Origin of the sequence: Microtetraspora glauca (assembly GCF_040656155.1) — a bacterium.
GTDB lineage: Bacteria > Actinomycetota > Actinomycetes > Streptosporangiales > Streptosporangiaceae > Microtetraspora > Microtetraspora glauca.
The window spans coordinates 1-40,979 of the sequence record NZ_JBFALK010000037.1; the positions used below are offsets into that span (position 1 = coordinate 1).

A 40,979-nucleotide genomic window follows, 5' to 3' on the forward strand; every position below is an offset into this window, starting at 1 on the left:
GGCCGGGACGTGCTCGAAGGCGTCCGGTCCTTCATGGAGCGGCGCCCCGCCGTCTACCGCGGCGACTGACCGTCCCGCGACGGGACGCCGACCGCCCTGTCGAGTAGTGCGACGAACGCGTCTGCGATGTCCTCCACGTGGATCAACAAGCGCCACACCTGCCCGTTGGAGAGCAAAACTCAGCCGCCGGGACCGAGCGGCAGCAGCGCCTGAAAGCCGTGCTGTTGGCCTGTCGCGTGGCGCGGGTCACACGCCTCCGGTGAGGGTCAGCCCTCCGTCGACCACGACGACCTGACCGGTGAGCCAGGCCGCCTCCTCCGAGAGTAGGAAGGCCGTGACGCCGCCGATGTCCTCCGGGACGCCGAGCCGCTTCAGCGGATACTCCGACGCGACCTGCTCCTCCCGCCCCTCGTACAGAGCGGCTGCGAACCTGGTCTTCACCACCGCCGGCGCGACGGCGTTGACGCGGACCCCGGGGGCGAGCTCGACCGCGAGATCCTGGGTGATGTAGGTCAGCATCGCCTTGGTCGCGCCGTAGAAGCCGATGCCCGGCGCCGGTTTGACGCCGGCGACGGACGACACGTTCACGACCGCTCCCCCGTGCTCCCCCATCCAGGCACGGTGCGCCTGCTGGATCCACGACAGGGCGGCGAGGCAGTTGACCTCGAAGATCTTACGCGCGGCGGCGAGGTCGAGCTCGACCATCGGTCCGTAGACGGGGTTGATGCCGGTGTTGTTCACCAGCATGTCGACGCTGCCGAACGTCTCCAGGGTGCGCCGGACCGTCTGCTCTTGGTGCTCGACGTCGTCGCTCCTTCCGGCGGACGCAATCGCGTGACCGGGGCCGCCGAGCGCCTTGACCGCCTCGTCCAGCGCCTCCTGTTTGCGGGCAGTGACGCAGACCCGCGCCCCCTCGGCGACCAGCCGCTCCGCGATGGCGAAACCGATGCCGCGGCTCGCGCCCGTCACGATCGCCGTCTTGCCCTCGAACCTTCTCGTCATCTCCGTCTATCCCCGTCTCTCCTCCGGCCGTTCACTCGGATCGCGCTCTCAGCTCAGGCGCTCAAGGATCATGGCCATCCCCTGGCCGCCGCCCACGCACATCGTCTCCAGGCCGAACTGCTTGTCGTGGAACCGGAGGGAGTTGATGAGCGTGCTGGTGATCCGGGCACCCGTCATGCCGAAGGGGTGGCCGACCGCGATCGCGCCGCCGTTGACGTTGAGCTTGTCGACGTCGACGCCCAGTTCGCGGGCGGAGGGGATCACCTGGGCGGCGAACGCCTCGTTGATCTCCACCAGGTCGATGTCGTCGATGGTCATCCCGGCGCGGGCGAGCGCCCGTCGGGACGCCTCCACCGGGCCGAGCCCCATGATCTCCGGCGAGAGCCCGGAGACGCCCGTCGCCACAATGCGGGCCAGCGGGGTCAGCCCGAGCCGCCGCGCCTTGGTATCGCTCATCACGACCACCGCGGCGGCTCCGTCGTTGAGCGGGCAGCAGTTGCCCGCGGTCACGGTCCCGTCGGGCCGGAACACCGGCTGCAACCGGGCGACGGCCTCCATGGTCACGCCCGCCCGCGGGCCGTCGTCCTTGCTGACCACGGTGCCGGCCGGGAGCATCACGGGGGTGATGTCGCTCGCCCAGAACCCATTGGCGATGGCCTTCTCGGCCAGGTTCTGGCTGCGGACGCCGAACTCGTCCTGCTCGGCCCGGCTGATCCCCTTGAGCTGGGCGACGTTCTCCGCGGTCTGTCCCATCGCGATGTAGACGTCCGGCAGATCGCCCCTCTCCCGGGGGTCGGACCAGGTCCGGCCGCCCTCGGCGAACCGCCTGGTACGCGCCACGGCCTCGGCGAACACGGGATTCTCGGTGTCCGGGAGTCCGTCGGCGTTGCCCTTGAAGAATCGGCTGACGGTCTCGACACCGGCGGAGACGAACACGTCCCCCTCGCCTGCCTTGATCGCGTGCATCGCCATCCGGGTGCTCTGCAGACTCGACGAGCAGTACCGGTTGACCGTCGTACCAGGGACGCCGTCCAGGCCGAGCAGGACCGCGACGGCGCGGCCCATGTTGAACCCGGACTCGCCTCCCGGCTGGCCGCACCCCAGGATCAGGTCGTCGATGTCGGCCGGGTCCAGCTCGGGCACCTTGTCCAGTGCCGCGCGCACCATCCGCGCGGCGAGATCGTCCGGCCGCATCTCCTTCAGCGATCCCTTGACGGCGCGGCCGATCGGCGACCGGGCGGTGGCGACGATGACTGCTTCGGGCATGGGTGTTTCCCTCTGCTTTCCGGGTTCGTGTCGACGGTCAGAGACCGAGGTCCCGGCCGATGAGCTCTTTCATGATCTCGTTGGAGCCGGCCCAGATCTTCGTGACGCGGGCGTCGCGCCAGGCGCGGGCCACGCGGTACTCGTTCATGTAGCCGTAGCCGCCGTACAACTGGACACAGGCGTCGAGCACATCGTTCTGCGCCTGCGCCGACCACCACTTCGCCTTGGCCGCGTCCACCGCCGTGAGCCGTCCCTCGACGTGCGCCATCACCGCCTGGTCAACGTACGCCTGGGACACCTCGATCCGCGTGACCAGCTCGGCGAGCAGGAACTTGTTGTGCTGGAAGGAGCCCACGGGCTGTCCGAACGCCTTGCGTTCCTTGGCGTACTCGATGGTCTCCTTGAGGATCTGCGCGGCGTGGGCGATGTTGCCGACCGCCGCGCCGAGGCGCTCCTGCGGCAGGCGCTCCATCATGTGGGCGAAGCCACGGTCGATCTCGCCGATGACGTTCGCGTCGGGCACCCGGACGTCGTCGAAGAACAGCTCCGCGGTGTCGGACTCCGTCTGGCCGACCTTGTCGAGCTTCCGGCCGCGGGTGAAGCCCTCCATCCCCGCCTCGACGGCGAAGAGCGTGATCCCCTTGGCCCTCTTTTCCGGGCTGGTGCGCGCGGCCACGATGATCAGGTCCGCCGAGTAGCCGTTGGTGATGAAGGTCTTCGACCCGTTGAGCACCCAGGCGTCCCCGTCGCGCACCGCCGTGGTGCGCAACGCGGCCAGGTCTGACCCGCCGCCGACCTCGGTCATGCCGATGGCCGTGACCAGCTCTCCGGAGCAGAACCCGGGCAGCCACCGCCGCCTCTGCTCCTCGTCGGTGAGCTCCACCAGGTACGGCGCCACGACGTCGTAGTGAATGCCGAGGCAGGACGCCAGCGCCGCCGTGACCCCGGCGAGTTCCTCGGCGAGGACGGCGTTGTAGCGGTAGTCCCCCGCCGCCGAGCCCCCGTACTCCTCCGGGACCTCAAGGCCGAGAAAGCCCTGCTTGCCGGCCTCGATCCACAGCTCCCGTGGGAATCCCCTCTCCTCGACGAACCGGTCCGTGTGCGAGACCACGTGCCGGCCGAGGAACTCCCTGACCGAACCACGGAACGCCTCGTGGTCGGAGTCGTAAATGCTGCGTCTCACCGGCACCTCGCACGAGAAGAGTAACTAAGCGCTTGCTTACCGCTAAGCGCTTGCTTAGCGTTCCCCAATTGCGACATCCTTGTCAACGCCCCGGCCGTATGGGCCGAAAAGGAAGATCACAGAAAGCGAAAACGTGCCGGACGCCCACCCGAAGACGAGGGAGAGCCGCCCCGAGAACGCCCGCGACCGGCTGATCGCCGCCGGCGTGGAGGCCTTCGCCGCCAAGGGGTTCCACGGCACGACCACCCGCGACATCTCAACGGCGGCCGGGATGAGCCCCGCCGCCCTCTACGTGCACTACAAATCCAAGGAGGAGCTGCTCTACCAGATCTCCCGGTCGGGACATGAGGCCACGCTGCGGCTCCTGCGAGAGAGCAGGGCGAGCTCGGACGACCCGGCGGAGCAGCTCCTCACCGCCGTCCGGGAGTTCGTCACGTTTCACGCCCGCAGCCACACGAGCGCACGCATCGTCAACTACGAGCTCTCCGCCCTCAGCGCGGAGCACTACGCGGAGATCCGGGCCGTCCGGCGGGCCATCGATCAGGAGATGCGCCAGATCGTGGAGGCCGGCATCGCGCGCGGCGTGTTCCACACCGCCAACCCGCGCATGACCGCGCTCGCGCTGCTCTCACTCGGCGTCGACGTCGCCCGCTGGTACCGCGACGACGGCGAATGGAGCGACCATGACATCGCCGACCACTACTGCGAGCTGGCCCTTCGCATCGTCGGGGCACGCGCGTAGAAGCGTGCTCACCTCGGCGTCCGCCAGGCTCGCCGAGGTCCCCCCTCCGTGTGTTTCCTGGAGCGATGGATGGCCGGGAACCGGATCCAGCACGATCACCCGCTCATGGTCATTCCGACCAGGTGCGCCGCCGAACGTGCCTGCCGAAGGAGTGCCTCGACAGTGAAGAGCAACTTCGCCGACGAATCACGCAACTTGTCGCGGCAGCCCCCGTCACGTGGGCGGCGTCCATCGAGATGCCGCTGTACGCGACGTAGGGGCCGCCGGCGGTGCCCTTGGCCGCCGCGGCCATGATGCCGACGACGGGTACAAGGCCGTCACGCTGCGCCGCGCCGACCTCGACACCCGCTTCCCCGGCCTCCTCAACGCGCTGGCCGTATGGGCGGGAGGAGGCGAGCCGGTCGGGGTTGTCGCCGCAGGTGATCAGTAGCTGGGCAGCGGTCTCGGGCCCGACTCCGTGCACGGCCAAAAGCTCGGGGCGGGCCTGAGCGACCAGGGCCGCCAGGTGGGCATCGAGATCTTCGATCTCGGCGGTCAGGGCCTGGTAGCGGGTGGGCCAGGCTGCGCAGGGCAAGCTTGGTGCCCTGGATGGGATCGGCGAGTTCTGCGGCCGGGCGCAGCCACGCGCAGGCCGCGGCCAGCGCTTGGGCTGACGTGCCGGCCATCCGCTCGCGCAGTTCGGTGGGTGCGGTGACCAGCAGGCTGCGCAGCTCGTTGATGCAGGCGGTGCGGGCCTTGATCGCGCCTGAGCGGGCCAGGTGCACGGCCCGGATCGACTCGGCGATCCCGTCGCCGCCCTTGGGCAGTGCGCGCGCTCGGCCGGCCAGCATGGCGTCGGCTGCGGCGTAGGCGTCCAGCGGGTCAGACTTGCCCAAATTGCGGCGCTGACGCCGGTCGGAGATAGGCGAGCGTCAAGCTCCGTCCGTGGACTCCTCGACGATCGTCAGGACATCGTCGACCGAACCGACCGGTGGCTGGGTGAGCCGCGCGTAGAGCCCGAAGAAGTCCTCCGGGTCGATCGCGGTCTCGGGAGTGTGCACGCCGACCTGGTCGATCCGGCCCTGCCACAGCAGTTCGACCGCGAGGGCCAGCGGGATGCCGGTGTGCCCTCCCATCCTGCCCGGCAGCTTGGCGTGGGGGTACACGGCGACCGACGTCGGCCGACCAGCGCGGGTGCCACGGGCGAGCGCCCAGATGTCGGGCAGCGGGGCGTCTGTGCCGATGCCCTCCATGTCGGGTCGGCTCTCCACGAGGTGCGCGCCCTCGGCGAGCGTGATCCGCCCAGCTTCGTACGCCTCGACGATCGGCCGGACATGGTCGAACAACTCGGTCGGCCCCGCTTGGAGGTTGAGGCAGCGGCGCAGGCCGCCGACCGCACGGGGCAGCGTGATCGCCTCCGGATGCCCCATGGTGAAGGCGTGCACGTCGCCCACGCCGGGGAAGCGGAAGTCGACGCGGTCGAGCGGCTTGACCTCGGCGGGCGCGCCCCCCTCCCATACCCGGATGGTGCCGCTGCACTGGAGCAGCCAGTGCTGGGCGGCCGCGGCCGCGTTCCCGGACGGCGGGTAGTCCGGCTCCGGCTCCACGACCGCCGAGCTGAGCTGCCAGCCGGTGAACAGGTCCTCCACCGTGTCGAGTCGGGCGGCGGCGAGCACCGCGCACAGGTTGGACGTTCCGGGGCTCGCGCCCATTCCGATCACCGCGCGGCAGCCGTTGGCACGCGCGAGGTCGTCGAGCTCGAAGGCCTCGAGGGTGGCCTCCCAGTCGTCGTCGATGTCCACATAGTCGCAGCCGGATTGGAGTGCGGCGCGCAGGACCGGGGTCCCGAAGTGCGCGAACGGCCCCATCGTGTTCACGACGACGTCGCAGCCCGCGAAAGCGCGGCGCATCGCCTCGGGGTCGGTCGCGTCTAGGGCCAGGGCCTCTCCGACCGGGCCGATCTCGTCGGCGAGTCGCGCGGCGCGTTCGATGTCGAGGTCGGCGACGACGAGGTGCTTGGCCGAGCCGAGTTGGGCGAGGGTGCGGACGGTGTGCCGCCCCATCGCTCCCGCGCCTCCGACGACGAGGACGGTCAGCGGATCGCCTGCGGTGTGTTGCATGGTTGCTCCTTGGCCGAGGATGAGTGTGACGGTCGGGTCGAGGTCACTCGGGTCGGGTCGGCTCACTCGCGCTCGCCGCCGACGGGAATCGGGGTGTGCCGTCGGTGATGTCGGCCGGTTCCGGGGGCCGACGGGGTACGGAGCGCCCGATGACGGCGTACACCTCGGGCCGCTCGCGGCGCAGCCAGAGCGCGTACAGCCAGCCCGCGACGGCCACCACCGGGAACAGCAACGGCAGCGAGTTGATGACGACGCTGTGCACGCCCGTCAGCTCGGCGTAGTTCGCGACGATCAGCACGACTGCGGTGGCCAGGCCGAGCAGGGCGAGCACGGGCGCGAGGCCGGTCTTCCACCAGTGCCGGTCGGGCCGGTTCCAGAAAAAGCCGAGCACTGCGGCGGCCGCGGCCGCCTGGAGCAGCACGGCACCGAGGGTGCCGAGCGCCGACATGCTGACCGAGAGGGTGAGGTACGGGTCGAGTCCGGCGACGGCGAAGCCGCCCACAACGACGATGTTGATCATGGTCTGGACCAGACTGGCCCGCGCGGGCGACCCGTGCTTGGGGTGCGGGCTGCCGAACCGGCTCGGCAGGATGCGCTCGCGGCCGAGCGCGAACATGTAGCGGTTTACCGAGTTGTGCGCGGCCAGCAGCGACGCGAGCAGGCTGGTCAGGAAAAACAGCGTCATCACGTCGGACACGGTCTTGCCGGCGTACTGCTCAGCCATCGTGAAGAACAGGTTGCCCAGCTCCTGCTCGGCCGCCGACCGTACGTGGTTCGGGCCGATCGCGCCGACCGAGATCCAGCTCGTCAGGCCGTAGAAGACGGCGACGACGGCGACGGCGGTGTAGGTCGCGACGGGTACGGTCCGCTGCGGGTCACGGGTCTCCTCGCCGTAGACGGCGGTGGCCTCGAAGCCCAGGAACGAACTGAACGCGAACATCAGGCCGAGCCCGATCGCCCCCTGGCTCAGGGTCGACACGTCCAGCGAGGCGAGCGGAAAGGCCTGGACGCCCTTGTTCCCGACCACGCAGAGGTCGAACACGAGCAGGATGAACAGTTCGGCGGCCATCAGCAGCCCGAGCACTTTGGCACTGATGTCGATGTTGCGGTATCCGAGTACCCCCACGACTGCGATGGCGATCCCGGCGTACACCGCCCACGGCGCGGTGAAGCCGAACCCGATCTGCAGGATCAGCCGCGTGAAGTAGCCGAACGCCCCCACGAGCATCACGGCCAGCGCGTTATAGGAGAGCAGCGCGATGAGCGCGGCGGCCACGGCCGACCGGCGGCCCAGCCCGGCGCGGATGTACGCGTACAGCGCCCCACTGCTGGTGACGTGACGGCTCATCGTCGCGTATCCGACGGCGAAGCACAGCAGGATCACGCCCGCGACCACGTACATCACCGGCGTCGCCGCGCCGCCCCCGAGCGCGAACGACAGCGGCAGCACTCCGATCATCGCGGCGAGTGGGGCGGACGCCGCGATCACGAAAAAGACGATCTTCGACACGCTCAGGTTCGCCCGGAGCGTCGGGGATGGGCTCTGCGGACGAGACTCGGGTTGCGACATGCGCGGCCGCCTCTCAGGACAGCGGTGGGGCCGGACTGTGACGCCGGTCACCGCAGGGAGTGAGCGCCAGTGTGTATTGGTCACCCGAATATGTCAATCGACCAAGTCGGATGCCTGATAGCATCCTGCCTAGGAATGATCTGCAGGGAGCGAGGCGAGGAGAAGTGACCAGGCTGGCGGCGGCCGACCGCCGAGCGATGCTGCTGGACGCCGCGCTACGCGTGATCGCGCGAGACGGGATCGCCGAGGCCACGACTCGAGCCATCACCGCCGAGGCGGGCATGCCGCAGAGCGTGTTCCACTACTGTTTCCGCTCCAAGGACGAGCTGCTGCGTGAGCTCATCACGGTCACCGTCGCGGAGCTGGCGGACCGTGCCGAACTGCCGACTCATCCGCTCCCCGACATCGAGCAGAGCGTACGCGCGGGCCTGCACGTCCTGTGGAAGGCGATCATCGACCCGCCCGACAAGCAGCTCGTCCTGTACGAGATCACGACCTACGCCCTACGCAACCCGGAGCTGGCCGACCTGGCACGGCAGCAGTACGCGGGCTACCTCCACGCCGCCAACCGGTCCTTGACCGCATGGGCCGAGCAGGCCGGGGTCCGCTGGACGGTCCCGGTCCCCATACTCGCCCGCCTGCTCGTCACCGTCATCGACGGCCTCGGCCTCAGCTGGCTCACCGACCACGACTCCGCAGCCGCCTTGGCCGTGATCGACCAATTCGCCGCCCACCTCGCCACCCTGGCCGAACCTCTCACCATCAGCAGCCTGCACGCTGCTCCGGGACACGCAACCACGAGTTCCGGTGCCGTCGAACGGTCTGCGCCCTGAGGCGCTGTGATTCGAGTGGAGGTGAAAGACCTTCGCCGCCTGCCCTGTCGTAGCAGGGAGTTGGAGCTGGGGGCCACCTGATCCGGGTCGGAGGGTGGGAGCAGTCCTGACAAAGCCGGGACGTGCCAGTACTGCCAGATGGTGCGGGTCCGGTAGCGGGATGGAGAGGAGCACGCGAGGAACCGGCGTCGTTACATCCCTCAAAAGTACACCGGCTCGAACCTGGCGGATCAGGTCCGGAGGCGGTGCGCACCCGCCCTGCTTTGTCAGGATGGGGAACTCCTGGGTGGCTTGCCAATGGCGACCGGGAGGCCATGAGGAAGGACTGCGGCGTACTCATGGCGCTGCCGCTGGGACAAAGTCGGGCGCCTCCTTCGTCGAGCGAGTCACAGTGAACATGGGAACCGTCTCGGATCTCGCCTGCCGTCTCATGGCCAGCCGGGATGGGCGGGCTGGGCGCACCGACCGCCGATCGGTCCGGGATGGGGTGGAGCTGCCGTAGTAGGGTCCTCCCCGGGGAACCCCCGTAGAGCTGATCTGCACCGCCGTCGCGGCGTTGGTCCTGGTGGCGGTGCGGGAGGCCGCCATCGAGTACCGGACGAAGCAGCTCGTCGCCCACGCGGTGAACGTGGCCAAGCAGGTACGCGGCGGGGTATCCCCCCACCTGGCGGCGGGCCGGTCAGGCGCGGCGGTTCAGCTGTTCGATCAGGTCGGGACGATTGTCGCTGCCACCCCGGATATGGCGGGCAAGCCGCCGATGACGAACCTGCAGCCCGACGTCGACGCCTTCGCGACCGAGAGGCGGTGTGACGGGCCGGTGTTCCCCGGGCGGTGCAAGATCATTATCGAGTATCCCTTCCATCGGGACAACGGCGTCTGGCGGCTCGACATGGCCGTCGCCGACGTCCCCTGGTATGTGGGCCCTCGGCTGCTGATCCCGCTCGCTGTCGGCTGGCTCCTGCTCGTCGGCGCGACCGCGGCGGGCACCTACCGCACCGTCGGCAAGACCCTGCGGTGAGCGCCATCAGCGGCAAGCTCGCCCAGATCACCGCGAGCGGCCTCGGCCACCGGGTGCCGGTACCGAAATACCGAGACGAGCTCCGAGACCTCGCCGAGATCGCGAACCGGACCCTGGACCGGGCCCAGTCGGCGGTCGAACAGCAACTCCGATTCGCCTCCGACGCCTCCCACGACCTGCGCAGCCCGCTGACCGCCATACGCGCGCAGATCGAGGAAGCGCTCATGTACCCGGATGAGACCGACTGGCCGCGAATGGCGAATGGACGCAACCAGCCGGAGCGGTTCATGAATGCTCCGCTCCTGCGGGTTCACCCTTCCGCGATGCGCGCCAGGGTCCGCGTGTCGAAGTCTCCTCTCATGAAGGCATCATCCTCGAGTACACGATGCAGTAGCGGCAGGTTGGTCTTCACCCCTGTGACCGAGAATTCGCCGACGGCTTGCCGGGCGCGCTTGATCGCTGCTGCCCTGCTCGCCGCGACCGTGCACAGCTTGGCCAGGAGGGGGTCATAGTAGGGACTCACCTCGTCACCGGCGCGATAGCCGGAGTCGATGCGGATGTGCTCGCCGACGGGTTCCTTCCATTGTTCGAGGCGCCCAGGTGAGGGCAGCATCCTGACGGGGTCCTCGGCGTAGATCCTGAGCTCGATCGCATGGTTCTCGCGAGCGGGTTCCGCGAGTTCGCCGTCTTCGTGGGCGGCCACGAGCAACTGGGCCTCGACGAGGTCCATCCCGGTGACGAGTTCGGTGACCGGGTGCTCGACCTGCAGCCGGGTGTTCATCTCAAGGAAGACGAACTGCTCGGTCCGCGGGTCGACGAGGTATTCGAGCGTGCCGGCCCCGCGGTAGCCGAGGCTCTCCCCCGCGCGACGGCTGGCGGCCAGCATCCGTTCCCTCAGGTCGTCGGAGATGCCCCGGCAGGGTGTCTCCTCGATGACCTTCTGGAACCGGCGCTGCATCGAGCAGTCGCGTTCGCCGAGCACGAGGACCCGGCCGTCGTTCAGGCCGAGGATCTGCACCTCGACGTGGCGGGCGGGCTCGATGTACTGCTCCAGCAGGATGTCCGCGGAGCCGAACATCCGCTCGGCCCGGCCCCGGGCGGTCTGAAAGGCGGAGTCGAGATCCGCCTCGTGCCGGACGACCGTCATGCCGATCCCACCTCCACCGCCGGCGGCCTTCACCATCAGGGGGTAGCCGATGCGCGTCGCTTCGGCACGTGCCGCGGCCGCGTCGGCCAGGGCCTGTGACGTGCCGCGCGAGACCGGCACGCCATAGGACGCCATGAGGTTACGAGCCCTGATCTTGTCGCCCATCTCGGCGATGCGGTCGGGACTCGGGCCGATCCAGGCCAGGCCCGCCGCCTGGACCCGGCGGGCGAAATCGGCGTTCTCGGAGAGGAACCCGTAGCCGGGGTGGATGGCGTCCGCGCCGCTTGCGGACGCGGCGGCGAGGATCGCGTCCACGTCGAGGTAGGACCGGGCGACGGGCGACGGGCCGATCCGGACGGCCGTGTCGGCCTCTTCGACGTGCCGGGCGCTCGCGTCGGCGTCGGAGAAGACCGCTACCGTCCGGATGCCGAGCCGCTTCGCGGTCCTGATGACGCGTACGGCGATCTCGCCCCGGTTCGCGATCAGGAGGGAGTTGAACATCGAAACTCCTGTTAACGGTCAGTCGGCGCTGATGCGGGCGAGGAGGTCGCCCTCCTGGACGGCCGCGCCCTCCTCGACGAGGAACTCGGTGACGACTCCGCTCACCGGCGCCTCGATCGGGATCTCCATCTTCATCGACTCGAGGATCGCGATCTCGTCCCCCTGACGGACGGAGGCCCCGACCGGGACGACGATCTTCCAGACGCTGGCGGTCAGCTCGGTGCGTACTTCATGCATGATTACTGCTTCCAATCAGTCGCGGCGTTCAGGGGCGCATGCTCCAGCGGCGGTCACTGGGACCGACGCGGGACCGCATCGCGTGCAGGCCGGCGTTGAGGAAATCGGCGACGACCTTCCGGGTCTGGCGGGGATCGATCATCATCTCCATGCCGAACGCCTCGACCGTCTTCCACGGATCGGCGAGGGCGAGCAGGCGTTCCTCGGCCTGCCTGCGGAACACCTCCGGGTCATCGGCCCGCTCGATCTCGCGGCGAAAGCCGGCTTCCACGCCTCCTTCGATCGGCATGTCGCCCCACTCGACGCTGGGCCAGGCGATGCGCAGACCCAGCGCGTCCGGGTTGGAGGTCGCCGAGACCGCCATGCCGTACGCCTTGCGGACGTGGACGGTGACGACCGGCACCTCGGCCTCGATGATCGACTGGATCGCCCGCATGCCCATGCGTACAACCCCGCGGCGCTCGGCCTCGGGGCCGACCATGAACCCGGGCACGTCGACGAGGTAGACGATCGGGAGGTGGAAGGTGCTGCACAGATCGACGAAGCGGATCTGCTTCTCGGCGGCCGCGCCGTCCAGGGCGCCCGCGAGGTGCATGGGATTGTTGCCGATGACCCCGACCGGGATGCCGTCGATACGGGCGAAGGCGGTGATGACGGCCCGGCCCCAGCCGGGACCTATCTCAAAGAGCGAGTCCTGGTCGACGATGGTGCGCATCACCTCGCGCATCTTGTAGGGGCGCCGCCGGTTCTCTGGGATGATCTTCAAAAGCTCGTCGCAGGAGCGGTCCACCGGGTCGCTCCGGTCACCTCGGGCCGGGAGTTCCCACACGTTCTGCGGAAGGTAGGACAGCACGCGGCGCAGCTGGTCGATGGCGTCGGCCTCGTCCTCGGCCAGGTTGTCCATGGCCCCGGAGACGCTCGTGTGCATCTCGGCGCCGCCGAGTTCGTGCTTGTCGACGGTCTGGCCGAGGGCTCGCCGGACGACGGGCGGCCCGCCGGCGAAGAGCACGCTGCCCTTGCTGATCACGCTGAAGTGGCTGACCACCGCGCGCCCCGCGGTGCCTCCCGCGGCCGAGCCGAGCACGGCGACCAGGACCGGCACCTGCGACATCAGCTCGAAGCTGCGCCGCCAGCTCATCGAGCTGACGAGGTAGGAGTGGCCCTTCTCGTCCTGAGCGGAGACGTCACCGCCGATGCCCTCCATGAACAGGATGAGGGGGATGCGGTACTCGTGGGCGAGGTCCTCCACGAAGCCGCCCATGCCGCCCTTCCACCGGTCGAGGTAGGTCTGCGGCGCCCCGGCGCGGACGGTGAAGTCCTCGCCGCCGATGGCGACCTGGCGCCCGTCGACCGTCCCGAGGCCGCAGACGTAGCTCGACGGCAGCGTGCCGACTTCCGTTCCGGCCGCGTCACGGATCGGGAACGTGGCGAACTCGCCGACCTCGGTGAAGTCGTCGGCTATCTGGCCGATGCGTTCCCGGATGGTCTGGCGGCCCTGGGCGTGCTGGCGTTCGACGCGTTCGGCGCCGCCGAGTCGGCGCGCCTCCTCGTGGCGCCGCCGCAGTTCCTCCAGGGCTGATTCCCAGGTGAAGGCCATCTCAGCTCTCCTCGACGGTGAGGGCCGTGGGGCCGGCGACATCCTTGAGGAAGGTCTCGCCGCCGTCCCAGTAGATCGCGGCGTAGTGCTCGAGGAAGGCGTCGGCGTCGAAGGCGCCCTCCGGCGCGTGGACGCCGACGGGGGCCTGCTCGATACGCAGGACGCCCACGACCGCCGGGCGTGCCGTCTCCAGGCTCATCGAGCCGTCGACCGGTCCACCGGGGAAGACGATGATCCCCTGTTCCCTGCCGCCGGCGGTGCCGGTGGCCACCGCTCCGATCAGCCTGGGCAGGCGCGGGCCTCGGGATTCGGACACCAGGTCCTCGGGGTGCTCGGTGAGCCGGGCGGCGATGTCGGCGATGGCCTCCTCGGGCGTCAGCTCACCGGCGGCGACCCGATCGAGGACCGGCAGCATGAGCCGGTCGGTCCCGACGTTGACAGTGCCGATGTTGACGCAGTTGCGGAGCGTGATCGCCTGGGGCATGGTGACGGGCTCGGGGTGGCCGATCACGCGGTAGACGCCGGTCTCGCCGTTGGAGGTACGCACCCGGTAGGCCGTTCTCCAGGCCCGCTCGTTGACCGGTTCACCGTTGCGCCAGACCGGCACCTCGGCCGCGGTCTGCAGGATGAGGTGGGTGTAGGCGGCCCGGCCGGCGGTGAACGACGCGGCGAGGGCGTCGGCGTGCCGGGTGGCCTCGTCCAGGTCCATGCCTTCGCGGGAGTCTCCCCAGAAGGTGGCGACGCTGTCGACCTCATCGAGGTCGCGCGCGGCGATCACACCGAGATAGTTGGTGAGACCCGGGCTCACGCCGAGCCCCACGACGGCGCGGACACCGAATGCGCGAGCGGCGGGGTCGCGCTTCATGAGCTCCTGGGTCGCGGCCGGGTCGTCGCAAACGTCGATGTAGTCGACGCCGTGCTCGATGGCGGCGTCGAGCACCTTGGCGCCCCACAGGTCGAACGGTCCCGCCGTGTTGACCACCGCGTCGGCGTCGGCCAGGGCGCGGGCCAGGGCGACGTCGTCGGCAAGGTCCAGCTCGACGAAGGCGGCCGTCGCACCGCCGGGCGCCACGCGGTCGGCGATAGTGATGTCGTGGTCGGAGTGTTCGGCGAGTTCGGCCACGACGCGCCTTCCCACCCGTCCGGCTCCCCCGATGACCAGGACGTTCATGTTCTTTCCTTTCGGGTTGGGGTCCACGTTTGCGATTCGGACGCTGAGGTCAGTCCGCAGCCGCCGGTGCGGCCGCTTCCATGAGGTCGATCGTGTCGGCGGTGATCCCCGCCGGAAGGAGATGCTTCTGGATCGCACCGGTGCCCGGTCCCCGGACGAGAGCCGATTCCACGACGATCTCGACGTACCTCGGCACCGCGAAGCGCGGTAGTGATCGTGTGCAGTGGTCGCGGAAGGACACGGGATCGAAGGGCGCGTCATCGTCGAGCACCAGCACCAGCTTGATGTCGTCCTCGCCGCCGAGTTCGTCACGGACGGCGAGCGCCGCGCACTCGCGGACGCCGGGTGCGCGGCGGACCACGTGCTCAAGATCGAACGCGGAGATGTTCTCGCCGCGTTTGCGCAGGCTGTCGGTCAGGCGGCCGCCGTACCAGATGAACCCGTCGGTGTCCTGCATCACCAGATCCCCGGTGTGGAACCACAGGTCGCGAAATGCCTCGGCGGTGGCCTCTGGGCGCCGCCAGTACCCGAGGGTGAGCATGTGCGGATGCCGGGGCCGCGTCTGGAGCTCCCCGAGTTCTCCGGCCCCGGCCTCGGTCCCGTCCGGGGCCGCGACCCGGACGTCGAAGCCGGCACAACTCCAGCCCACGGCCCCGCGCCGCCGGCGCTCGGCGGTGGAGTAGAGAGGGCCGTTGGCCTCGGTCTGGCCGTACATCTGCAGGAGCGGAACCCCGAGTTCGTCCTCGAAGAACTCGTAGGCCTCGTCGGGGATGGGTGCGGCGAGGATCGTCCGGATGCGCCGCAGGACCGGCGCCGGCGGCCGCCCCCGCGTGATGAGCGCGGACAGCATGGAGCCGACGGCACCGAACCAGGTGGCACCGAACCGATCGGCGTCCTCCCAGAAGCTGCTGACGCTGAACCGGGGGGCGAAGGCGAGCGTGGAGCCGGTTTGCAGGCACAACGGAAGGGCGATGTGGGCGTCCACGTGGAAGAACGGCATCGTGAAGAAGCCGGTGTCACCAGGCCCCACGTCGAGCACCCTCGATAGGACGGCACCGAAGTTGGAGAAGTAGCCGTGCGGAAGCATCACCCCCTTGGACGGCCCGGTGGTCCCGGACGTGTAGAGCAGTGAGGCCAGATCTCCCGGCGCCGGGACCGGCCCGCCCTCCGCATCGGCCTCGTGGTCCCGGTCGATGCGCACTCTCGCGAGGTCGACGATCCGCTCAGGGGCGACGCAGCCGGTCAGCAGTTCGTGGAAGCGTGCGTCCGCCACGACGACGCCGGGCTCGCTGTCAGTGAGGACCTGCTGCAGGAACCACCCCCGCAGCTCGCTGTTGACGGCGACCTCCACCGCGCCCAAAGCCCACACGGCGAACTGCGCCGCGAGCATCCGAGCGCTGTTGGCGGCCATGATCGCGACCCGTTCACCGGGCCGCACCCCCAGGTCGTGGAGTTCGGCGGCGGCAGAACGGACAGCCGATGCGAACCGGGAAACCGTCCACTCACCCTCGGCCCACCGCAGCAGCGGCTGGTCCGGCCACCGCCTCTGGGCGGCTTCGAGGTCGGCGAGCGGCCCGGTACGACCGAGCGCCACTCCGTCGAGGAGTCGACCTGTGATCATGCCGTCATTCCTTCCTGGGTTCGTGCGGGGACGCGGCGATGCGGAGCGCGAACTCGCCGTTCATCTCGGCGACCTGTTCGACGGTGAGGGGCCCTCCGGGCTGGAACCACAGGGCGCTGTACTCGCAGATGTTGAGGATCGCGAAGGCGGTGGCGTTGAGGTCGGGTACGTCGAACACCCCCTGCTCGGCGCCCTTCCGCAGGATGTCGCGCGCGCTGTCCAGGTGGCGTCGGTGCAGCTCCCGGATGAGCTCGTATCGCTCCTTCGGCAGCGAGGACGCCAGTTGCGTCCGCGAGTAGGTCATCGACAGGAACGTCTGCGCCTGCTCAAGCTGGGACAGCTGGGCACGGGTGTGCGCGACGGCGAAAGCCCGCAGCGTCTCGACCGGATCGGTGAGCCCCGCGATGGCGGCCTCGATGCGGTTCAGGAATTCCTGGAGGCTGGTGCGCAGGAACTCGAAGAGGATGTCCTCCTTGGACTCGAAATGCCAGTAGAGCGTGGGCGGGGTGATCCCCACCGCGCGGGCGATGGCGGCGACCTTGGTCCTGCTGTAGCCGTCACGCTGGAACAGTTCGGCGGCGGCCGCGAGGATCTCCGCCTTCATGTCGACGTCGGACGTGCTCTCCGGTGCCATGTCATCCTCTCGATCACGGGTTGATTCCTCGCGCGAACCTATCCACCGAACAGTCGGCTCTCCGCATCGGAAACCGCCCGGGGACGGCGGGCCTCGCGGTCCCACATGACGAGCGTCGCCGTGGAGCGCGCCCTCAGCGTCCCGTCCGCTCCGCGCAGTTCCTCGCGTACGTCGACCCGGCGCGCGCCGCGGCCGATCGGCTCGATCGTCAGCGTGAGCGGTCCGTCGCCTGGGAGCACCTCTCGCTCGAAGTCGATTTCCTGCCTGGCCACGACGTACGCGGGCTGCCGGGCGCCGGTGCCCTCGGTGAGCCACGCGACCCGCGCCTCCTCGAAGAACGCGAGGTAGGACGTCGCGGTCATGTGGCCCAGGTAGTCGAAGTCCCGGAAGCGGAGGTGGAACGTCGTGCGCCAGGCCGGGTGAGCGCTCATCATGACTCCGCCGCCGGTTCCTGCCCCTGGGTCACCACCGGGACGTCGCTGCGGGGCAGGAAGAGCTTGGCGCCGCGGGCGATGAGCGGCACCCCGAACACCAGGATGAGCGCGACGGCCCCGACGAGGTAGCCGACAGCGATCAGGTCGATGATCCCGAACTGGGCGAGGGCGGCTCCGAGCAGGAGCACCGCCAGGGTGATGCCGACGCGGACCCGGGACGTCATCACGGGGCGACCGGCGTCCACCAGGTTCTGGTCGACACGCAGCACGATCGCCTGGATCAGACCGACCGCCGTCGCGACGAGAGTCCAGCCGACGAGAAGTCCGTACACGACGACCACCCAGGTCCCCTTGCCCTCGAGCATCTTGAGCCACGGGACCGGGGCGTCGAAGATCTTCGGGTCCGGGTAGAAGCCCATGAGGGCGGCGTAGGTCAGGAACCACGGCACGACGTACAGGCCGCCGGTGAGCGCCGCGGCCTTGGCGGCGTCGCGGCGCGAGCGCAGGTGGCGGACCGTCATGAGGGTGGACGGGAAGACGACGAAGCCCATGCCCACGTAGGTCATGCCCAGGAGCGCCGCGTCCCAGAACGTCGCGCCGGGCCGGAGCGAGTGGTCGCCCGCCGACATGACCTGCCCGATGCGCTCCCAATGGGACGGGATGACGAGCAAGGCGAAGACGATGTAGCCGACCGTCAGCAGGATCGTGCCGATGCCGTTGAACCGCTCGACGACCTCGGTCCCCCGAAAGGTCACGAACCCGGTGACCACGATGATGACCGCGACACCGGCCCAGTAGTTGAGCCCCAGGGTGTCCTTGAGGATGTTGCCGGTGGCCGAGGCCAGCACCGCGATGATTGCGATCGCCAGCGGGATGTAGACCGCGTCGAAGAGCCAGTAGAGCTTGTTGATGAGGTGGCGGAGCAGACTCCGGTAGTCGAACAGCCGGTGGCGGCGAGCCATCTCGTAAACGAGGTATGAGAGCAGGGACCCGGTGATCGCCATCGCCAGGCCGGCGGCCCAGCCCAACGCTCCGTGACCCGCGCCGAACTCGATGATCTCCCGGCCCGTCGCGTAGGCGCCCCCGATGGCCACCGCCTGAAACATGAGCGCCGGGACCAGCACCCCGCGCAGGCCGGCACCCGCCCGGCCAGCATCGTTTGGACTGGACGATGAAGTCGCCATGCCGCACCTCCTACCTGATTCGGGCACCGCCGCGGCACACGCGGAGACTCCCGAATAACGAGTATTCGGGAACTGTAGAGGCGGGAACATCGATGCGCAAGGGCGCGGCATCGTCGACGGCCACGACGTTCGAGCCCTCCGCAGAAGACGCACTATCGGGCTGAGCGAGGAGACGGCGAAGGCACACACCTGGCACGGGAAATGATCAGTCGCCGTGATGGGAGTACAGGCTCCGGTGGAGTGCGAGAGCGGCAGGCTGGCAGCCATGCGCCTGCCGAAAGCCTCATCCATGCAGTTCAAGCCGCATGTGAGTACTCGTGCAGCACGCCGCCGGGCCTGTCTCGTCGAGGATGACGCGGATCTACCAATCGGCGGGGAGGAGCCGACCCGCATATAGGCGACGTACAGGCCGACCAGCTGACCTACTCCGCCGCCCTGGAGAGGCTCCTCGGCAGCTGTGCCGACCGGGCTCAGGCGACCCGGATGTCCGACGGATGAGTCGCCAGCGGGGTGATCTCGATGGTCATGTACGGGAAGAGTGGCAGGTTCCAGAGGATCTGGTGCAACCGCTCGTTGCCGGACACGTCGAAGATGCTCAGGTTGGAGTACCGGCCCACCCGCCGCCATATGTGCAGCCACTCGCCGGACGCCTGGAGTTCGCGGGAGTAGCTCCTCTCACGATCGATCAAGGTGGCCTTCTCGCCCGGATCCATCGCGGGCGGGATGGCGACGTCCATCGTCACGGCGAACAGCACGGGCCGGTCTCCTCTCGTGTGCGGGCTTTGTCGGTCTCAGGCGGGATCCAGCACGAAGTCGTAGGTGACCTCGCGTCCCGCGCCGTCGCCGGTCGGCCGGGGATCCAGGATGAGCTCCGGCTTCACCGCCGAGGCGATGTCGTCGAACACATGCTCGTCGCCCGTGAAGTAGAGCTGCGTCGTCACCAGGTGATGACCCGGAGCCGACACCTTCATGTGCAGGTGGGCCGGCCGCCACGCGTGCCATCCCGCGGCCGCGATGAGCTTGCCGCATGATCCGTCAGTCGGGATCTGGTACGGCGCGGGCTGCACCGTATGGATCCTGAAGCGCCCGGCCTCGTCGGCGATCACACTGCCGCGCAGGTTCCACTCCGGGATTCCCGGCGCGAACTGCGAGTAGTACCCATCGTCGTCGGCATGCCAGATCTCCACCCGGGCCCCGGCCAACGGCTCGCCGGACACGCTGCGCACCTGCCCCTGGAACAGCAGGGGCGTACCCTTCTCCGCTTCCCGCATGGGCAGGGTCGTCCCGGCCGAAGGCTCCGGCGCGCCAGGCACGTAATACGGCCCTTCGATGCTGCCCTTGCTGCCCTCGCGGGACTCGGTCGCGACCTGCTCAACGACGTGCTCGACCCAGACGTCGAGGAAGAGCGGCCACTCGCCGTCCTGCCCGACGCCGATCAGCCACGCCTTGAGCGCGTTGTACTCCTCGTAGGTGACCTTGTGCCGGCGGATCGTGGCATGGACCGCGTCCAGCACCTCGCGGGCGAGTAGGTCGACACGCTCGGTGGGCGTGGCCGCGGCCGAACTCGCCTTGTCGGCGAAGAACCGCTCGGTCGCGGACGCGCCGGACGCGGCCGCCGCCGGTGCGACGGTGTCAGAGGTCATGATCTGGTCCTCCTGGTCTGTTTGGTTGTGATCAGGTGTCCTGGCGGTAGCGGGTGAGCTTGTCCTCGTCCACGTCCACGCCGATGCCGGCGCCCTGCCGTACGGGAAGGGTTCCGTCCCGGATCTCAAGGGGTTCGGTGAGCAGGTCGTCGGTCATGTCGAGGAAGTTCGAGAGCTCTCCGGCCCGCTGCGAGGTGAGCCGGTAGGCGGCGCCGAAGGCGACCGTGCACATGGATCCGATCTGGCCGTCGATCTGGTTGCCCATCACGACCTCGACCCCGACTCCCTCGCACAGGTGGTGGACGCGCTGGGAGTACGTGAAGCCGGTGCGCGCGGTCTTGATGCTGATCGCGTTGGCGGCTCCGCTGAGCAGTTCCCTGGTGACCGTGGCCGGGGTCGGCACGCTCTCGTCCGCGACGACCGGGATGGGCGACCGGCTCACCAGCCAGCGGCGGCCGAGGACGTCGTCGGCGGGGCACAGCTCCTCGGCGAGGGTGAGGCCGAGGTCCTCCATGGCGCGCAGAGCCTGTACCGACTCCGACGCGGTCCAGCCGCGGTTGCCGTCAACGTAGAGCTCCACCGCGTCTCCGAGCGCGTCGCGGAGCGCGCGGCAGACCTTGACGTCGAGCGTGTACGGGTGCCTGCCGACCTTCACCTTGAACGTGGCGATGCCGTACAGGTCGCGCATCCGCTCGGCCTCGGCGACCGCCGCGGCGGGCTCGGCGAAGCCGAGCATGTGCGACACGCGCATGCGGTCGGTGAACCCGCCGAGCAGGAGCGTGACGGGGAATCCCAGTGTCCGGCCCAGCGCGTCCCACATGGCCATGTCGACGGCTGCCTTGGCGGTTGGGTTGCCGACGGTACGCCCGAGGACGCCGTGGATGACCTCCCGTTCGAGGAGGTGCAGACCGAGCAGCTCAGGGGTGAACAGCTTGTCGATCACGGCCTTGATCGAGTCCTGCGTCTCGCCGTAGGTGAACGGCCGGGGAGGCGCCTCGGCGATGCCGACGACCCCGTCCTCGGTTCGCACGCGTATGAGCACATGCTCGGCCGTGTGCACCTCGCCGCTGGCGAACCGCAACGGCTTCCGGTACGGGATGGCGAACGGGATCGCCTCGACTGCGGTGATCTTCATGGTCGCTCCTCGGAGGTGGAGTGGTCGTGACCACCCGTGGATGCGATGCGTGGGTGAGCCCGCGAAGACGGCGGCGCGGTTTTCTCCGGCGCCCAGGGCGTCCATGCGGCCTCGGCCGTCCAGTAGACGCCGCCGCTCGCGCTGACGGCCCGCTCCCACTCGGTCAATCGCCTGATCGAGGGCTCCTCGACGGCGGTGGCGCGGTCCGCGGCACCGGGTCCGTTCCCCTCCGTCGCCCAGTGAACCCAGTTGATCTCCCGGCCGTACTCGTCGTATACGAACAAATCCACATGCGGCCATCCGTAGCGAAAAGTGTCGTCGTAGCACATGAGGACGATTCGGTGGTTCAAGAAGCTGACCTCTCTGGACACCCAGGCGTGCCGGGCGCCGCAGTGTGATCCAGCAGGCCCGCGCCGAGCCGTCGCGCCCGGGGGGCACACTGCCCGGGCGGCGGGCTAAAGGAGGAATCCGCAGGTCCGTACGGTGTGTTCCGCGTCCACGAGATGCACGATCTTGGCTCTGATGCACGGGCGATCGTCCGCGCTCAGGATGTGGTGCGTCAGTTCGGCCGCCCATACCTGATGGTCGCCCTGCTTGTACGCCACCACGATCTCGGTGGAGGTGACGCGCAGCTCGTGGTCGCCGATCCGGTCGACGGCAAATCGCGAAACGGTGCGCACGGTCCGGCCCACAGCGTTCACGGCGCCGGCGTGCCCGCTCGTCATCCGGTCCACGCGCCGGCGTCGCATGGGCGAGTCATCGTTGATGAAGTTCAGGGTGGCGTCGTAGTCGACGACCTCGCGGCGCATCGGGACGACGTAGCGGGTCTCTCCTTCGGCCCACAACTCGTCCCAGTCGCGGTACCTCTGGTCGTCGAGGAGCCGCGCCTCCCGATAGATCAGCTCGATCGCGGACAACGCCACCGGATCCGCCAGCGCCAGCTTTCGCTCGACGTCCGCCCACGCCTCAGCCTGCATCGGTCATCAACCGCTTCCACATCCGGTATGCCTCCCGCATCCCTGTCTCGTCGGTCACGTGGGACCGGGGGTGCCCCTCATCCGACATCTCCTCCCGGTTGAGGCCGCGATCGATCAGAATCGGCATGTCGGGGTCCGCGGCCGCGCCGCGCTGGACCCGCGCCCAGACCTCCGAGTCGTCCGGGGTACCGAACCCGAACGGCCCCTGGAAGTGCTCGTGGATCCGGAGCCGTTCCCTGTTGGCACCCTCGGGGCCGCCCTTGTAGCCGAGCACCATGTGCTCGTTGTCCGTGGCGTCCACCGCGACGGGGTTCAGCAGTCTGATGAAGCCCATGGACAGGGCGAGGTTGGGGAAGACGTTGAGGTTGAACCCCGCTCCGTGGAGGGAGCGCACGAGTCGGCGCAGCCTCTCCGGCGGCAGGCCCGGCTGGAGGTCGGCGACCAGATCGCCGAAACGGTCCTGCAGAGCTTCCGTCCCATCATCCTCGTTGAGGTCGACGTGCTCCGGGACGAAGATGCCGACGGAGTGACCGTTCTCAAGTCCGTACGTGACGGCCTCGGGGTCCTTCATGAAGGACAGCATCTCGGCGGTCTGCGCGTCGACGTTCGCCATCCAGGAGCGGTGGACCAGCGGGAAGTGGTATCCGTCCGTCACGTTCTCCAGCTGGATCTTCCAGTTGGCCTGGTACCTGAACTTGAAGGCCCCCTGGACCTTGACCGGGTAGCCTGCCCCCTGCTTCATGAAGAGGTCGATCCACCTGCGCGCGGACCCCAGGAAACCGGCGAGCGGTTCCGCGTTCTCGTCGAAGGTCGCGAAGATCAGCCCGGCGTAGGTCTCCACGCGAAGCCGCCGCAACCCGAGTCGCGACTTGTCGATGTCCCGGGGATACCCGTCGGGGTAGGGAATGCCGCGCAGCCGGCCGTCCAGGGCGTAGGACCAACTGTGGTACGGGCACGTGAATCCGCCCGCCACTGCCCCGTCCGGCTTCTCGCACAACAGCGCACCGCGGTGGCGGCACCTGTTCAACAGCACATTGATCTGGTCATTCCGGTCCCGGCAGACGATGACGGGGCGTCGCCCGACCGCCCGAGTCTTGAAGGATCCCCGCTCCGGGAACTCGCTCTCGTGCCCCACGCAGTTCCAGGTCTTGTAGAAGATCCTCTCCAGCTCGGCTTCGTAGATCTCCGGGTCCAGGTAGACCCTCGCGCTGACCCGATCGGCCGCAACGAGCGACCCCCAGTCCGAGCCGGTACGGCCCGCGACGTCAATGCTCACCTCGTCCTCCTGCTCTTCCCTGCCTTCATGCGGCCTTCTCCCACCACACGGCCAAAGCCATGACCTGCTCGGGGTCCAGTGCCTTCGCCCACAGCCGCCGCGGCTCGTACCTCGAAATCAGGACGCGATCGTCCTCGGTCTGGAACCGCACCCGCAGCCGCGTCAGGGTGATGTCCGACCCTCCGGCCACGTACGCGGACAGCCGCACCATCGGCCAGCAGCCCTCGACTCCCCCGTCGCGGACGCTGACGGCTCCCCGGCCGAGCATGTGCATGTTCACCGTGAAATGGGATCCCGGCGACAGATAGCTCTCGAGCATGTCGGCGATGCGGGGCGGGGTTGTCACCTGGCCGAAGCGCTCAGCGTTCCAGCTTCCGACGCCCTGCCACACCGCGTCACGCGTGAAGAGCCCCTCAAGCTCCTGGCGGCTGTAGCCGGCCGCGGGGACGTCACACAGCTCCATGTACCGCCGCAGCGTCACCGTTGCGGCTCCGGCCAGCGCGTGCTCAGCGCGCATCGCTCACCTCACCCTCATCGTCGGACCTGGAAGACCGCCGTGATCGGCTTCTTGATGGTGCAAGCCTGGCCGACCCGAACTACGCATGTAAAACACATCTTTCATGGCATATCTATAAGCAGAGGTTTGGTATCCGCCTGCGACGGCATGGCGGGTCACACCTGAGCGTCTCCGCCGCGGCGGAGACGGACGACCGTGACATCAGCCCTTCAGGCGGACCACGGAAGCCGGCTCGTACAGCTCCGGCCGTCGATGCGCGAAGACCAGCCGCCGGGCGCGCACCTCATCGACGAGGGTGCCGTCGAGCCTGGCGAGCAGATCCCGGTCCCTCTCCCCGGCGGACGCCACGAGACGCCCACTCGGATCGATCACACAACTTCCGCCCACCAGCTCCAGATCTGCTACCACGCCCGTCTGATTGGCGTGCACGACATAGGCCTGGTTCTGCACGGCCGCGGCCGCGAGAAGGACACCCAGTTCCTCTCGCCCGCGTCCCGCTCCGTCCCTGGGCCAGGAGTTCGGAACGACGAGGCACTCGGCGCCGGCGAGGGCGAGTGTTCGCGCGACCTCCGGGAAGCGCAGTTCGTAGCACACGACGATGCCGAAGGTCCCGAAGTCCGCTTCGACCACGCTGAGCCGGTCCCCCGCTGTGACGTATGCCGACTCGGCGTGGCCGGGGGCGTCGAACAGGTGCGTCTTGCGATGACCGCCGACCAGGTCTCCGCCGCGGGAGAACACGTGGCACCTGTTCGTGTACACCCCGCCGCCTTCGTCGACGATCCACGTGCCGACGAGGTAGCTGCCGAGTCGCCTCGCGCGAGCCGCCAGCTCGGCCACCAGCCCGATTCCGGCGTGGACGCCGACCTCGGAGATCCGCCTGCTGCCCAGGGCGCGGAACGTGAACATCTCCGGCAGGCAGACCAGGTCGGGGCGCGCGCCGGACGCCACGAGGCCGTCCAGCCTGGACAAGGCGACGCCGATGTTCGCGTCGACGTCGAGCGAGGTGGCCATCTGGATGAGTGCGACGTTGATGTCTCTCACAGCGTTTCACGCTTTCTCGTAGGCGACTTGTCGGCCGCTGGCGATCGGCGTCGTCGCGGCGACCGCCGACCGGCCGGGGACGAATCGGCAACGTGACGCGCGTGGCATGACCGCGCGAGGACAGCCGGCCTCCCCGAGTGTTCGACGAATCCCTTTCGTCTGTAAATTAGGTTTTATTTGTGTTACACCTATGAAGAACTGTGTTTTAACTCGTTTTCGGGCGGTCCCGTTCGGGCGCGCGCCCGGGCTATACCCCTTGGGTGAAAGCCTCGTTGAGGAGTTCGGTCGTGCCGGTGGACTACTCGTTTCGGCAGGTGGAGTACTTCGTCCACGCGGCGACGCTGGGGACGATCAGTGCCGCGGCGAACAGGTGTTCCACCTCTCAGACCGCGGTCTCGCTGGGCATCGCCGAGCTCGAGCGCCATCTGGGTGTCCAGCTCTTCGTCCGGCGCAAGGCCAAGGGCGTGGCACTGACCAAAGCCGGGGCGCGGGTCCTCGCGGAAGCCAGGGAGCTGATCAGCCTTGCCGAGCAACTCCAGGCCGACGCACGCACGGAGGCGGACGAGGTCCGGGGACACCTGACATTCGGATGCACCGCCACGTTGGCGCCTGTCGTCGTGCCGCGGCTCCTGGATGATTTCGGCCGCAGGCATCCCGGCCTGACCTTCTCCGTGGTGGAAGGCCCGGCGGAGACGTTGCGGCAGGCACTGATCAACGGCGAGTGCGACATCGCGCTGATGTACGCGGAGCAGGACATGACCGGGTTGAACTGTCAGACGCTGTCGGAACTACAGCCCTACGTCCTGCTGCCCAGAGGGCATCGGCTGGCGCGCAGGAAGGCCGTCCGCCTGGCTGATCTGGCGGAGGAGCCTCTCATCACGCCTATCACGTCCCCCGGCTCGTACGACAGCGAAGCCGTGCTGCGCTCTGTCGGGCTCAGCCCGCACGTGGCTCTGCGGAGCAGCAGCATGGAGGTCGTGAGAGCTTCGGTGGGGAGGGCGCTGGGATACGCGATCCTCGTGCAACGATGGCCGACCGACGAGAGTTTCGAAGGCCGTCCGCTGGTCTGCAGGCCGATCGCCGACCCGGTGCCGTCGACCCGCGTGGTGCTCGCCCGCGCCGCCGGCGTACGGCAGACGTTCCGCGTGGAGCTCGTGGCACGGTACTGCGCCTCGGCGTTCGGCGCTGACCCCGACGCACGGACGCCGTCACCGGAGATGCCCTGACGGCGGCGCCGACTCTTCGGCCAACTGCTTGGCGATGTTGTCGGAGATTTCGCGGGTGACCTTCTTCACCGCGACCGACAGGCTCTTGACGTCGGCCGTCCGGTAGTGCCCCACCAGCGACAGCGCCCCGACCACGTCCCCGTGGAGCCAGATTGGCGCGGCGATGGACACGGATCCGAGGTTCATCTCCTCGCCGGCGTACCCGACCCCGGTTCGCCGGATCTCGCTCAGCTGCTTGTCGAGCAGCGAGGGATTGACCACGGTGAATGGCGTGTGCCGGGGAAGGGGCCGGGCCAGGACCCGGCGGATCTCCGCCGGTGAGGAGTAGGCCAGGAGCACCTTCCCCGCGGCCGTCGCGTGCAGGGGCACCTCCGCGCCCATCTCGCCGACGACCTTCCACGACTGTCCACCGCTCACCTTCTCGACGGCGATGGCCGAACCGTGCCCGTCGAGAACGGCCAGCGTGACGTTCTCCCGCGTGGCGCGCTGAAGGTCGTCCATCAGGGGGCGTGCCGCGCGACGGATCAGGTCGATCTGTGGCACCCGGACGCCCCACCGCCAGACGTCCAGCCCTATCTCGTACCGGCCGGCGGCGGTACGGCGTACCACGTTGAGCGCTTCCATCTCTCGCAGCAGGCGCAGCACAGTCGTGGCGGGCAGGGCGGTCGCGCGGGACAGCTCCGCCGCCGAGTAGCTCTGGGCCGACCGGCCGAGAGCACCCAGGATCGCGAAGATCTTGCTGGCGACCGAGCGTCCCGGGTCGCGACCGTTGCCTGCCACCCCGGGCTCCCATCTAGACGGCGCCGTCAACGCCCAGTGCGGACCAGGCCGCCTTCACGGTACTCACGTCCCGGGTGTTCTCCTCCGTCGAGGAGTCCCAGTCCTTACGCGTGAGGACCTCCGCCAGCGACGTCGAGGACGGCGCGAAGACCCAGCGGTGCTCGATTCTCGAGTAGTCCATGCCCGGTTGGAGGGCCGGAAGCTCCTCGCCCCTCGCGAGCTTCTCCAGGGTTTCCAGGAAGAACCGGCGCGCCTGGATGATGAGGAAGTCCTCCGCGCAGAGGTTCTCCTTCGATCGGTCGACGACGGGCCCCATGCTGTGCTGGATGGCCAGATCCTGCAGGTGGACGCCCTCGAACCCGGAGAAGGAGAGCCCCTCTGTCATGCTCTCCCGATCCTGCCGATAGCCCTTCCCATCCCAGTTCACCGACAGGTACCCGTTCGCCTTGTCCACTGCGGTGTACCCCTGCGTCGCGTCGATGGCCTGCCTGCGGTCCTCGGTGAGCGGGCTTTCACGCTGCCAGACGACCGAGTAGACGTAGTGCGAGTCGTCGGTGCTGGGAACCCAGGCATGGAAGAGGCCTCCCTGAGCACCATCCTCGGCATGGGAGAACATCGTGTAGAACGGCGAGATCAGGGGGTGGATCCAGAAGACCGCCTCGTTCTCCTCCTCCAGGTGGTAGCGGAAGGCCGTCTGGAGGCCCCAAGGGGCGGGCTCCACCGCCGTCTGGGGGCGCGGGTCGAACAGGAACTTGCCCAGCCGCGAGTTGCTGTTGCGCTGCCGGTCCCACTCTTCCTTCGAGTAGTGCAGGTAGCCGCCGTGCGCGGCGTCGAGATCGCCTTCCAGACCCTGCAACCAGTTGCTCGGCTGGTAGAAGTGGTTCGCCCATACGTGGCCCTCGGGCAGGCCGTTGAAAGGCCACATCGGGAACTCCGGGCGCTCCTCCTCCGGCCCCATGTACGTCCATATGATCCCGCCGGCCTCCCTGGTGGGGTAGGCGCGGTGCCTGATGGACTGGGCGAATCGGCTGTTCGGGGGCTCCGGCGGGGTCTCAAGTACCTGGCCCTGCGCGTCCACCTTCCATCCGTGGTAGATGCAACGCAGCGCGCAGTCGTCCTCCACCCTGGCCAGCACCAGCGACGCCCGGCGGTGGGGGCACTTCGAGTCCATGAGCCCTACCTGCCCGTTGCGCCCCCTGAAGGCCACGAGGCTCTCGCCGAGGAGGGTGATCTCGAACGGTTCCGAGTTCTCCATGGGCAGACGCTCCGAAAGGAACGCCGGGATCCAGTAACGTCGCATGAGCTCCCCCATCGGCGTGCCGGGCCCGGTCTGGGTGAGGAGCCGGTTCTCTGCTTCGGTGAACAGCTGGGCCACTTTTACCGCACCTACCTTTTGTTCGTGTTGTTCGTTTCATTCATTGACTTGCGGACTCGTCGGCTGACGGCGCGACGACTCCATACGGTCACCCGGCCAGCGGTTCCCCGGCCCAGGCCCAGTCCGGCGTACCCGCGTGCCGTCCGCGCAGGATCGCGGCGCGGGCCCTGGCGATGAGATGCGGGTTGTTGACGGCGACCACTCCCCGCACCACGTCGTCGATGGCGCACAGCGCCAGGAACCTGCGATTCACGCGGTCGTCGACGAGCACCCGCCAAGTGCCCTCCATGACTCCGAGGGCCTGGATCTTCATCCCGAACTGGTCGGACCAGGCGTACGGAACGCTGTCGAAGGTGGGGCGTCGCGCGTGGTCGAGCGTGATGGCGCGGCCGACATGGGAGCCCTGCTCCACGGCGTTGGTCCAGTGCTCGACGCGCATCGAGCGGCCGAACTGGACGCTCGGCCATCGGCACGCGTCGCCGGCGACCATGACGTCGGGTGCGCCGAGGGCGGTGCACGTCTGGTCGCAGGACACCCCGTCGTCGATCGACAGGCCCGTGCCGGAGAGCAGTTCGGTGTTGGGCACCGCCCCGATCCCGACCACGACCGCGTCCCCCTGGATGTGGCGGCCGTCCGTGAGTTGCACACCCGAGACCCTCTCGTCCCCGGTGATCTTCTCGACGCCGGTGCCGAACCGCAGGTCGACGCCCATCTCGTCGTGCACGCCCGCGATGAACCGGCCGGCCTCGGGACCCGCCATCCGCAGCAGCGGACGGGAACCGGGGTCGATGACGGTGACGTCCATGCCCCGGACCCGGGCGGTGGCGGCGACCTCGCAGCCGATGAGGCCGCCACCGACGACCAGCAGCCGGCGGCCCGCTCTCAGCTCCTCCCGCAGGGCGAGGCTGTGATGCGCCGTCCGGAGCTCGTACACACCGCGCACCCCCCGGGGGACCAGCCCATGCGGGCGCGGCCGGCTGCCCGTGGCCACGACCAGCCTGTCGTATCCGACACGGTCGCCTCGGTCCGTGCGGATCACATGTTCCGCGAGATCGACTGCGACCGCGGTCGTCTGTGTGAGCACCCGGGTACCCGGAGGCGGTTCGACACGCAGGAGAGCCTCGTCAAGCTGCCATTCGCCCGAGAGAACCTGCTTGGACAGGGCGGGCGGGTCATGCGCCGGGAATCGGCGTTCCGCGGTCATGAGCACGACCTCCGCGTCCGTCCGCAGCCGGGCGAGAGTGTCGAGGACGCGGGCGGCCGCGACCGAGCCACCGACGACGACGATGCGCTGCACCGCGCTCCCCTAGCCTTCCTCACCGACGCGAACCGCGACGACGGGACACCTCAGCACCACCTCGGCCAGCAGCTCGCGGTCCTCGGGCGGCAGGTCGGTACGCAGCAGGTGCGCCTTTCCGTCGTCGCGGACCTCGAAGTACTGAGGCGCGATGATCTCGCACTGCGAATGTCCCTCGCACAGCTGCTGGTTCAACTCGATCCTCATGGTGTGCTCCTTGACGATTGGCTCTGGTTCTGCTGGCTCTGGGGGCCGATCTGGCCGGGGCCGTAGGAGACGTGCGGGCACTCCACCCAGCCGCGGGACGAATAGGGGGTGGAGAAGATCTCCTGGAAACACATCTCCGCGATGCGCCACGCGCCGTCCTCCTTGACGAAGGACATCTCGTACCTGCCGGCGATCCACACCGACATCAGCCGGCCGTCGACCAGGACGGTGGCCGGCTCCCACGAGTACCACCTGCCGGCGGCGACGTCCGCGGACTCGACCTCGATGAACTCGTTGGTGAGGAAATGCATCATCTGCGGCATCCACCGCCGGCGATCCCTGGCGAACGCCGAGCGATCCCGGCCGTGTGACCGGGTGTGCCCTTCGAAGTGGCCGCTGAGCCCGACACCGGTCCACCGTCCCGGGTCACGGCTCCGCAGCCCCGGCGCCTCCTCGATATCGGAGCCGAGCGTCTCTACCGCACCGTTCTCCTGCCACGAGGGCACCCCGGGCCCGCCGTGACCCGCGTCCGCGTGCCACTGACGCCTGGACACGAGACGCCGGATCTCAGCCTCGTCCTCCAGGACCCGCAGTCGCCGACTCAGCTCCGCCAGGTCCTCCCGCGGCTCCGCCCGGTCACGCGCCGGTCGCCGGGGGCCGATGTCCTTCCCTGCTGCCATGGGCCGAAGTAGAACACCCGGCCGGCGCGCGGCGGCAGCGTCGCCCGCCACTCAGTGGCGACCGGCGGATGCACCGGCCGAGAAGGAAGTTGTACTTATCTTCCACCAAAGAAAGTCAACGTTTGCAAAGGGTTCCGGCTCCCGAACACTGAGAGGCCAACAACAACCGAGCGGGCGGCAGCACGCCGCCGAAGTCACAGGAGAGGCCCATGCCGCAGACCCCAGATGTGGCGCACCCCCGCGGAAGAGGTCGGACATCGAGCAGGCGGGTCATCGTCGCCAGCCTGGTCGGCAACGCCCTTGAGTGGTACGACTTCTTCCTCTACGGAACCGCCGCCGCCCTGATCTTCAACCACCTGTTCTTCCCGACCGTCGATCCCACGGTGGGAACGATCAGCGCCTTCGGCACCCAGGCCGTGGCCTTCCTCGCGCGCCCGATCGGCGGCATCCTCTTCGGCCACTTCGGAGACCGGGTCGGCCGGCGGACGATGCTCTACCTGACGCTGAGCCTCATGGGCGTGGCCACGTTCCTCATCGGCGTCCTGCCCACGTACGCATCCATCGGCATCTGGGCACCCATCCTGCTGACAGTCGTACGGATGCTCCAGGGGATCGCCGTCGGCGGCGAATGGGGCGGCGGCGTACTGCTCATCAGCGAGAACGTCGGCGCCCGCCGCCGCGGCATGCTGAGCGCGCTGAGCCAGACCGGAGTCGGCATCGGCTTCGTCCTGTCGGCACTCGCGTTCGCGGTGATGCAGACAGTCACCACCGATGCCCAGTTCATGGCCTGGGGATGGCGCGTCCCCTTCATAGCCGGTGTCCTCATCATGGGGGTGGGCCTGTTCATCCGTACCCACGTCATGGAGACGGCCGCGTTCCAGGAGGTCCAGGAGAAGAGCGGGGCCGAACACATCCCCGCCTGGACGGCCCTTCGCGAGCAGCCGCGCAGCGTGCTGGTGACGTTCGGCGCCCGACTGACGGAGAGCGGGGCCTCCTACATCTTCATCGTCTTCGTCCTGGCCTATGCCACGCAGATCGGCATCTCCAGCAGCGTGGCCCTGACCTCGGTCGTGATCGCGATGGCCCTGGATGCGCTTCTCATGCCGCTATGGGGCGCGCTGTCGGACAGGGTCGGCCGTAGGCCGGTCTACATCGCGGGCGCGATAGGCGTGGCTCTCTGGGCGGCACCCTTCTTCTGGCTCATCAACACCAAGGAGACCCCGCTGGTCGTTCTCTCCATCGTCGTCGCGAACGCGATCTGTCACAGCGCGATGATCGGCACCCAACCGGCGTTCTTCACCGAGCTCTTCACCGGCGACGTGCGCTACAGCGGAGTCGCGCTCGGTCACGAGATCGCCTCGGTCGTGGGTGGCGGGCTCTCCCCTCTCATCGCGATCTCGCTTCTCGCCTGGGCGGATGCCTGGTGGCCGGTGGCTCTGTACCTCGCGTTCCTGGGACTCGTGGCCGTTGTCGCGGTCGCCCTCGCGCCGGAGACCGCCGCCCGAGATCTCACCTCGGTCACGCGCAAGCGTTCCAGCAATCTGTCACCCGAGATCGCCCTGTCATCCGACTGATCAAGTCGAGTCCGGGCGGACATCAGATGAAGATCACGGCAGCTGCCGCAGCGTCGGGCAGGCGCCGGAAACGAGGAAGCCGCCGGTCTCGTGCTCCTCCGGGGAACGAGGCTGGCGGCTTCCCGTCTATCATGCGACCGAGTCTGCCCGGTCGGTTCGGCGGAGCGGCTGGAGCTCCGCTGACGTACGGGGCGATCCGCGGACCGAATGTCGCCGGGTCGGAGCCCGTGAATCGCCTGCTCGACCACATCCGTGCTGGCATCCGGCAGCACGGCACACCCGAGGAACTCGCCCGCCTTGCAGCCGCCGAACAAGAACTCGCCGAGCGCTGCGCCCGGAAAGGTGGCCGGCCACGCCGCGCTCCGGAATCCGAAGAGAACTGGACGTCTCCTGATGATGAGCGATCCCTGGTCACAGCGCACGCTCGACGACCTGGACTCCGTCCAGCGCTGGTTGTCCTCGCTGCGCCCCCGGGACTGCGTCTATTACGCATACCGCATCGACGTGGCGGACCCGGCGGTGGTGGCACCCGCTCTGGCGCAGGCCTCGGTGAGCTCCCGCCTGCTGGCCGGTCTGAGGTCCGGGCCGGCCGGGCCGGTGCTTCGGCCTGCCGTGCTGGCGGCGTGGAACGGTGATGCGACCGCCCTGGCGCTGACGGAATATCTCAGTGATTGGTTCCCGCCGCTCGCGCCGATCCCCGATGTCGAGCCGGAATGGCTATCGCCGCTGCGAGAGATCGCCCTCGGGAGCCCGGGGGATCGTGTCGAACACGGTCTGTTTCCGAGCACGCCGACGAAGCTCGCCCGGCTGGCGCTTGCGAAGGCGGGCGACTACCCCGCCGAGGCGGTCATGACGGAGGCCGAGGCGGCGTACAAGAAAGGCCCTCACTATTACGCCCATGATGCGGTCGCCTGCGCGCTCGTGCACCCGGGACTCGACGCGGCGGACATGGCCACCAAGGTGATGGAGACGCTGCCCGATCGCGGGTGGCGCTCTCGACGTAAGACCTACCGTCTGCTCCGCTGGGCACGCGACATCGGGAGGTGGGACGGCGCGCGCCTAGACTCCGGCCATGGACGGTGATGAGGCGGTAGTCCTGGGCGTTGAAGACTTGGTCTGACATGGGCTGACGCACGTGGACGCCTTCTGCGCGTCGGCGACCGCGTCGTCGCGGTTCAGGTCGCTGTAGGTGTGGATGCCGTGGACAGTCAGGAGCCCGCGGTTGTGGTTGAACTCCAAGACCACGTACTCGGTTCGAGTGCAGGGGGCCTTGAACACGCAGGCGGAGAACGGTCTCCTGGCCGCTGACCGCCGTGTCGCACACCCGTCGCTCATAGCTGCTGTGCACTCGGCGCGAAACCATCCCGCACCGTGGGCACGCGGCCTGCGTGGTGCCGATTCTGGCCTGGATCCGTACTGACCTGCCCGACCGGTGCGACTGGTCGATCTGCAGGCAGGCCAGGTGGGGGAAGAGAACCGCGAGCAACTCCGAGATCGTCACTCAGCATGATCAGCAAGGCTGGCCGCCGACCGCCGGAAGATCACGAAATTAGTGCCAGAGCCAGTTTTCCCGCGCCGAACATTTCCGCCAGAGAGCGCGTCTCACCCTCATATGCGCCCCATCGGGCAAGGGAATGTGCGCACCATGCCGACCACGCCACCCGAAGAACGGCCGGGTTGGGGAGCCCTGTTCGCGCTGACGTTTCTCTGGCTGGTCGGAACGCCAGTCCTGGCCCTCCTGACGTTCTCGTACGGCTTCGCCCTGATGGGAGCCACGCCCGCGAACAAGAGCCTCTCCGAGGTGTGCGCGATCGCCACGATGGTGCTCGGACTGGGTGCGCCGCCGGTGAGCTGCGTTCTGGCCCTCGTCTTCCGGAGACGGATAGCCGCCACCGTTTACGGCCTGATCTCGGCGGCCCTTTTCGTCCTCGCCATCATCGTCGTGAGCCGGGCACGCGGTTAGCACCTGTGCCGCGGACGCGGCCGCGCCGCCGGTGGCCCCCTACTCCTCGACGCGGATGGCCCGCGCGGGGCACACGGCCGCGGCCTGCCGGACGGCGGCGGCCAGGTCGGCGGGCGGGGTGGGGTCGAGCAGCACCACGACGCCATCCTCGTCGCGCTGGTCGAACACCTCGCCGACGGCGGACACACACTGCCCGGAGGCGATGCACCTGTCCTGGTCGATGACTATCTTCACGGGTTCCTCTCACCTTACGCCGATGGGGATGCCGGGCCGGTGACGTCGGTCACCAGGCCACGGGGAGCTCGTAGACGCCGTAGACCTGGCCGTCGTGCTTGAACGGGATCCGCTCCAGCTCCGTGGCCAGCCGCAGCGTGGGCACGCGCCGGTAGAGCGTGCCGTAGGCGACCTGCAACTCCATGCGGGCCAGCGGCTGGCCCAGGCACTGGTGAACGCCGAAGCCGAAGGCGACGTGACGGCGGGCGTCGCGCCGCAGGTCCAGGCGGTCGGGGTCAGGGAAGGCCGCGGGGTCGCGATTGCCGATGTCGTTGGCCAGGATCAGCCCATCGCCGGCGCGGATGACCTGGCCGCCGATCTCGATGTCCTCCAGGGCGACCCGGCGGCGTCCGCTGTGCGTGATGTTGAGGTAGCGCAGCAGCTCCTCCGCCGCCCCGGCGATCAGCTTCGGATCGTCCGTACGGCGGAGCAGGTCGAGTTGGTCGGGGTGCTCCAGCAGGGCGAGCGTGCCGAGCGCGATCATGTTCGCCGTGGTCTCGTGTCCGGCGACCAGCAGCAGCACGCCCATCCGGGCGGCCTCCGGCCGGGTCAGCTCGCCGGCCTTGATCCGCTCGGCCAGCCGGGAGAGCAGGTCCTCGCCGGGATGGTCGAGCTTCTGCCCGACCAGGTCGTCCAGGTATCCGACCAGCTGGGCGAACGCGGCAGCGCGCTCCTCGGGGTCGGCCTCACGCCGGATGAGGATCTTGCTGTTGTCCTGGAAGAACTCGTGGTCGGCGTAGGGGACGCCGAGCAGCTCGCAGATCACCAGGGACGGCACCGGCAGGGCGAACGCCTCGACCAGGTCCACCGGGCTCGGACCGGCCAGCATGTCGTCGATCAGGCCGTCCACGATCTTCTGCACGGCCGGGCGCAGCGTCTCGATCCGCCGGACGGTGAACGGCGCCTGCACCATGCGGCGCAGCCGGGCGTGCTCGGGATCGTCCATCAGGATGAAGCTGATGGCCGAGCCGTTCCTGGACGCGACCGGGGCCGATCTGGGGTAGCCGGGGCGAGTGACGTCGGCGCTGACCCTCGGGTCGGCGAGCAGCGCCCGCTGCTCTTCATAGCGGGTCACCAGCCACGGCGTGCTGCCGTCCCACACCTTGACCTTCGCCAGCGGTCCCTGCTCCTGCAACGCGTGCAGGACCGGCGGCGGGTCGAACGGGCAGCGCGCCGCCCGGGCGCCGGGGAACTGCGGAACCTCGGCCGGATTCACGGTTTCGGTCATCGCTTGCGTCCTTTCACAACGGGTCGGCTCACAAGGGGTCGGCACGGAACGAGGCCAGACGGCATGGCTCCGGTCCGCCCGCGGCGGTGGAGGCAGCGCTCAGTCGCTCTCGGCTGCCTCGTCCACGCTGATCTTCATGTCGATACCTGGCCGCTCCGGGGCGTCTCCCCGCCCGGGGTGACGGGCGCCGCCCACAGGCCGGTGATCGCGTCGACCAGGCCGGTCGCGGCGTCGTGCCAGGTGGAGCGGGGGGTCGGCCGTCCCTCGGCGAGGGCGCGCTCACGCTCGGCGCAGATGTGCACCATCAACTGGCTGGTCATCTCGCCGCGCTCGGCCCGCACCTCGACCGGCAGCCTGGGCAGGCAGGCGTTCAGCCCATCGAGGGTCCGGAGCAGCGTGGGCGAGGTGAGCGCCTCGACGATCATGATTTCGCGCAGCGCGGGGTCGGTCATCACCTGGGCGCCGAAGCGGGCGAACCAGGTGGGGTTCCCCAACGCGGCCAGATGTTCGGTGAGCGGGCGTACCAGGCAGGCCACCCAGTCCCGCACCTCGGTGGAGCCGTCGATCTCGGCAAGCATCCGGCGGCGGACGACCTCCATCCGCTCGGCGTGCCCGCGCACGATCGCGCGGACCAGATCCGCCTTGGTCCCGAAGTGGTAGCCGACCGCGGTGTTGTTGCCCTGCCCGGCAGCCTCGCTGACCCGCCGGTTGGAAACGGTGAACACCCCGTGTTCGGCGAACAGCCGCTCCCCCGCCGTGAGGATCTGCTCGCGGGTCGCGCTGACCCGCTCGGCCCGGACCGCCATGGTCACCACCGCTCCGGGACGTCCCGCGGCCCGCCGACGATCAGGGCATCGTCTTCACTCACCTGGAACCCTCCCGAATTGACCACTTATGTGTGGTAAGTAAATCCGTCGAGTCAGCTTAAGTCAATCAATTGATTTAAAACTTTTCTCCTGCGCTTCCGAGATTCCCGCCGAACGGCCGCCGTCGCGGCGATGTCAAGAACGCGTACAGATCCATGCCAGGCCCGTAGAAGCTCCGTATCGATCGCCGTCCGGGACGGGAGTCGGCCGGAGAGTGGAACTGTCCGGTCCGGGTTCGCGGTCGATCCGACAACGACCAACGCTGGCCGCACTACCTGGGGGCTCTTCTCGCGTTCTCCGGCGTCGGCGTGACTGCCCAACCGTGTGGCCGAGAACCAGTCGAACCATTCGGGAACGTTTCTGCCGGCCCCCAGTAGCAAGGATGTCCTCGGCGTTTCCGATGAGGTGCAACGCCCGCTTAGTGTTGCCGCATCGGGTTTCACACTCGGCTTCCATGGCGTCCAACCAGGCGAGAAATTCCGCAGGGGCGTTGGCTCGGCGAGCGTAGGTACGAGCGGCGCGCATGCGTTCAGCGGCATCGTCTCGTTCTCCTGCCCATCCTGGGATGAAGGCGGCATGGGCGAGGCCGGCAGCTCCAAGTAGGGGGTTGTCTGCTTCGACAGCGGCCTGAAGAGGGACTCAGACCTCATCACTCGCGGGGCGAGTTGCGTGTCCATGACGAGCCCGTTCCGCCCGGCGCCTGGCGGCAACGCCGAAACACTCCCCTCGGCCTGCGTAGCGCCCGGTTCCTGACAAGCGAGACAGGCCCGCTGGAGCTTCCAGCGGGCCTGTCTCGCCTGAGATTGGGGGCCGGGCGTTCGGCGCGCGGCGAGACGGCCAGGGTCTTCTACAACGAGCCGGCGGCGACGAACGCGCAGATGGCGGCCACGAGAATGAGCGTGTGGAGGATCATGTGCTCGACGTTGGGGCGCGGCCGATCACCGATAGGGGGAAGCACGATGATCGTCTTGGCGTAGGTCCGGGCGTGCAGCTGCGCCCAGCTCTCGCCCGTGCCCGCCGTCGCCCACGGGACCGTAACCCCGACCAGGTACGGAAGCCACCAGAGCGCTAGGCCGCTCAAAACGATGAGCAGTTCGACAGCCGCTCCGATGTAGGCGAGAACGGGCAGATCCGCGGCGGCGGCCACGGCGAGGAGCACGGCCGGGACGAGCAGGACCGGCCCGTTGATGGCCACCTCCGTGCGTCTCTCCAACCTCGTCGCCTCCCGCACGTTGTTGAGCGGGAAGACGTCCACGAGTGTGGTGAAGAGAAAGTAGGCGTCGGCGAGGATCAGCAGGAAGAGCGCGACGGGGAGCATGCTTTCGGTTCCTCGGGTTCTCTGTGGATCTCAGTCGTGGTCGCCGGTGCCGTACCGCGCCTGGACCCCGTCGAGGAAGGTCGAGACGGCGATGTCGAACCAGGCGTCGTAGTAGGCGGCCGGAGCGTACGGCGGTTCCGGGGCGTTGCCGAACTCGGCGAGAGCGAGGCCGGTGACGAGGACGTACAGCGACTGCACCAGGTGAAGCGCCACGTCATCGGTGAGGCGCAGGCCCGACTGCATCGAGAACAGCAGAAGGGGGACGGCCTCCTCGAACACGTGGGGTGACGCGTTCTGTACGGCCGTGACCGCGGCGGCGCCGGGGTGGGCCCGCAAGATGTCCCGCAGGTCGTGTGCGATGCCGTCCAGCAGCTCACGCCAGGCCCGGCCGGGGGTGATTGTCGCCATGATCTGCGTGGCGATCCGATCCGCGACCATTTGGAGCAGCGCGGCCTTGTTCGGTACGTGGTAGTAGAGCGACGCGGCCTTGACGTCGAGGCGTGCGGCCAATGTGCGCATCGAGAGCGCGGCGATGCCTTCCCCGTCGAGGATGTCGAACACGGCACCAAGGATCGAATCGGCGTCAAGGCGTGCGGCCGGGCTCATGACCTTCCTTTCTAACATCGTTAGGCAGAATCTAACATCGTTAGAATGAACCGGCAAACGCCCACGGCCGGCCGCATCGACTCGTCGATTCCGCACGGTGGATCCCGGGATTCCCTAGGGGGCTGCCGCACGCCGGATCTGCCACGATCACCCTCACCCGCACCCTCACGGTCGCCGGCGGAGTCTTCGCACCCGGCCATCTGGGAGAGCTGACCCAGCACCCACCGTTCGAGTTGGTCGACGCGGTACTGCAGGACACCGGAAAGAGGTCACATGCCGAACCGGCTACTCAACGGGATCGTTCGTCGCTCGATGTCCGGTTTTCCGGAGGGTCTGTGGGCCCAGGTCGGGTGTGTAGGGAAACCATCGAATCCCGACATCCGCAGGCGCCCGGGCCGAAGCCAACGGATCGGCTACCTGGGGGATGCTACCCCGTCGGTTGCTGGGCGTCGGCGGCTGCTTGGGCGAATGCGCGGATGAGTGGGGTCTCGCTCGATGTACGCCAGACGAAGGCCCACTGGCACAGGGGGGCGTCGTGGATGGGGACGAAGGCGAGGCTGGGCCAGGGGTAGAAGGCTGCGGCCTCGGCGGTGACTCCGGCGGTGGCCTGGCCTGAGGAGACGGCGCTGAGTGTCTCATGCCAGGTGGTGACTTTGTGGCCGCGGCGGATGGGGCGACCGGAAGGGGTGTGGTGGGGGTTGAAGATCTCCTCCATGTAGGAGGGGATCGACTGGCCTTCGACCACGGTGCAGTCGCCGAGGTCCTCCAGGCAGATGGTGTCCCGTTCCGCGTAGGGGTGGTCGGCAGAGACCATCAGCAGCACGTCGGAGGTGTACGGGGTCGGTCTGATGGTCAGTTCGGGCTCGCGGATCGGTAGCCACAGGTGCGCCACGTCCAGCTCGCCCGACTTAAGCAGGTCCAGAGGGGAGGCCGGCTGGATCTCGCGGTGCTGGAGGCGGGCGTTTGGGTGGCGGGCCAGGAACAGGTCGAGAACGTTCTTGATCTGCGTGGACTGCGGGCCGAGGGTGCCGAGGGTCAGTGTTCCCGCGGTGCCGTTGGCGGTGGCCTGAGCAGTCGCGATCCCTTGCATGATCTGCCGGTAGCCACCCTTGAGCGCTTGGTACAGCTGCTCACCGAGCGGGGAGAGGCGGACGGCTCGGGTGGTGCGGTCGAACAGGGGCGCGCCGATGCGCCGCTCCTGCTTTTTGATCGTTTGGCTGACGCGGGCCGGGCTGATGCCCAGCCGCTCGGCCGTACGGCTGAAGTGCAGCTCTTCGGCCACCGTCAGAAAGATCTCGATCTCTCGCATCTCCATGGGCAGGCCTCCGAATTCTTCACCTCAGAGTTAAAAGACGTTATCGGATCAGTCGTTGATGTGACGCGGGTGGGTCGGGGAGGCTGGGGCGCGCAGAACGTCCCAAATGTGGGCGTGTTCGAAGGCAGTGCAGGAAAAACTGCCGACTTTGGAGATTCGGTGCCTGTCGGTTATCTGATCCCTGTGGCGCTCGTCGCGATCGGGACGCTGTTCGCGCTGCGGCCGGTGCCGGGGTGGAGCCCGCTCGGCCGGGTGAGCTACTTCTTCGGGCTGGCCGCCAACGAACTGCCGTTCGCGGCCTTCTTCTGGCTGCTGCTGGCCCCGACGGCGCTGGCGTTCGCCGAGGGTGACATCCACTCGGCGGGCGGCTGGGCGATCGTCGCCCTGGCCGCCGTGACCACGATCGGGCTCGCGGTCATCGCCTCCCGCGGCCTGGGCGAGCGGGCCAGGATCGAGCGCGCGATGGACGCGGGCCTGGGCGCGGGGTGGCGCGCCGCCATCGACACCGACCTCGCCGAAGGGCTGCGCCGCCGTCCGCCGTGGGCCCGCATCCTGTTCCTGCCCATCGTCAAGCGCCGCATGGACGTCCGGCGCGTGGCCAACCTCTCCTACGGCGACGCCGGCCGCCGCAACCTGCTCGACCTCTACCACCACCGCTCGCGCCCGCAGGGCGCGCCCGTCATGATCCACCTGCACGGCGGCACCTACTCCGGCGGCCACAAGAACAGCCAGTCGCTTCCCCTGCTCTACCACCTCGCCGGCCAGGGCTGGGTGTGCATCAGCGCCAACTACCGGCTCCGGCCCCAGGCCCAGCACCCCGACCACCTGATCGACCTCAAGAAAATCATCGCCTGGGTACGCGAGCACGCCCACGAGCACGGCGCCGACCCCTCGACGCTGTTCGTCGCGGGCAGCTCGGCGGGCGGGCACATGGCGGCGCTGGCCGCGCTCACCCAGAACGACCCCGCCTTCCAGCCTGGCTTCGAGGACGCGGACACCTCCGTGACCGGGGCCATCTACCTGAACGGCTGGTACGGCACCTACTTCGGCCAGGGCCCCGAGTCCTCGCCGCTGGCCCACATCGCACCGGACGCGCCGCCGTTCCTCGTGGCCCATGGCGATCTGGACCCGCTGGTGCCCGTGGCCGAGGCCAGGGAATTCGCCGACCGGCTACGCGCGACCTCGGCCGCCCCCGTCGTCTACGCCGAGCTGCGTGGCGGCAATCACGCCTTCGACCTGTACCACTCGGTCCGCTTCGAGGCGGTCGTCGACGCCATCGAGGCCTTCACCGCCCGAGTGAGATCACAGAAGTGGACACCCCAGCCCTAGGGCGTGTCCCGTGATCTTTGGTGCCGGTTTGGTGTAGATCATCAGTGTGGATGAGGAACGCCTGAAACGTCACGATCTGACCGATGAGGAGTGGGCGCGGCTGGGGCCGTTGCT

41 protein-coding genes and 1 pseudogene are annotated in these 40,979 nt (G+C 68.7%); 8 read left to right on the plus strand and 34 right to left on the minus strand.

Annotation, left to right across the window (positions count from 1 at the left end):
• Positions 1 to 246: 246 nt before the first annotated feature.
• Genes AB0I59_RS40415 through AB0I59_RS40425 form a run of 3 tightly spaced genes read right to left on the minus strand, consistent with a single transcriptional unit; the run spans position 247 to position 3,451 of the window.
• On the minus strand, positions 247 to 1,002 hold the full coding sequence (locus AB0I59_RS40415) for an SDR family oxidoreductase (protein WP_061254274.1): 756 nt from the start codon (positions 1,000 to 1,002) through the stop codon (positions 247 to 249).
• Positions 1,003 to 1,050: 48 nt separating this feature from the next.
• Complete coding sequence (locus tag AB0I59_RS40420) at positions 1,051 to 2,268, minus strand: acetyl-CoA C-acetyltransferase (protein WP_358142001.1); 1,218 nt, start codon at positions 2,266 to 2,268, stop codon at positions 1,051 to 1,053.
• Between the two features lie 37 nt (positions 2,269 to 2,305).
• Entirely contained in the window at positions 2,306 to 3,451 is a 1,146-nt protein-coding gene (locus AB0I59_RS40425) for an acyl-CoA dehydrogenase family protein (RefSeq protein WP_358142003.1), read from the minus strand.
• Between the two features lie 133 nt (positions 3,452 to 3,584).
• Between AB0I59_RS40425 and AB0I59_RS40430 the strand changes: the two genes are divergently transcribed.
• Positions 3,585 to 4,193: a TetR/AcrR family transcriptional regulator gene (locus AB0I59_RS40430; RefSeq protein ID WP_358142006.1), complete on the plus strand. Its 609-nt coding sequence runs from the start codon at positions 3,585 to 3,587 to the stop codon at positions 4,191 to 4,193.
• Between the two features lie 109 nt (positions 4,194 to 4,302).
• Here AB0I59_RS40430 and AB0I59_RS40435 read toward each other — a convergent pair whose 3' ends face one another.
• From AB0I59_RS40435 to AB0I59_RS40445, 3 genes are all read right to left on the minus strand, one after another.
• Complete coding sequence (locus AB0I59_RS40435) at positions 4,303 to 4,767, minus strand: hypothetical protein (RefSeq protein ID WP_358142009.1); 465 nt, start codon at positions 4,765 to 4,767, stop codon at positions 4,303 to 4,305.
• A 337-nt stretch (positions 4,768 to 5,104) separates the two neighbouring features.
• Positions 5,105 to 6,292, minus strand: coding sequence for a saccharopine dehydrogenase family protein (locus tag AB0I59_RS40440; protein ID WP_358142012.1), 1,188 nt, complete (start codon positions 6,290 to 6,292; stop codon positions 5,105 to 5,107).
• Between the two features lie 43 nt (positions 6,293 to 6,335).
• Entirely contained in the window at positions 6,336 to 7,781 is a 1,446-nt protein-coding gene (locus AB0I59_RS40445; protein WP_358142015.1) for an APC family permease, read from the minus strand.
• A gap of 245 nt (positions 7,782 to 8,026) precedes the next feature.
• Here AB0I59_RS40445 and AB0I59_RS40450 point away from each other — a divergent pair, with 245 nt between their 5' ends.
• Both AB0I59_RS40450 and AB0I59_RS40455 read left to right on the plus strand, forming a co-directional pair.
• Entirely contained in the window at positions 8,027 to 8,695 is a 669-nt protein-coding gene (locus AB0I59_RS40450) for a TetR/AcrR family transcriptional regulator (RefSeq protein WP_358142018.1), read from the plus strand.
• A gap of 565 nt (positions 8,696 to 9,260) precedes the next feature.
• Entirely contained in the window at positions 9,261 to 9,713 is a 453-nt protein-coding gene (locus tag AB0I59_RS40455; protein ID WP_358142021.1) for a hypothetical protein, read from the plus strand.
• 310 nt (positions 9,714 to 10,023) lie between these two features.
• Here the strand turns inward: AB0I59_RS40455 and AB0I59_RS40460 are convergent, their stop codons facing one another.
• The 16 genes from AB0I59_RS40460 to AB0I59_RS40535 all read right to left on the minus strand — a co-directional run bounded on the left by AB0I59_RS40460 (position 10,024) and on the right by AB0I59_RS40535 (position 24,828).
• The gene (locus AB0I59_RS40460) at positions 10,024 to 11,361 is read right to left on the minus strand and encodes an acetyl-CoA carboxylase biotin carboxylase subunit (protein WP_358142024.1); all 1,338 of its coding nucleotides are present in this window, start codon (positions 11,359 to 11,361) and stop codon (positions 10,024 to 10,026) included.
• 18 nt (positions 11,362 to 11,379) lie between these two features.
• Entirely contained in the window at positions 11,380 to 11,598 is a 219-nt protein-coding gene (locus AB0I59_RS40465) for a biotin/lipoyl-binding carrier protein (protein WP_061254255.1), read from the minus strand.
• A gap of 28 nt (positions 11,599 to 11,626) precedes the next feature.
• Entirely contained in the window at positions 11,627 to 13,195 is a 1,569-nt protein-coding gene (locus AB0I59_RS40470; RefSeq protein ID WP_063818689.1) for an acyl-CoA carboxylase subunit beta, read from the minus strand.
• 1 nt (position 13,196) lies between these two features.
• Positions 13,197 to 14,366: a saccharopine dehydrogenase NADP-binding domain-containing protein gene (locus AB0I59_RS40475; RefSeq protein ID WP_061254250.1), complete on the minus strand. Its 1,170-nt coding sequence runs from the start codon at positions 14,364 to 14,366 to the stop codon at positions 13,197 to 13,199.
• A 49-nt stretch (positions 14,367 to 14,415) separates the two neighbouring features.
• Positions 14,416 to 15,987, minus strand: coding sequence for an AMP-binding protein (locus AB0I59_RS40480; protein WP_358142029.1), 1,572 nt, complete (start codon positions 15,985 to 15,987; stop codon positions 14,416 to 14,418).
• A 4-nt stretch (positions 15,988 to 15,991) separates the two neighbouring features.
• Positions 15,992 to 16,621: a TetR/AcrR family transcriptional regulator gene (locus AB0I59_RS40485; protein WP_061254246.1), complete on the minus strand. Its 630-nt coding sequence runs from the start codon at positions 16,619 to 16,621 to the stop codon at positions 15,992 to 15,994.
• A gap of 38 nt (positions 16,622 to 16,659) precedes the next feature.
• Complete coding sequence (locus AB0I59_RS40490) at positions 16,660 to 17,052, minus strand: acyl-CoA thioesterase (RefSeq protein ID WP_061254244.1); 393 nt, start codon at positions 17,050 to 17,052, stop codon at positions 16,660 to 16,662.
• A complete protein-coding gene (locus AB0I59_RS40495; RefSeq protein WP_358142033.1) occupies positions 17,052 to 18,239 on the minus strand; it encodes a YkvI family membrane protein in 1,188 nt (395 codons plus the stop codon). The genes AB0I59_RS40490 and AB0I59_RS40495 overlap by 1 nt, the downstream gene beginning before the upstream one ends.
• A 470-nt stretch (positions 18,240 to 18,709) precedes the next feature.
• On the minus strand, positions 18,710 to 18,994 hold the full coding sequence (locus tag AB0I59_RS40500) for a muconolactone Delta-isomerase (protein ID WP_061254242.1): 285 nt from the start codon (positions 18,992 to 18,994) through the stop codon (positions 18,710 to 18,712).
• A gap of 36 nt (positions 18,995 to 19,030) precedes the next feature.
• Positions 19,031 to 19,882, minus strand: a complete 852-nt coding sequence (gene catA, locus AB0I59_RS40505) for a catechol 1,2-dioxygenase (RefSeq protein ID WP_358142036.1) — start codon at positions 19,880 to 19,882, stop codon at positions 19,031 to 19,033.
• Positions 19,883 to 19,913: 31 nt separating this feature from the next.
• Positions 19,914 to 21,017, minus strand: a complete 1,104-nt coding sequence (locus tag AB0I59_RS40510) for an enolase C-terminal domain-like protein (RefSeq protein ID WP_358142039.1) — start codon at positions 21,015 to 21,017, stop codon at positions 19,914 to 19,916.
• Positions 21,014 to 21,307, minus strand: a complete 294-nt coding sequence (locus AB0I59_RS40515) for a hypothetical protein (protein WP_358142042.1) — start codon at positions 21,305 to 21,307, stop codon at positions 21,014 to 21,016. The genes AB0I59_RS40510 and AB0I59_RS40515 overlap by 4 nt, the downstream gene beginning before the upstream one ends.
• A 165-nt stretch (positions 21,308 to 21,472) precedes the next feature.
• Positions 21,473 to 21,994, minus strand: coding sequence for an aromatic-ring-hydroxylating dioxygenase subunit beta (locus AB0I59_RS40520; RefSeq protein ID WP_358142045.1), 522 nt, complete (start codon positions 21,992 to 21,994; stop codon positions 21,473 to 21,475).
• Positions 21,984 to 23,270 carry an aromatic ring-hydroxylating oxygenase subunit alpha gene (locus tag AB0I59_RS40525; RefSeq protein ID WP_358142048.1) on the minus strand — a complete coding sequence of 429 codons (1,287 nt, stop codon included), beginning with the start codon at positions 23,268 to 23,270 and terminating at the stop codon, positions 21,984 to 21,986. The genes AB0I59_RS40520 and AB0I59_RS40525 overlap by 11 nt, the downstream gene beginning before the upstream one ends.
• Positions 23,271 to 23,295: 25 nt before the next feature.
• Entirely contained in the window at positions 23,296 to 23,787 is a 492-nt protein-coding gene (locus AB0I59_RS40530; protein ID WP_358142051.1) for a hypothetical protein, read from the minus strand.
• 201 nt (positions 23,788 to 23,988) lie between these two features.
• The gene (locus tag AB0I59_RS40535) at positions 23,989 to 24,828 is read right to left on the minus strand and encodes a carbon-nitrogen hydrolase family protein (protein ID WP_061254229.1); all 840 of its coding nucleotides are present in this window, start codon (positions 24,826 to 24,828) and stop codon (positions 23,989 to 23,991) included.
• A gap of 287 nt (positions 24,829 to 25,115) precedes the next feature.
• On the opposite strand from AB0I59_RS40535, the gene AB0I59_RS40540 reads away from it, so the two are divergent.
• Positions 25,116 to 26,054 carry a LysR family transcriptional regulator gene (locus tag AB0I59_RS40540; protein WP_061254227.1) on the plus strand — a complete coding sequence of 313 codons (939 nt, stop codon included), beginning with the start codon at positions 25,116 to 25,118 and terminating at the stop codon, positions 26,052 to 26,054.
• Here the strand turns inward: AB0I59_RS40540 and AB0I59_RS40545 are convergent.
• The 5 genes from AB0I59_RS40545 to AB0I59_RS40565 form a co-directional block, all read right to left on the minus strand.
• Positions 26,037 to 26,834, minus strand: a complete 798-nt coding sequence (locus tag AB0I59_RS40545; RefSeq protein WP_061254225.1) for an IclR family transcriptional regulator — start codon at positions 26,832 to 26,834, stop codon at positions 26,037 to 26,039. The genes AB0I59_RS40540 and AB0I59_RS40545 overlap by 18 nt on opposite strands.
• Before the next feature lie 13 nt (positions 26,835 to 26,847).
• Positions 26,848 to 28,209 carry a Rieske 2Fe-2S domain-containing protein gene (locus AB0I59_RS40550; RefSeq protein ID WP_358142056.1) on the minus strand — a complete coding sequence of 454 codons (1,362 nt, stop codon included), beginning with the start codon at positions 28,207 to 28,209 and terminating at the stop codon, positions 26,848 to 26,850.
• Between the two features lie 88 nt (positions 28,210 to 28,297).
• Positions 28,298 to 29,506 carry an NAD(P)/FAD-dependent oxidoreductase gene (locus tag AB0I59_RS40555; protein ID WP_358142059.1) on the minus strand — a complete coding sequence of 403 codons (1,209 nt, stop codon included), beginning with the start codon at positions 29,504 to 29,506 and terminating at the stop codon, positions 28,298 to 28,300.
• A gap of 9 nt (positions 29,507 to 29,515) precedes the next feature.
• Positions 29,516 to 29,713: a ferredoxin gene (locus AB0I59_RS40560; RefSeq protein ID WP_358142062.1), complete on the minus strand. Its 198-nt coding sequence runs from the start codon at positions 29,711 to 29,713 to the stop codon at positions 29,516 to 29,518.
• Complete coding sequence (locus AB0I59_RS40565; RefSeq protein ID WP_358142065.1) at positions 29,710 to 30,393, minus strand: nuclear transport factor 2 family protein; 684 nt, start codon at positions 30,391 to 30,393, stop codon at positions 29,710 to 29,712. The genes AB0I59_RS40560 and AB0I59_RS40565 overlap by 4 nt, the downstream gene beginning before the upstream one ends.
• Before the next feature lie 209 nt (positions 30,394 to 30,602).
• Between AB0I59_RS40565 and AB0I59_RS40570 the strand changes: the two genes are divergently transcribed.
• Positions 30,603 to 31,967: an MFS transporter gene (locus AB0I59_RS40570; RefSeq protein WP_358142068.1), complete on the plus strand. Its 1,365-nt coding sequence runs from the start codon at positions 30,603 to 30,605 to the stop codon at positions 31,965 to 31,967.
• Positions 31,968 to 32,360: 393 nt separating this feature from the next.
• Positions 32,361 to 33,050 (plus strand): hypothetical protein, encoded by a 690-nt coding sequence (locus AB0I59_RS40575; RefSeq protein WP_358142080.1) that lies wholly within the window; start codon positions 32,361 to 32,363, stop codon positions 33,048 to 33,050.
• Between the two features lie 199 nt (positions 33,051 to 33,249).
• On the opposite strand, the pseudogene AB0I59_RS40580 reads toward AB0I59_RS40575, so the two are convergent.
• Positions 33,250 to 33,468 (minus strand): annotated as a pseudogene (locus tag AB0I59_RS40580) (transposase family protein); the annotation flags it as partial.
• A 144-nt stretch (positions 33,469 to 33,612) separates the two neighbouring features.
• Here AB0I59_RS40580 and AB0I59_RS40585 point away from each other — a divergent pair.
• Positions 33,613 to 33,930: a hypothetical protein gene (locus AB0I59_RS40585; RefSeq protein WP_061254209.1), complete on the plus strand. Its 318-nt coding sequence runs from the start codon at positions 33,613 to 33,615 to the stop codon at positions 33,928 to 33,930.
• 39 nt (positions 33,931 to 33,969) lie between these two features.
• Here AB0I59_RS40585 and AB0I59_RS40590 read toward each other — a convergent pair whose 3' ends face one another.
• The 6 genes from AB0I59_RS40590 to AB0I59_RS40615 form a co-directional block, all read right to left on the minus strand.
• Positions 33,970 to 34,164: a ferredoxin gene (locus AB0I59_RS40590; protein WP_061254207.1), complete on the minus strand. Its 195-nt coding sequence runs from the start codon at positions 34,162 to 34,164 to the stop codon at positions 33,970 to 33,972.
• 49 nt (positions 34,165 to 34,213) lie between these two features.
• Positions 34,214 to 35,431, minus strand: coding sequence for a cytochrome P450 (locus tag AB0I59_RS40595; RefSeq protein WP_061254205.1), 1,218 nt, complete (start codon positions 35,429 to 35,431; stop codon positions 34,214 to 34,216).
• A 134-nt stretch (positions 35,432 to 35,565) separates the two neighbouring features.
• Complete coding sequence (locus AB0I59_RS40600) at positions 35,566 to 36,237, minus strand: TetR/AcrR family transcriptional regulator (RefSeq protein WP_061254782.1); 672 nt, start codon at positions 36,235 to 36,237, stop codon at positions 35,566 to 35,568.
• A 907-nt stretch (positions 36,238 to 37,144) separates the two neighbouring features.
• Positions 37,145 to 37,615 (minus strand): hypothetical protein, encoded by a 471-nt coding sequence (locus AB0I59_RS40605; RefSeq protein WP_358142073.1) that lies wholly within the window; start codon positions 37,613 to 37,615, stop codon positions 37,145 to 37,147.
• 30 nt (positions 37,616 to 37,645) lie between these two features.
• Positions 37,646 to 38,221, minus strand: a complete 576-nt coding sequence (locus AB0I59_RS40610; protein WP_358142076.1) for a TetR family transcriptional regulator — start codon at positions 38,219 to 38,221, stop codon at positions 37,646 to 37,648.
• A 427-nt stretch (positions 38,222 to 38,648) separates the two neighbouring features.
• Positions 38,649 to 39,536 (minus strand): LysR family transcriptional regulator, encoded by an 888-nt coding sequence (locus AB0I59_RS40615; RefSeq protein WP_061254199.1) that lies wholly within the window; start codon positions 39,534 to 39,536, stop codon positions 38,649 to 38,651.
• 159 nt (positions 39,537 to 39,695) lie between these two features.
• Between AB0I59_RS40615 and AB0I59_RS40620 the strand changes: the two genes are divergently transcribed.
• The gene (locus AB0I59_RS40620; RefSeq protein ID WP_061254197.1) at positions 39,696 to 40,865 is read left to right on the plus strand and encodes an alpha/beta hydrolase; all 1,170 of its coding nucleotides are present in this window, start codon (positions 39,696 to 39,698) and stop codon (positions 40,863 to 40,865) included.
• Positions 40,866 to 40,979 lie beyond the last annotated feature (114 nt).

What these genes read in the sequence shown, in the direction of transcription:
- AB0I59_RS40415 (WP_061254274.1), bottom strand. Translation starts at nt 1,002, where the DNA reads ATGACGAGAAGGTTCGAGGGCAAGACGGCGATCGTGACGGGCGCGAGC.
- AB0I59_RS40420 (WP_358142001.1), bottom strand. Translation starts at nt 2,268, where the DNA reads ATGCCCGAAGCAGTCATCGTCGCCACCGCCCGGTCGCCGATCGGCCGC.
- AB0I59_RS40440 (WP_358142012.1), bottom strand. Translation starts at nt 6,292, where the DNA reads ATGCAACACACCGCAGGCGATCCGCTGACCGTCCTCGTCGTCGGAGGC.
- AB0I59_RS40460 (WP_358142024.1), bottom strand. Translation starts at nt 11,361, where the DNA reads ATGTTCAACTCCCTCCTGATCGCGAACCGGGGCGAGATCGCCGTACGC.
- AB0I59_RS40465 (WP_061254255.1), bottom strand. Translation starts at nt 11,598, where the DNA reads ATGCATGAAGTACGCACCGAGCTGACCGCCAGCGTCTGGAAGATCGTC.
- AB0I59_RS40470 (WP_063818689.1), bottom strand. Translation starts at nt 13,195, where the DNA reads ATGGCCTTCACCTGGGAATCAGCCCTGGAGGAACTGCGGCGGCGCCAC.
- AB0I59_RS40475 (WP_061254250.1), bottom strand. Translation starts at nt 14,366, where the DNA reads ATGAACGTCCTGGTCATCGGGGGAGCCGGACGGGTGGGAAGGCGCGTC.
- AB0I59_RS40480 (WP_358142029.1), bottom strand. Translation starts at nt 15,987, where the DNA reads ATGATCACAGGTCGACTCCTCGACGGAGTGGCGCTCGGTCGTACCGGG.
- AB0I59_RS40485 (WP_061254246.1), bottom strand. Translation starts at nt 16,621, where the DNA reads ATGGCACCGGAGAGCACGTCCGACGTCGACATGAAGGCGGAGATCCTC.
- AB0I59_RS40490 (WP_061254244.1), bottom strand. Translation starts at nt 17,052, where the DNA reads ATGAGCGCTCACCCGGCCTGGCGCACGACGTTCCACCTCCGCTTCCGG.
- AB0I59_RS40495 (WP_358142033.1), bottom strand. Translation starts at nt 18,239, where the DNA reads ATGGCGACTTCATCGTCCAGTCCAAACGATGCTGGCCGGGCGGGTGCC.
- catA (WP_358142036.1), bottom strand. Translation starts at nt 19,882, where the DNA reads ATGACCTCTGACACCGTCGCACCGGCGGCGGCCGCGTCCGGCGCGTCC.
- AB0I59_RS40510 (WP_358142039.1), bottom strand. Translation starts at nt 21,017, where the DNA reads ATGAAGATCACCGCAGTCGAGGCGATCCCGTTCGCCATCCCGTACCGG.
- AB0I59_RS40520 (WP_358142045.1), bottom strand. Translation starts at nt 21,994, where the DNA reads ATGCAGGCTGAGGCGTGGGCGGACGTCGAGCGAAAGCTGGCGCTGGCG.
- AB0I59_RS40530 (WP_358142051.1), bottom strand. Translation starts at nt 23,787, where the DNA reads ATGCGCGCTGAGCACGCGCTGGCCGGAGCCGCAACGGTGACGCTGCGG.
- AB0I59_RS40560 (WP_358142062.1), bottom strand. Translation starts at nt 29,713, where the DNA reads ATGAGGATCGAGTTGAACCAGCAGCTGTGCGAGGGACATTCGCAGTGC.
- AB0I59_RS40565 (WP_358142065.1), bottom strand. Translation starts at nt 30,393, where the DNA reads ATGGCAGCAGGGAAGGACATCGGCCCCCGGCGACCGGCGCGTGACCGG.
- AB0I59_RS40570 (WP_358142068.1), top strand. Translation starts at nt 30,603, where the DNA reads ATGCCGCAGACCCCAGATGTGGCGCACCCCCGCGGAAGAGGTCGGACA.
- AB0I59_RS40575 (WP_358142080.1), top strand. Translation starts at nt 32,361, where the DNA reads ATGATGAGCGATCCCTGGTCACAGCGCACGCTCGACGACCTGGACTCC.
- AB0I59_RS40585 (WP_061254209.1), top strand. Translation starts at nt 33,613, where the DNA reads ATGCCGACCACGCCACCCGAAGAACGGCCGGGTTGGGGAGCCCTGTTC.
- AB0I59_RS40595 (WP_061254205.1), bottom strand. Translation starts at nt 35,431, where the DNA reads ATGACCGAAACCGTGAATCCGGCCGAGGTTCCGCAGTTCCCCGGCGCC.
- AB0I59_RS40600 (WP_061254782.1), bottom strand. Translation starts at nt 36,237, where the DNA reads ATGGCGGTCCGGGCCGAGCGGGTCAGCGCGACCCGCGAGCAGATCCTC.
- AB0I59_RS40605 (WP_358142073.1), bottom strand. Translation starts at nt 37,615, where the DNA reads ATGCTCCCCGTCGCGCTCTTCCTGCTGATCCTCGCCGACGCCTACTTT.
- AB0I59_RS40610 (WP_358142076.1), bottom strand. Translation starts at nt 38,221, where the DNA reads ATGAGCCCGGCCGCACGCCTTGACGCCGATTCGATCCTTGGTGCCGTG.
- AB0I59_RS40615 (WP_061254199.1), bottom strand. Translation starts at nt 39,536, where the DNA reads ATGGAGATGCGAGAGATCGAGATCTTTCTGACGGTGGCCGAAGAGCTG.